This is a genomic window from Halomonas sp. OfavH-34-E (genome assembly GCF_024124525.1).
GTDB lineage: Bacteria > Pseudomonadota > Gammaproteobacteria > Pseudomonadales > Halomonadaceae > Halomonas > Halomonas litopenaei.
Genome location: NZ_JAMXRY010000020.1, coordinates 1 through 56,600, shown reverse-complemented (window position 1 = coordinate 56,600; position 56,600 = coordinate 1). Strand labels below are relative to the sequence as shown.

At 65.6% G+C, this 56,600-nt stretch carries 55 protein-coding genes (1 of these 55 running past the window's edge); 31 read left to right on the top strand and 24 right to left on the bottom strand.

Annotated elements, in window-relative coordinates:
* The 6 genes from NH448_RS10595 to NH448_RS10570 all read right to left on the bottom strand — a co-directional run.
* Window positions 1–513 carry the 5' end (the start) of a deoxyguanosinetriphosphate triphosphohydrolase gene (locus tag NH448_RS10595; RefSeq protein ID WP_045992376.1) on the bottom strand. The gene continues 825 nt to the left of window position 1, outside the view, so the window shows 513 of its 1,338 coding nt (coding positions 1–513); its start codon is at window positions 511–513; the stop codon falls past the left edge of the window.
* A 184-nt stretch (window positions 514–697) separates the two neighbouring features.
* A complete protein-coding gene (locus tag NH448_RS10590; RefSeq protein ID WP_045992377.1) occupies window positions 698–2,194 on the bottom strand; it encodes a tripartite tricarboxylate transporter permease in 1,497 nt (498 codons plus the stop codon).
* Window positions 2,195–2,196: 2 nt separating this feature from the next.
* The gene (locus tag NH448_RS10585) at window positions 2,197–2,676 is read right to left on the bottom strand and encodes a tripartite tricarboxylate transporter TctB family protein (protein ID WP_045992378.1); all 480 of its coding nucleotides are present in this window, start codon (window positions 2,674–2,676) and stop codon (window positions 2,197–2,199) included.
* Between the two features lie 5 nt (window positions 2,677–2,681).
* Window positions 2,682–3,668 (bottom strand): tripartite tricarboxylate transporter substrate-binding protein, encoded by a 987-nt coding sequence (locus NH448_RS10580; protein WP_045992379.1) that lies wholly within the window; start codon window positions 3,666–3,668, stop codon window positions 2,682–2,684.
* 175 nt (window positions 3,669–3,843) lie between these two features.
* Window positions 3,844–5,097 carry a CoA transferase gene (locus NH448_RS10575; RefSeq protein ID WP_083970357.1) on the bottom strand — a complete coding sequence of 418 codons (1,254 nt, stop codon included), beginning with the start codon at window positions 5,095–5,097 and terminating at the stop codon, window positions 3,844–3,846.
* A 67-nt stretch (window positions 5,098–5,164) separates the two neighbouring features.
* Window positions 5,165–6,121 carry a hydroxymethylglutaryl-CoA lyase gene (locus NH448_RS10570; RefSeq protein WP_045992380.1) on the bottom strand — a complete coding sequence of 319 codons (957 nt, stop codon included), beginning with the start codon at window positions 6,119–6,121 and terminating at the stop codon, window positions 5,165–5,167.
* A 301-nt stretch (window positions 6,122–6,422) separates the two neighbouring features.
* Between NH448_RS10570 and NH448_RS10565 the strand changes: the two genes are divergently transcribed.
* Both NH448_RS10565 and NH448_RS10560 read left to right on the top strand, forming a co-directional pair.
* A complete protein-coding gene (locus NH448_RS10565) occupies window positions 6,423–8,006 on the top strand; it encodes a peptide MFS transporter (RefSeq protein WP_045992381.1) in 1,584 nt (527 codons plus the stop codon).
* A 2-nt stretch (window positions 8,007–8,008) separates the two neighbouring features.
* Window positions 8,009–9,826 (top strand): aminopeptidase P family protein, encoded by a 1,818-nt coding sequence (locus NH448_RS10560; RefSeq protein ID WP_045992382.1) that lies wholly within the window; start codon window positions 8,009–8,011, stop codon window positions 9,824–9,826.
* Window positions 9,827–9,904: 78 nt separating this feature from the next.
* Here the strand turns inward: NH448_RS10560 and NH448_RS10555 are convergent, their stop codons facing one another.
* The 5 genes from NH448_RS10555 to glnA all read right to left on the bottom strand — a co-directional run bounded on the left by NH448_RS10555 (window position 9,905) and on the right by glnA (window position 16,010).
* Complete coding sequence (locus NH448_RS10555) at window positions 9,905–10,873, bottom strand: hypothetical protein (RefSeq protein WP_052704321.1); 969 nt, start codon at window positions 10,871–10,873, stop codon at window positions 9,905–9,907.
* Between the two features lie 168 nt (window positions 10,874–11,041).
* The gene (ntrC, locus tag NH448_RS10550; RefSeq protein WP_045992383.1) at window positions 11,042–12,457 is read right to left on the bottom strand and encodes a nitrogen regulation protein NR(I); all 1,416 of its coding nucleotides are present in this window, start codon (window positions 12,455–12,457) and stop codon (window positions 11,042–11,044) included.
* A complete protein-coding gene (gene glnL / locus NH448_RS10545) occupies window positions 12,450–13,499 on the bottom strand; it encodes a nitrogen regulation protein NR(II) (protein WP_045992384.1) in 1,050 nt (349 codons plus the stop codon). Before glnL ends, ntrC begins: the two co-directional genes overlap by 8 nt.
* A 298-nt stretch (window positions 13,500–13,797) precedes the next feature.
* Window positions 13,798–14,373 carry a DUF4124 domain-containing protein gene (locus tag NH448_RS10540; protein WP_253028763.1) on the bottom strand — a complete coding sequence of 192 codons (576 nt, stop codon included), beginning with the start codon at window positions 14,371–14,373 and terminating at the stop codon, window positions 13,798–13,800.
* A gap of 230 nt (window positions 14,374–14,603) precedes the next feature.
* A complete protein-coding gene (gene glnA / locus NH448_RS10535) occupies window positions 14,604–16,010 on the bottom strand; it encodes a glutamate--ammonia ligase (RefSeq protein WP_108448684.1) in 1,407 nt (468 codons plus the stop codon).
* A 514-nt stretch (window positions 16,011–16,524) separates the two neighbouring features.
* Here glnA and NH448_RS10530 point away from each other — a divergent pair.
* From NH448_RS10530 to NH448_RS10495, 8 genes are all read left to right on the top strand, one after another.
* Window positions 16,525–17,055 carry a glycosyltransferase family A protein gene (locus tag NH448_RS10530; protein ID WP_108448683.1) on the top strand — a complete coding sequence of 177 codons (531 nt, stop codon included), beginning with the start codon at window positions 16,525–16,527 and terminating at the stop codon, window positions 17,053–17,055.
* A 166-nt stretch (window positions 17,056–17,221) separates the two neighbouring features.
* On the top strand, window positions 17,222–19,048 hold the full coding sequence (gene typA / locus NH448_RS10525; RefSeq protein WP_197037093.1) for a translational GTPase TypA: 1,827 nt from the start codon (window positions 17,222–17,224) through the stop codon (window positions 19,046–19,048).
* A 324-nt stretch (window positions 19,049–19,372) separates the two neighbouring features.
* Window positions 19,373–19,678: a hypothetical protein gene (locus NH448_RS10520; RefSeq protein ID WP_108132161.1), complete on the top strand. Its 306-nt coding sequence runs from the start codon at window positions 19,373–19,375 to the stop codon at window positions 19,676–19,678.
* Between the two features lie 170 nt (window positions 19,679–19,848).
* On the top strand, window positions 19,849–21,294 hold the full coding sequence (locus NH448_RS10515) for a sodium-dependent transporter (protein WP_045992390.1): 1,446 nt from the start codon (window positions 19,849–19,851) through the stop codon (window positions 21,292–21,294).
* A gap of 121 nt (window positions 21,295–21,415) precedes the next feature.
* Complete coding sequence (locus NH448_RS10510; RefSeq protein WP_045992391.1) at window positions 21,416–22,186, top strand: ABC transporter ATP-binding protein; 771 nt, start codon at window positions 21,416–21,418, stop codon at window positions 22,184–22,186.
* 108 nt (window positions 22,187–22,294) lie between these two features.
* Window positions 22,295–22,999, top strand: coding sequence for an ABC transporter ATP-binding protein (locus NH448_RS10505; RefSeq protein ID WP_124805245.1), 705 nt, complete (start codon window positions 22,295–22,297; stop codon window positions 22,997–22,999).
* A gap of 28 nt (window positions 23,000–23,027) precedes the next feature.
* Window positions 23,028–24,032: a branched-chain amino acid ABC transporter permease gene (locus NH448_RS10500; RefSeq protein WP_045992393.1), complete on the top strand. Its 1,005-nt coding sequence runs from the start codon at window positions 23,028–23,030 to the stop codon at window positions 24,030–24,032.
* Window positions 24,032–25,348 carry a branched-chain amino acid ABC transporter permease gene (locus tag NH448_RS10495; protein WP_045992394.1) on the top strand — a complete coding sequence of 439 codons (1,317 nt, stop codon included), beginning with the start codon at window positions 24,032–24,034 and terminating at the stop codon, window positions 25,346–25,348. Before NH448_RS10500 ends, NH448_RS10495 begins: the two co-directional genes overlap by 1 nt.
* Window positions 25,349–25,660: 312 nt before the next feature.
* Here NH448_RS10495 and NH448_RS10490 read toward each other — a convergent pair whose 3' ends face one another.
* Window positions 25,661–26,866 (bottom strand): ABC transporter substrate-binding protein, encoded by a 1,206-nt coding sequence (locus NH448_RS10490; RefSeq protein ID WP_045992395.1) that lies wholly within the window; start codon window positions 26,864–26,866, stop codon window positions 25,661–25,663.
* A 251-nt stretch (window positions 26,867–27,117) separates the two neighbouring features.
* Between NH448_RS10490 and NH448_RS10485 the strand changes: the two genes are divergently transcribed.
* Window positions 27,118–27,891, top strand: coding sequence for a dienelactone hydrolase family protein (locus tag NH448_RS10485; RefSeq protein WP_222568742.1), 774 nt, complete (start codon window positions 27,118–27,120; stop codon window positions 27,889–27,891).
* Between the two features lie 238 nt (window positions 27,892–28,129).
* A complete protein-coding gene (locus tag NH448_RS10480; RefSeq protein WP_045992397.1) occupies window positions 28,130–29,383 on the top strand; it encodes a dicarboxylate/amino acid:cation symporter in 1,254 nt (417 codons plus the stop codon).
* 87 nt (window positions 29,384–29,470) lie between these two features.
* Here the strand turns inward: NH448_RS10480 and NH448_RS10475 are convergent, their stop codons facing one another.
* On the bottom strand, window positions 29,471–29,704 hold the full coding sequence (locus NH448_RS10475) for a hypothetical protein (RefSeq protein WP_045992398.1): 234 nt from the start codon (window positions 29,702–29,704) through the stop codon (window positions 29,471–29,473).
* 274 nt (window positions 29,705–29,978) lie between these two features.
* Here NH448_RS10475 and NH448_RS10470 point away from each other — a divergent pair, with 274 nt between their 5' ends.
* A complete protein-coding gene (locus NH448_RS10470; RefSeq protein ID WP_045992399.1) occupies window positions 29,979–31,145 on the top strand; it encodes a C45 family peptidase in 1,167 nt (388 codons plus the stop codon).
* Here the strand turns inward: NH448_RS10470 and NH448_RS10465 are convergent.
* The 7 genes from NH448_RS10465 to NH448_RS10435 form a co-directional block, all read right to left on the bottom strand.
* Entirely contained in the window at window positions 31,116–31,394 is a 279-nt protein-coding gene (locus NH448_RS10465; protein WP_045992400.1) for a hypothetical protein, read from the bottom strand. The genes NH448_RS10470 and NH448_RS10465 overlap by 30 nt on opposite strands.
* A 154-nt stretch (window positions 31,395–31,548) precedes the next feature.
* Entirely contained in the window at window positions 31,549–32,271 is a 723-nt protein-coding gene (locus NH448_RS10460; RefSeq protein ID WP_108132156.1) for a GntR family transcriptional regulator, read from the bottom strand.
* 88 nt (window positions 32,272–32,359) lie between these two features.
* Entirely contained in the window at window positions 32,360–33,103 is a 744-nt protein-coding gene (locus NH448_RS10455) for an aspartate/glutamate racemase family protein (RefSeq protein ID WP_045992402.1), read from the bottom strand.
* A gap of 125 nt (window positions 33,104–33,228) precedes the next feature.
* Window positions 33,229–34,509 carry a TRAP transporter large permease gene (locus NH448_RS10450; protein ID WP_108132155.1) on the bottom strand — a complete coding sequence of 427 codons (1,281 nt, stop codon included), beginning with the start codon at window positions 34,507–34,509 and terminating at the stop codon, window positions 33,229–33,231.
* Window positions 34,506–35,081: a TRAP transporter small permease gene (locus NH448_RS10445; RefSeq protein ID WP_124805238.1), complete on the bottom strand. Its 576-nt coding sequence runs from the start codon at window positions 35,079–35,081 to the stop codon at window positions 34,506–34,508. The genes NH448_RS10450 and NH448_RS10445 overlap by 4 nt, the downstream gene beginning before the upstream one ends.
* Window positions 35,078–36,073: a TRAP transporter substrate-binding protein gene (locus tag NH448_RS10440; protein WP_253028762.1), complete on the bottom strand. Its 996-nt coding sequence runs from the start codon at window positions 36,071–36,073 to the stop codon at window positions 35,078–35,080. The genes NH448_RS10445 and NH448_RS10440 overlap by 4 nt, the downstream gene beginning before the upstream one ends.
* 465 nt (window positions 36,074–36,538) lie before the next feature.
* Window positions 36,539–37,246, bottom strand: coding sequence for a GntR family transcriptional regulator (locus NH448_RS10435; protein ID WP_045992404.1), 708 nt, complete (start codon window positions 37,244–37,246; stop codon window positions 36,539–36,541).
* A gap of 436 nt (window positions 37,247–37,682) precedes the next feature.
* Here NH448_RS10435 and NH448_RS10430 point away from each other — a divergent pair, with 436 nt between their 5' ends.
* The 5 genes from NH448_RS10430 (at window position 37,683) to hydA (ending at window position 43,201) form a co-directional block, all read left to right on the top strand.
* Window positions 37,683–38,417 carry an aspartate/glutamate racemase family protein gene (locus NH448_RS10430; protein WP_253028761.1) on the top strand — a complete coding sequence of 245 codons (735 nt, stop codon included), beginning with the start codon at window positions 37,683–37,685 and terminating at the stop codon, window positions 38,415–38,417.
* 83 nt (window positions 38,418–38,500) lie between these two features.
* On the top strand, window positions 38,501–39,574 hold the full coding sequence (locus NH448_RS10425; RefSeq protein WP_045992406.1) for a TRAP transporter substrate-binding protein: 1,074 nt from the start codon (window positions 38,501–38,503) through the stop codon (window positions 39,572–39,574).
* Between the two features lie 74 nt (window positions 39,575–39,648).
* A complete protein-coding gene (locus NH448_RS10420) occupies window positions 39,649–40,377 on the top strand; it encodes a TRAP transporter small permease (RefSeq protein WP_052704324.1) in 729 nt (242 codons plus the stop codon).
* Window positions 40,374–41,675, top strand: coding sequence for a TRAP transporter large permease (locus NH448_RS10415; protein WP_083970360.1), 1,302 nt, complete (start codon window positions 40,374–40,376; stop codon window positions 41,673–41,675). The genes NH448_RS10420 and NH448_RS10415 overlap by 4 nt, the downstream gene beginning before the upstream one ends.
* A gap of 44 nt (window positions 41,676–41,719) precedes the next feature.
* Complete coding sequence (gene hydA, locus NH448_RS10410) at window positions 41,720–43,201, top strand: dihydropyrimidinase (RefSeq protein ID WP_083970361.1); 1,482 nt, start codon at window positions 41,720–41,722, stop codon at window positions 43,199–43,201.
* An 866-nt stretch (window positions 43,202–44,067) separates the two neighbouring features.
* On the opposite strand, the gene NH448_RS10405 is transcribed toward hydA, so the two are convergent.
* From NH448_RS10405 to NH448_RS10395, 3 genes are all read right to left on the bottom strand, one after another.
* Window positions 44,068–44,652: a DUF4202 domain-containing protein gene (locus NH448_RS10405; protein ID WP_045993490.1), complete on the bottom strand. Its 585-nt coding sequence runs from the start codon at window positions 44,650–44,652 to the stop codon at window positions 44,068–44,070.
* Between the two features lie 56 nt (window positions 44,653–44,708).
* On the bottom strand, window positions 44,709–45,080 hold the full coding sequence (locus NH448_RS10400) for a hypothetical protein (RefSeq protein WP_124805224.1): 372 nt from the start codon (window positions 45,078–45,080) through the stop codon (window positions 44,709–44,711).
* Window positions 45,081–45,355: 275 nt separating this feature from the next.
* The gene (locus NH448_RS10395) at window positions 45,356–45,904 is read right to left on the bottom strand and encodes an outer membrane beta-barrel protein (RefSeq protein ID WP_052704403.1); all 549 of its coding nucleotides are present in this window, start codon (window positions 45,902–45,904) and stop codon (window positions 45,356–45,358) included.
* Between the two features lie 247 nt (window positions 45,905–46,151).
* Here NH448_RS10395 and NH448_RS10390 point away from each other — a divergent pair, with 247 nt between their 5' ends.
* The 4 genes from NH448_RS10390 to NH448_RS10375 are packed head-to-tail and all read left to right on the top strand — an operon-like array spanning window position 46,152 to window position 49,115.
* A complete protein-coding gene (locus NH448_RS10390; protein WP_181248609.1) occupies window positions 46,152–46,292 on the top strand; it encodes a hypothetical protein in 141 nt (46 codons plus the stop codon).
* Entirely contained in the window at window positions 46,292–47,011 is a 720-nt protein-coding gene (locus NH448_RS10385; protein ID WP_045993493.1) for an ATP-binding cassette domain-containing protein, read from the top strand. Before NH448_RS10390 ends, NH448_RS10385 begins: the two co-directional genes overlap by 1 nt.
* Complete coding sequence (locus NH448_RS10380) at window positions 47,012–47,914, top strand: metal ABC transporter permease (RefSeq protein WP_108132148.1); 903 nt, start codon at window positions 47,012–47,014, stop codon at window positions 47,912–47,914. It begins immediately after the preceding gene.
* Window positions 47,915–47,954: 40 nt separating this feature from the next.
* Window positions 47,955–49,115, top strand: coding sequence for a zinc ABC transporter substrate-binding protein (locus tag NH448_RS10375; RefSeq protein WP_045993494.1), 1,161 nt, complete (start codon window positions 47,955–47,957; stop codon window positions 49,113–49,115).
* Window positions 49,116–49,265: 150 nt separating this feature from the next.
* On the opposite strand, the gene NH448_RS10370 is transcribed toward NH448_RS10375, so the two are convergent.
* The gene (locus NH448_RS10370) at window positions 49,266–50,231 is read right to left on the bottom strand and encodes an ABC transporter substrate-binding protein (protein ID WP_045993495.1); all 966 of its coding nucleotides are present in this window, start codon (window positions 50,229–50,231) and stop codon (window positions 49,266–49,268) included.
* A 166-nt stretch (window positions 50,232–50,397) separates the two neighbouring features.
* Here NH448_RS10370 and NH448_RS10365 point away from each other — a divergent pair, with 166 nt between their 5' ends.
* From NH448_RS10365 to NH448_RS10325, 9 genes are all read left to right on the top strand, one after another.
* The gene (locus tag NH448_RS10365) at window positions 50,398–50,742 is read left to right on the top strand and encodes a hypothetical protein (RefSeq protein ID WP_045993496.1); all 345 of its coding nucleotides are present in this window, start codon (window positions 50,398–50,400) and stop codon (window positions 50,740–50,742) included.
* A 256-nt stretch (window positions 50,743–50,998) separates the two neighbouring features.
* Window positions 50,999–51,445: a C40 family peptidase gene (locus NH448_RS10360; protein ID WP_240184218.1), complete on the top strand. Its 447-nt coding sequence runs from the start codon at window positions 50,999–51,001 to the stop codon at window positions 51,443–51,445.
* Between the two features lie 91 nt (window positions 51,446–51,536).
* The gene (locus NH448_RS10355) at window positions 51,537–52,175 is read left to right on the top strand and encodes a peroxiredoxin (protein WP_045993497.1); all 639 of its coding nucleotides are present in this window, start codon (window positions 51,537–51,539) and stop codon (window positions 52,173–52,175) included.
* Between the two features lie 246 nt (window positions 52,176–52,421).
* Entirely contained in the window at window positions 52,422–53,468 is a 1,047-nt protein-coding gene (locus NH448_RS10350) for an ABC transporter substrate-binding protein (protein WP_045993498.1), read from the top strand.
* The gene (locus NH448_RS10345; protein ID WP_108132144.1) at window positions 53,465–54,226 is read left to right on the top strand and encodes an ABC transporter permease; all 762 of its coding nucleotides are present in this window, start codon (window positions 53,465–53,467) and stop codon (window positions 54,224–54,226) included. The genes NH448_RS10350 and NH448_RS10345 overlap by 4 nt, the downstream gene beginning before the upstream one ends.
* Window positions 54,214–55,002, top strand: a complete 789-nt coding sequence (locus NH448_RS10340; RefSeq protein ID WP_083970481.1) for an ABC transporter ATP-binding protein — start codon at window positions 54,214–54,216, stop codon at window positions 55,000–55,002. The genes NH448_RS10345 and NH448_RS10340 overlap by 13 nt, the downstream gene beginning before the upstream one ends.
* Entirely contained in the window at window positions 54,999–55,334 is a 336-nt protein-coding gene (locus NH448_RS10335; protein WP_045993500.1) for a hypothetical protein, read from the top strand. Before NH448_RS10340 ends, NH448_RS10335 begins: the two co-directional genes overlap by 4 nt.
* 362 nt (window positions 55,335–55,696) lie before the next feature.
* The gene (locus tag NH448_RS10330; RefSeq protein ID WP_045993501.1) at window positions 55,697–55,984 is read left to right on the top strand and encodes a hypothetical protein; all 288 of its coding nucleotides are present in this window, start codon (window positions 55,697–55,699) and stop codon (window positions 55,982–55,984) included.
* Between the two features lie 148 nt (window positions 55,985–56,132).
* The coding region (locus tag NH448_RS10325) for a hydroxyethylthiazole kinase (RefSeq protein ID WP_253028760.1) at window positions 56,133–56,600 on the top strand (468 nt) is incomplete at its 3' end.

Genomic DNA, 56,600 nt, shown 5'->3' with positions numbered 1-56,600 from the left:
GTTGTACTCGATCTGGGTGACGATACGAAAGCCCTGGGCGTTGCCTTCGTAGGTCAGCAGGTCCTCGCGCTCCAGCGGCGACAGTCCATCGAGCAGCCCGCTGCCGTTGACCTCGGCGCACTTGAACCAGTCACGGATGGCGTATTCACCGGCATGGCCAAAAGGTGGGTTGCCGATGTCGTGCCCCAGACAGGCCGCCTGGATGATTACCCCCAGATCCGCCGGAGTGATCCAGTCGGGCAGGCGGTCACGCAGCAGCTCGCCCACGCTCATGCCCAGGGAGCGGCCGACGCAGCCCACTTCAAGCGAGTGGGTCAGGCGGGTGTGGATATGGTCGTTGTCGGTGAGGGGATGCACCTGGGTCTTGCGTCCCAGGCGACGAAAGGAGCCGGCGAAGACGATGCGATCGTGATCCTTGTGGAAGGGACTGCGTCCCACCTCGTCACGAGTCCCGCCACGCGGATCGTGCAGTCGGCCCGGATCGAGCAGTCGTTCCCAGTTCATGGTCTTCATCGATGGCCCCTCCTTGTGGCCCTCCATTCTGACACCCGGGACGACACCTGCAAGGCCACGACCGCGAGGTCGCCAGGACCCTCATGACAGGCCCTAGGCGCATCGATGGAAAGTCGATGGAAAGGCCCGGTGGATACACCTCCACCGGGCCCTCTTTCTTTAGCGACGCTTTAGCGACGCTTCTCTACGCCAGCCGACGCTTGAGCATCATGGCGTAGACCGCTCCGGCCACGATCAGGGTGGCGGCGAAGGCGTAGATCCCGATCGAGATCCCGCTGTTGACCAGGATGCTCCAGTCACCACCGCTGATCGACATCGCCCGGCGCAGATTGAACTCCATCTGCCCGCCCAGCAGCAGGCCGAGCACCACCGGCACGGTGGGAATCTCGAGTTTTCTGAGCACATAGCCGAGCACCCCGAAGGCCAGCATCATGTACAGATCGAAGGGACTGTTGTTGAGCGAATAGACCCCGACAAAGGCGATCAGAACCACCATCGGCATCAGCAGCCAGCTGGGGGCCTGCAGCACCCGAGCGAACAGTCCCACCAGCGGTACGTTGAGCACCAGCAGCATGATGTTGCCGATAAACAGCGCCGCCACCAGCCCCCACACCATCTCGGGCTGCTGGGCGAACAACAGCGGCCCCGGGGTGATGTTCATCGACAGCAGCAGGGCCAGCAGAATCGCGGTGGTGCCGCTGCCGGGAATGCCCAGCGACAGCATCGGAATCAGCGCACCACCGGCGGCGGCGTTGTTGCCCGCCTCGGGCGCGGCCACGCCGCGCGGGTCGCCGTTGCCGAAGTCGCCCTTGGCTCCCAGCCAGCGCTTTTCAAGCATGTAGGACAGGAAGCTGCCGAGCGAGGCGCCAGCGCCGGGCAGCACCCCGGAGACGAAGCCGATCAGCGAGCCACGACCGATGGTGCCCTTGCAGGACAGCGACGCCTTCATCCCCGGCCAGGCCGAGCCCAGCTTGATATGCGGCTTGTCGGCGTCGTGGCGCTGTTCGAGAAACACCAGGCATTCGGAGATGGCGAACAGTCCCACCAGGGCCACGATAAAGTCGATGCCGTCATAGAGCTCGAAGGTGCCGAAGGTGTAGCGCGCGACGCTGGACACCGGGTCGATGCCCACGGTCCCCAGCAGCAGGCCCAGACAGGCGGCGATGAAACTCTTGGTAAAGCTGCCGCTGGTCACCCCGCCGATGGTGGCAAAGGCCAGCAGGAACAGCGCGAAGTACTCGGCCGGACCGAACTTGATCGCCAGGTCCACCAACAGCGGCGCGAACAGCGTAAGCCCGATGGTGGCGATGGTGGCGCCGACGAAGGAAGCCACCGCCGACAGCCCCAGGGCCTCGCCGCCGCGCCCCTTGAGGGCCATCGGGTAGCCGTCCAGAGTGGTCATCATCGCCGGCTCGTCGCCGGGGATATTGAGCACGATGGAACTGATCCGCCCACCGTACATGCAGCCATAGTAGACGCTGACCAGCAGGATCAGCGCGGCGGTGGGATCCAGGCCGAAGTTGAAGGCCAGCGGGATCATCAGCGCCACCCCGTTGACCGGGCCGAGCCCTGGCAGCGCCCCGATCAGGGTTCCCACGGCGCAGCCGATCAGCGCCAGCAGCAGAAATTCCGGCTGGGTCGCCACGGCGAAGCCCTGGGCAAGAAAGGCAAGCGTTTCCATGATCAGTGTCCCCCTCCCCACCAGGGCACGTCCGGCAAGGGCATGCCGAGGGCAAACTCGAACAGTGCGTACAGCCCCAGCGCCAGTCCTGTGCCGGCGATCAGCGCCTGGCCCCAGGCCGCGCCGAACAGCCGCGTCAGTACGATGGCGCAGGCCAGGGTGGCGGGAACAAACCCCAGCGGCTCGAGCAGGCCAGCGTAGGCCGCCAGCAGCAGCAACACCGCCAGCTGCCGGGCCAGGCCGGCACGATCCGGCCAGCGCTCGTTGAAGCCCGGGCGCAGGATCAGGTAGGCCGACAGCGCCGCCAGCGGCAGGCTGACCAGCCGGGGGAAAGCCCCCGGCCCCACCGGCTGCATGAAGCCGGTGACGAAGCTATGAGAATGCCACCAGGCCCCCAGCGCCAGCACCAGCAGCACCGCGCCGGCCAGGCGATCGCCGACCTGGGCCGGCCGGCGATGCTGGTGAGCGTCGAGGTCGCTCATCTGACTCATTGAATAACCCCGATCTCGCGCGAGATGGCCTCGACGCGCTGGATGGATTCCTCGACGAAGCTCGAGAAGTCGTCACCGCCACGCCACAGCGGCACCAGGCCATTCTGCGCCGCCACGTCCTTCCACTCGTCGCTGGCGTAAAGGGTCTCGAGGTCTTCGACCATGCTGGCGTAGTCCTCGTCGGAGACCTCGCCGCCGGTATAGAAGCCGCGCCAGTTGTAGCCGGTGACGTCATAGCCCTGGCTGACCGCGGTGGGCAGCTCGTCGAAGGGCTCGGGCAGCGGATCATCCGACATCACCGCCAGTACCCGCACGTCACCGGACTCGATGAAGCCGGCGACCTCGCCCAGGTCGGTGGAAACCACGTCCACGTGGTTGCCCATCATCTGGGTTACCGCGGGGCCGCCGCCGTCGAACTGCACCCAACGCAGGGCGCCGACCTGGTCACCGGGCAGGCCGGCGGCCTTGGCCAGCATCAATGCCCGAATGTGATCCCAGCCACCGGCACCGCTGGAGCCGGCCATGGCCACCGAGGTCGGATCGGCGACGATGGCCTTCAGCAGTTGCTCGAGGGACTCGTACTCGCTCTCGTCGTCGACCAGGATGACGCCGACGTCGGTACCGAGCATGCCCAGCCAGCGCATGGTCTCGGCACCCCCGGGATAGCGACCCTGGGCAATCTGGGTCATGCCCACGGTGCTGGTGGCGACGATCAGGTTGCTGTCATCGGCACGCTTGGAGGCCACGTTGGAGAAGGCCACCGCGCCGACACCGCCGGGCATGTTGGTGACCTGCACCGAGCCGTCGGTCAGTTCCAGGTCGGTGAGCAGCTTGCCGACGCTGCGGCAGGTGAAGTCCCAGCCGCCACCGGGGTCGGCCGGGGCGATGCACTCGTCGATGGGCAGGGCGCTGGCCGAGGTCGAGACACCGAGGCCGAGCGCGAGCAGCGGCAGGCCAAGGCGAGTGGTCAGAGTCGAGGGCATGGAAGGCTCCTTGTTTTTCGTTGTTGGCGTTTTCGTTGTGGGTGTTGCGGTCCTGCGGTCCTGCATCGTTGTCACCAGCCGGCACCGGCCATCCGGCGGATTGCCTGGCGGTTGTCGAGTCGCCATCTTGCGCGGCCACCCGCCTGGCGTTGTGCGGCGGGGACCGCCACCCAGCCTAGACGATCCCGCGCTGGCGCAGCGCCCGACACTCGTCGGCACCGAAGCCGAGTTCGGCCAGTACCTCGTCGGTATGCTCGCCAAGCTGTGGCGCCGGTCGCTGGATCATCGCCGGGGCCTCGCGCATCTTCACCGGAAAGCCGGTGGTAGCGATCTGTCCGGCCTCGCCCTGATCCAGGGTCAGGCGCATGCGCTGGTCGATGATCTGGGGGTCATCGAAGGTCTCGCGCAGATCCTGCACTCGGCCACAGGGCACGCCGGCGGTGTTCAGGTGTTCGATCCAGTCGTCCACACTGCGCCGGCGCGTCACCTCGTTGAGGATCTCGCGCAGCGCCTCGCGGTGCGCCATGCGCTGGGCGTTGTCGGCGAAGCGCGGCTGCTCGAGCAGATCGACACGACCCAGCGCCTCCAGCAGACGACGCACCATGGTCTCGCTGCTGGGGGCGATGGCGACCTCGCCATCGCTGGCCTCGAACAGGCCGTAGGGGTAGAGCATGGGATGGTCATTGCCGGTACGTCGGGGGACCTCGCCGGTGGCGAAGTACTCCGCCGCCAGATAGCCCAGCATCGCCACCAGACCGTTGGTCAGGGCGGTCTCGAGAATCTCGCCCTGGCCGGTACGCTCGCGGCGCACCAGTGCCGCGCTGACCCCGAAGGCCAGGTGGAGGCTCGCCACCATGTCGCTGATCGGTGGCGCGGCGCGCATCGGCTCGCCCCCCTCGACCCCGTTGACGCCCATGAAGCCGCTCATGGCCTGGGCGACAAAATCGTAGGCGGGTCGGTCGCGGTAGGGCCCGGTGGATCCGAAGCCGTTGATCCGCCCCACCACCAGGCGCGGGAAGCGCTGCCTCAGGGTGTCGTCGTCGAGTCCCATCTTGGCCAGCACCCCGGGGCGGAAGTTCTCCACCAGCACGTCGGCGTCCTCGAGCAGACGGTTCAGGATCTGGCGTCCCTCGGGCTCGCGCAGATTGAGGGTGATCGAGCGCTTGTTGCGGTTGAACTGGGCAAAATAGGCGCTGAAGCCGTTGACCATATTGCCCTGGCGGCGGACCACGTCGCCCTCCCCCGGGGTCTCGATCTTGATCACCTCGGCGCCGTGATCCCCCAGCATCTGGCTGGCGAAGGGGCCGGAGATCACCCGGGTCAGATCGATCACACGTATGCCGGCCAGGCTGCCCGGGGCAAGGCCGGTGGCGTCCTGGGTCGATGGCCGCGGGTCGTCGCTGTCATCCCAGCCGGGGCTAGCATCCATAGGTTTGCGTATCCGTCGGTATGTCTGTGGTGGTGTCGTATGGTCTTGCCAGGTTCAGGGATCTGGCTCAGCCCTTTGCTGTGGGCACCGCATCGGGTCGATGCAGCCTGAGCCGAGTGCCGGCTCGGGCCAGCTGAGAGCCCGGCGCACGTTCCAGTCGCCGCGCGGCAAGCCCCGCCACCTCGATCAAGGACTCCAGCGAGACGCCGGTGTCATATCCCAGCTCCTCGAGCAGGTAGATCAGCTCCTCGGTGGCCAGATTGCCGCTGGCACCGGGGGCGAAGGGACAGCCGCCGAGACCACCGACCGCACTTTCGTAGCGCGTGACGCCAAGCGACAGCCCCTGCATGACGTTGGCCAACGCCAGACCCCGGGTATTGTGAAAGTGCAGGATCGGCCGCGCCGCGGGAGCCTGTTCGGCGATCTCGCCCACCACCCGCGAGACCACGGCGGGGGTGGCCATGCCGGTGGTATCGCCAAGGGTGAGGTCATCGATACCCAGCTCGCCGAGGCGACGCGCCAGCTCACCGATGCGCCCGGCCGGCAGGTCACCCTCGAAGGGACAGCCGAAGGCCGTGGCGATGGCGCCCTGTACCTCGATACCGCTGCCGGACAGGCGCTCGACGATATCGGCGAAACCGGCCAGGGAGGCGTCGATCGAGCGATTGACGTTGCGCGCGTTGTGGGTCTCGGAGGCGGACACGAACAGCACCACCCGATCGATGCCCACCTCCAGCGCGCGCTCGGCACCGCGCAGATTGGGCACCAGGGCGCTGAAGCGGGCATCCGCCAGCCCCTTGGCGGCGGCCACCAGTTCCGCGGCGTCGGCCAGCGCCGGTACCGCCCGGGGACTGACGAAAGACGTCAGCTCGAAGCGCCTGAGTCCGGCCCGGTGAAGCCCGTGCAGCAATTCGAGCTTGTGCTCGGTGGACAGCACCCGCGCCTCGTTCTGCAGGCCATCACGAAGCCCCACTTCGGTCAGTTCGATTCTGGCAGGTGCTCGCTGGGGCGGCGATGACGTCATGGCGAAGAAGTCCCTAAAAGTCGATATTTCACCAATATAGAGGCTATTGGCTCATGTTGGACATACGCCTTTTCGCTGAGACGTCCGTACGCTGACGGTGCCAGACCGCAGAGGTATTCCCCTTGACCGGTGATTTCCATAAAATTCACCGCCCAAATCGTGATCCACAGCAATTTTTGTTGCGGACTCGCACATTATCGTGTTCTTCACACGTTTTTCTGTTCGCATGCCGCCTCCGTCCCGGGGCGCTTGATGTAGAGGCGTCGACGTTCGCCTTCCCACCCTGAAAAGGCCTGGTTTCATGCAATCCACTTCCTCCGACGGCTCGGCCGCCGACAAGGGCTTCTTTGGTCACCCCCGCGCCCTGGGGCCACTGTTCTTCACCGAGATGTGGGAGCGCTTTTCGTTCTACGGCATTCGCCCCATGCTGGTGCTGTTCATCGCCGCCTCACTGTTCGACGGCGGGCTCGGCTTCGACCCCAAGACCGCCGCTGCCATCGTCGGCATCTACGGTGGTGCCATCTACCTGGCCGCGCTGCCCGGCGGCTGGCTCGCCGACAACTGGCTCGGCCAGCGCCGGGCGGTGTGGTACGGCTCCATCCTGATCGCCTTCGGTCATCTGTCCATCGCGCTGTCGGCCCTGCTCGGTGCCGTCGCCTTCTTTGTCGGGCTGATCTTCATCGTGCTCGGCACCGGGCTATTCAAGACCTGCATCTCGGTGATGGTCGGCAGCCTGTATGACGAAAGCGACGTGCGCCGCGACGGCGGCTTCGCCATCTTCTACATGGGCATCAACATCGGCAGCCTGTTCGCGCCGTTGTTCACCGGGCTCTTGATGGACTCGCTGGGCTGGCACTGGGGCTTCGCCATGGGCGGCCTTGGCATGCTGATCGCACTGCTGCTGTTTCGCCTGTGGGCGGTGCCCGCCATGCAGCGCGCCGACGCCGAGCGCGGCCGCGCCTCCACCTGGGACGCCCCGGCCCAGCGCCGTCGTCACGTCGGCCCCGTCGTGTCGCTGTGCCTGGCGCTGATCGCCGCCCTGGTGGCGCTGGTCGCTACCGGCGTGGTGACCATCGACGCCCGCGCGGTGGCCGAGGCCATGACCAGCGTGCTGATCGTCGCCTCGCTGGGCTTCTTTGCCTACCTGATGCTGTTCTCTGGACTCAGCGGTGACGAGCGTATTCGCGTCACCATCTGCTTTGTGCTGATCGTCGCCGCCGCCTTCTTCTGGGCCGCCTTCGAGCAGCAGCCCACCTCCTATAACCTGTTCGCGGCCAACTACACCGACCGCAACGTGATGGGCTGGGAGGTCCCCACCCTGTGGTTCCAGTCATTGAACCCGGTGTTCATCGTGCTGCTGGGCCCGCTGTTCGGCTGGCTGTGGCCGGCGCTCGGTCGGCGCCGACTGGAACCGGGTAGCCCGATGAAGTTCGTCCTCGGCCTGTTGCTGGCGGCCTGCGGCTTCGGCCTGATGGTGCTGGCGGCGCAACAGGTACTGACAGGCACAGGGCTGGTGTCACCCTGGTGGATCGTCGGCAGCATGCTGCTGTTGACCCTGGGCGAGCTGTGCCTGTCGCCGGTGGGGCTGTCCACCATGTCGGGGCTGTCGCCGCGCCGCACCCAGGGCCAGTTGATGGGCCTGTGGTTCACCGGCGCCGCCCTCGGCAACCTGGTGGCTGGCTTGATCGGCGGTCACGTCAACGCCGAGGAGCTTCAGCAGTTGCCGGAACTGTTCGGGCGGTCGGCCATCGCTCTGGTGATCTTCGCCGGGGTGCTGCTGTTGCTCGTGCCGGTGTTCAAGCGCATGCTGAAGCATCACCGTCTTATCGATCCGGCGGCCGCCCACCGCGCGGACGCCGAAGCCATTGTCAGAACAGGAGTCTGAGCATGACCTCAGCCAGTGCCGATACCGCTCGCCAACGCTTGAGCGATCTGCGCGAGGCGATGCGCCGCCACGCCATCGATGCCTGGTGGTTACCGTCCAGCGATCCGCACAACAGCGAATACCTGCCCGAGCACTGGGCCGGTCGCGAGTGGCTGTCCGGCTTCGACGGCTCGGTGGGTACCCTGGTGGTGACCCAGGACGAGGCCGGCCTGTGGGTCGACAGCCGCTACTTCGTGCAGGCCGAGGCTCAACTCGCCGGCACCGGCATCAGCATGATGAAGCTGACCCAGGGCCAGGCCAGTGCACCGATGCAGTGGCTGGCCGAGCGTCTCGAGGCCGGCGACACCCTGGGCTACGACGCCCAGGTGGTGTCCCTGGCCCACGGCCGCCAGTTCGAGGACATCCTGGGTGAACGGGGCGTCGTCCTGCGCGGCGACAGCGACCTGCTCGACGAGATCTGGCGCGATCGCCCGAGCCTGCCGAGCGGGGCCATCGAACCCCACGCCGGCCGCTATCTAGACGAGACTCGGCGCCAGCGTCTGGACCGGGTACGCACGGCCATGGCCGAGCACCACGCCGACTGGCATCTGGTGTCGACGCTGGACGACATCGCCTGGCTGACCACCCTGCGCGGTGCCGACGTGGGCTTCAATCCGGTGTTCCTGTCCCACCTGCTGATCGGTCGCGCCACCGCCACTCTGTTCGTGGCACCCGGCAAGCTCGCTCCTGAACTGGTCGATGCGCTCAAGGCCGATGGCGTCGAGGTGGCCGACTACGCCGACTGGGCGGCGCGGCTGTCCGCCCTGCCGCGGGACGAACGGGTACTGATCGATCCGGCCCGGCTGACGCTGGGGACCCGCCAGGCCCTGCCGGACGAGATGACCGTGGTCGAAGCCTTCCAGCCCAGCACACTGGCCAAGGGCATCAAGACAGCCCACGAGCTCGGCTTCGTGCGTCAGGCCATGGAAGCCGACGGCGCGGCCCTGTGTCGCTTCTTCGCCTGGCTGGAGGCCGCCTTCGCCGCCGGCGAACGGGTCACCGAGCTGGACGTCGAGGTCCGCCTGTATGAAGAACGCGCCAAGGACGAGGACTTCGTCTGCGAGAGCTTCAATACCATCGCCGCCTTCAACGCCAACGGTGCCCTGCCCCACTACCGCGCGACCCAGGAGGCCCATTCGGTGATCGAGGGCGACGGCCTGTTGCTGATCGACTCCGGCGGCCAGTACCGCGGTGGCACCACCGATATCACCCGCATGGTCCCGGTCGGCGCGGTCAGTGAGGCTCAGCGCGAAGACTGCACCCTGGTGCTCAAGGGCATGATTGCACTGTCGCGGGCGCGCTTCCCCGAGGGCATCGCCGCCTCGCGGCTGGACGCTCTGGCGCGGGCGCCGCTGTGGGCCACCGGCCGCGACTACGGTCACGGTACCGGCCACGGCGTGGGCTACTTCCTCAACGTCCACGAAGGTCCTCAGGTGATCAGCTCGGGCGCTTCCGTCGCCGAACATACCGCCATGCGCGAAGGCATGATCACCTCCAACGAGCCTGGGGTGTACCGTCCCGGCCAGTGGGGGGTGCGCATCGAGAACCTGGTGGCCAACCGCGCCGCGGCCCCCAGCGACTTCGGCGACTTCCTCGAGTTCGAGACCCTGACCCTGTGTCCCATCGACACCCGCTGCCTGAACCTGTTCACCCTGGATCAGGCCGAGATTGACTGGCTCAACGCCTACCACGACGAGGTCCGCCGCCGGCTGGCGCCGAGGCTCGACGGCCAGGCGCTGGCCTGGCTCGAAGCCCGCACCGAACCGCTGACGCTTGCCTGATAGCGGGCCTGCTGGTCGGCCGCAGATGCACAGGGGCCCCGCCATGGCGGGGCCCCTTTGCGTAGGCTGCCAGCGCCGTTACATGAACGGGTTCTTGACCACCGGGATGAACATCAAGCGGAAGTTCCAGTCCGCATCCCACTCATCACCGCGGATCACGCTGTGCTGGATCTCGGCGGCCAGGCGAACCGGGGTGCTGCCCATGCGGACCACGTTGGAATAGCCCAGGCCGATCGGGAAGTTGACCTTCTCGCCGCTGTCGGCCTCCCAGTTGATGCGCACGTTGGGTGTCATGCCCACCAGTTCGGTGCCGCTGAGCCGGTAGTTGAGGAAGTACTGCAGATCGGTCTGGCTGGTGTGCTCGCGGTCATCTTCTCCGGCGTAGGACCACCAGTGCTGAGCCAGCAGGCCCATGTTCCAGCCGCCGGGATTGGGCGCCAGGCGCGCGATCAGGGCCGCTGGACCGGCCTGGAACTTGCCCTGGCCCAGCACGTCATGCTCGGCGGTGGGGAAGATCTGGGTCAGCCCCAGGCCCCAGATGACGCCGTCGGCGCGGGCCGGGCCGGCCAGGGTCACCAGGGCGGTGTCACCCAGGCCCTCGGTACGCCCGCGATGGGGGGCATTGCGGCTCCACTCGTCGGGATCGATGTCCAGCGGGCTGCCGCCCCGGGCCAGGGTACCGAAGCTCTCGTCCATCGGGCTCGAGTTGTACTGGAACACCGGGCGCACCACCAGGTTCCAGTTGTCGTCTGCCATCTCGAAGGGGAAGGACATGACCGGCTGGAACTTGAAGGAATTGGACCAGCGACCGTCGAAGTCGTCGCCGTCCAGGTGGGTATAGTCGTTCTGCATCCACAGCATCCAGGCCGATCCCACCGGGTTGGTGGTTTCCTTGGCGATGGCAGCAAGATCCTCGCTGCTGGCAGCGGGCTCACTGTTGGCCGGTACGGTGCGTGGCGAGGACCGCTCCTGGGCAAGCGAGAGGCTCGAGATGAAAACCAGCGACATGGCCACCAGGCCAAGCCGACGAGAGCGTGAAAGGTTCATGGGGGTAGGCCTCAGAATCGTGACGCTACCCCCGACGCCGAGAGTAGCGGTGCAACGTCGCCACCACTCTAGGCCACCGATAACAGGCTGATGATATGCCCCTTGGGGTAGGCCGGTCCGGGCAGGCTGGTTAAACCGGTGCCCCCCGGACTCGCCGCCCCGGCCCGCTCAGACCTCCTGGTCTTCCGCCAGCGACGGCAGCAGCACCTTCAGCTTGCGGGTCAAGGTGTTGCGCCCCCAGCCCAGCAGCTCGGCAGCCTCACCCTTGCGCCCGGCGGTGTGCTTGAGCGCGGTCTCGATAAGGATGCGCTCGAAGTCCGGCACCGCCTCTTCGAGCAGGTGGGTGTGGCCCGAGGCCAGGGCGCTGTCGGCCCAGGCGCGGAAGGCTTCACGCCAGTCCCCGCCGGCGGCGCTGTCATCACCGCCGCGCAGCTCCGGCGGCAGGTCCTCGACCAGGATCTCGCGCCCTGAGGCCATCACCGTCAGCCAGCGACAGGTGTTCTCGAGCTGACGCACGTTGCCCGGCCAGTCCACCCGGGTCAGGAACTCCTCGGCTTCGCGGGTCAGCACCTTGACGTCGGTGGACAGCTCCTTGGCCGCCTCGACCAGGAAGTGCCGCGCCAGCCGGGGAATATCCTCACGCCGCTGGGACAGCCTTGGCAGGTGCACGCGGATGACGTTGAGGCGGTGGAACAGGTCCTCACGAAAGCGGCCATCGGCGACCAGCGTCTCGAGGTCCTGGTGGGTCGCGGCGATGATGCGCACGTCCACCTTGACCGGCGTATGACCACCGACCCGATAGAACTCGCCGTCGGCCAGCACCCGCAACAGCCGGGTCTGGGTCTCCGAGGGCATGTCACCGATCTCGTCGAGGAACAGGGTGCCGCCGTTGGCCTGCTCGAAGCGCCCCTGGCGACTGGCGCTGGCGCCGGTGAAGGCGCCCTTCTCGTGGCCAAACAGCTCCGACTCGATCAGATCCCGGGGGATCGCCGCCATGTTGAGGGCAATAAAGGGATTGGCGGCGCGGGGACTGTGCTGATGAAGCGCACGCGCCACACGCTCCTTGCCGGTCCCGGACTCGCCGTTGATCAACACCGTGATATGCGAGTGCGCCAGGCGCCCGATGGCCCGGAACACCTCCTGCATCGCCGGCGCCTCACCGATGATCTCGGCGTCGAGTCCTTCGGGCACGCTGACCGGCCGCTGGCGCTCGCGCACGTGGGCCACCGCGCGTCGCACCAGGGCCAGCGCCTCGTCCACGTCGAACGGCTTGGGCAGGTACTCGAAGGCCCCGCCCTGATAGGAAGCCACCGCACTGTCCAGGTCGGAATGGGCGGTCATCACGATGACCGGCAGGTCCGGGTGCACCTGGCGCACCTTGGCCATCAGATCGAGTCCGTCGATACCTGGCATGCGGATATCGGTGACCAGCACGTCGGGCGGCTCGGCCAGCAGTCGATCGAGGATACCGTCGGCCCGCTCGACCGCCTCGACCTCAAGGTCCGGCTGCGCCAGGGCGCGCTCGAGCACCCAGCGTATGGCCCGGTCGTCGTCGACGATCATTACACGAGCGGTATCAGTCATGACTCATCTCCAGGGGAATCAACAGACGGAATTCGGTGCGTCCGGGCTCGGACTCGCACTCGATCAGCCCTTCGTGCTGGTGCAGCACCGACTGGGCGATCGACAGCCCCAGGCCGCTGCCCTCGGCACGACCGGACACCATCGGATAGAACAGGGTCTCGCGCAGCGTCTCGGGGACGCCCGGGCCGTTGTCGATCACGCTGACGTCGCAGACCAGACGATGGCGCTGGGCGCCCAGGGTGAACTGGCGGCGCGCGCGGGTCCTCAGGGTCATCACCGGGTTCGGTGTCTCGGACTCGACCAGCGCCTGGACGGCGTTGCGGGCCACATTGAGCACCGCCTGGATCAACTGGGCTTCATCGCCGGTCAACTCCGGCAGGCTGGGATCATAGTCGCGCTCGATGCTCACCCGCGGCTGTTCGACCAGCAGCAGCGCGCGTACCCGCTCCAGCACCCGGTGGATGTTCAGCGGCTCTCGCCGACTCACCCGGTTGGGCCCGAGCATGGAATCGACCAGATCCCGGAGCCGATCCACCTCTTCGATGATGATCCGGGTGTACTCCTTGAGCGCCGGCGTCTGCTCCAGGTCACGCTCGAGCAATTGCGCCGCGCCACGAATCCCCCCCAGGGGGTTCTTGACCTCGTGGGCCAGCCCCCGCGCCAGCACCTTCATGGTTTCCTGGCGCGACTGCAGCGCTTCCTCGCGGGAAATTCGCAACAGCCGATCCCGTGGTTCCATCTCCAGCAGCAGCTCGTCAGGCGACAGCGGCGTCACGGTGTAGTCCACCGTCAGGGGGTCTCCACCGGCGAGGACCAGCCGCGCCTCCCGTTGGGTATAGGGATGCTGTCCATCCCGGGCCCGTATCAGCACCTCGGCGATATCATCCTCGCCGCTGAGCCAGTCGGTCAGCGCCACGCCGGCAACCCGACTGGCGCTGACCGCCAGCAGGGTCTCGGCCGCCGGGTTCATCCAGGTCGGTCGCAGCTCGCCGTCGAGCAGCATGACCGCAGTTGTGAGGTGTTCGATGATGCCAGGCGTCATGGGTCCATCCTGATGGGGCAAAGCGCCGCTCGATAGAGGCCGCCACGGCGCCAAGCCGGCATTCCATGGTGGCGGTCCAGGTCTCGGCCTCGAGCAGGCGTCAGACAACAACATTCAAAGCAAGAAGCGGGCCAGCCTTGGTGCCAGTGGCACATTCCCGCCGCGCAGGCGCCAGGACGGTGCTTTTGTCGAGGAGGCGGGTCACCGTCGGCGCACCTACGCACCATTTTAGTGCACCAACCTGGTGCAGGGCAGTCTCGCCTGGATCACTGTCCGCACAAGGCCCGCAGATCGCGGGTCAAGGCGGCGCAGGACGAAGGGGGTTGGCGGGAAGCAGGCGGCTGGCGCGCTGTACGTGGATGACGATATCGGCACTGCGTTGACGCACCTCTCCCGACGGGGCCAGCACCACCAGGCCCAGGCGATGCTCGCCACGCTCCAGATTGGTGAGCCACAGTGGGCCGATGCCGGTGACGCTGGTGGCGAGCACACCGTCGACCTCCAGGCCGAGGCGATCCCCCGTCGCCGGAGGCGGGCTGATCGCGGCCAGCACCTTCAATCTTCCCCCGGTCCCCGTGGGCAACACGCTGTCATCCGCCGGGGAGGCGATGGCCAGGACATCGTGGGGCTGGAAGATATCGGCGTCGCTATCCGGGCCTGGTACTGAAGGCGCCGTCGGCCTGGTGGGCAACGCCACATCCAGCGCAGGGGCGCTGGACAACGGCGGCGGTGCCAGCGCGTGGGCGCCGGCCGAGGGCGTATCGCTGTAGCGCACGACGCCGTCGGGACCGACACTGCGATAGATGGTGCTCGCAGGCACCACTTCTGCCACCGGCAACGCCAGCCCGGACGCTGCCAGCAAGGCAATTGCCATTAGTGATGATCGACTCGGCGACGAGGGAGCGCTCTCACCCCTCTCCCGGCCTGCCCTGCGCGTCCACCGCTGCATCATCGTGATTGCCCTCGCCGACCTTCCCCTGACGAGGATGACGGCAGCCACGACCCGCGCCAAGGGGATCCCTTGCCCAGGCGCAAGGCCCGCGCAAAAAAAATCGGCCCCGCGATCATCGCGGGGCCGACGGAACGCACGAGGCGCTATGCCGATCAGCAGCTGTAGTACATGTCGAACTCGATCGGGTGGGTCGCCATGCGCAGACGCTCGACGTCCTCGTTCTTGAGCTCGATGTAAGCGTCGATCATGTCGTCGGTGAAGACGCCACCTTCGGTCAGGAAGCTGCGGTCCTCGTCGAGGGCTGCCAGCGCCTGGTCGAGGCTCTCGGCCACGGTCGGGATGGCCTTGCCTTCTTCCGGCGGCAGGTCATAGAGGTTCTTGTCCATGGCGTCGCCGGGGTGGATCTTGTTCTTGATGCCGTCGATACCGGCCATCAGCATCGCCGCGAAGCACAGGTAGGGGTTGGCGGTCGGGTCGGGGAAACGCGCCTCGACACGCTTGCCCTTCGGGCTTGCGGTGTACGGGATACGGATGGAAGCAGAACGGTTACGGGCGCTGTAGGCCAGCATGACCGGCGCTTCGAAGCCCGGCACCAGACGCTTGTAGGAGTTGGTAGAAGCGTTGGTGAAGGCGTTCAGGGCGCGGGCGTGCTTGATGATACCGCCGATGTAGTAAAGCGCCATTTCGGACAGACCAGCGTACTCGTCACCGGCAAACTGGTTCTGGCCGTCCTTCCAGAAAGACTGGTGGACGTGCATACCGCTGCCGTTGTCGCCGACCAGCGGCTTGGGCATGAAGGTGGCGGTCTTGCCGTAGGCGTGAGCCACATTGTGGATCACGTACTTCATTTCCTGAACTTCGTCGGCCTTCTTGACCAGGGTGTTGAAGGCAACACCGATCTCGTTCTGGCCGGCGTTGGACACCTCGTGGTGGTGCACCTCGACCTTCTGACCGATGGCCTCGAGGGTGTTGCACATGGCACCGCGCATGTCATGGAAGCTGTCCACCGGCGGAACCGGGAAGTAGCCGCCCTTGACCCGCGGACGGTGACCGAGGTTGCCACCTTCGACGGCGCGGTCGGTGGACCAGGCACCCTCTTCGGAGCTGATCTTGTACATGGCGCCTTCGATATCGGCCTTCCAGTGCACCTCGTCGAAGATGAAGAACTCGGGCTCGGGGCCGAAGAAGGCGGTGTCGCCCAGGCCAGAGGACTGCAGGTAGGCCTCGGCGCGCTTGGCGATGGAGCGCGGGTCACGCTCGTAGCCCTGCATGGTGGCCGGCTCGATGATGTCGCAACGCAGGATCAGGGTCGCGTCTTCGGTGAAGGGGTCGAGGAAGCCGGTGCCGTCCTCCGGACGCAGGATCATGTCGGACTCGTTGATGCCCTTCCAGCCGTTGATGGAGGAACCATCGAACATCTGGCCATTCTCGAAGAACTCTTCGTCGACCTCGGCGGCCGGAATGGTGACGTGCTGCTCTTTACCGCGGGTATCGGTGAAGCGCAGGTCAACCCACTTCACATCATGTTCGTTGATCAGGGCGAGGGTCTTGTCTGACATGTGGTCCTCCAGAGTGGAACTTGTCTCGTGACTCGAGCGTTGCGCAACGGCGCCAATCCCATGTCACCGGTTTGAAACGGGGGATGATCCAGGGAACAAAAGGGGTACCGGGATCCTTTGTAGCACGCTCCCGGGACACTGCCCATGGCAACGTGCGCGACACGATGACACTGCCAACCACAATGCAGATTGCGTGCCAGCATTGCACCAGCATCGACCAAAAAAATCTCAACCCATTGTTTCACATCTTTTTTATCCAAACAGACCCTTTGCGCCAGCTTAGGGCACAAAGGCCCACCGTCTACAGGAGTCGCCGACTACTGCACCACAAGAGTGCAATAAAAGCTGTAATGCACCACTTTGGACCTTTGTGACAGGATCTATAAACTCTGCCGGGCCGATCGCGAGGTGTCAGTGGGCGCTGGAACCTTTCGCAACGCAAAGATACACTTTATTACGTTCGACTCCGACCGCCTCCCCTGCCGGCCGGCGTCACCCTCCTCGGAGTGTCGTCGTGAAAATCAGCTTGATCATTGATGCCCGACTTACCGGCAAGGAACTGCCTCGCCGGCTCGCGGAAGCACGCCAGCAGGTCGCCCTCTTCCAGGGAAGAGGCGAGATCCTCGTCATCGACGATGGCGATATGGCGCCACCACTACTGGGCGAACCGGGCGAACACGCCGTCGTCGGCTATCGCCAGGTGCGCAGCCGGCCCGCGCCCATGGGGCGGCGCCTCAACCTGGCCGCCTCCCACAGCAATGGACGCATGCTCGGCTTCTGCCTCGGCCCTCTGGACACCCACTGGGTCGAGCGAATGATGGCAGCCGCCTGCGATGATTCGCGCCCGGTGGTGCGTCCTGCTCGCCCCTGTCCGCTATCGCTGCTCAGCCTGCTGCGACGTACTCCGACCCGGGCCCTGGGCGTCGAACGTACCTGGTTCGATCGGCTGGGAGGCTTCGACCCGTCGCTGGACTTGAGCGCGGTAGAGGACCTCGCCACTCGCCTCAAGGCCTGTCGCGCCAAGATGGTCGTGCAGCGCGCCTGAGCGTCAGATCGTCCTTTCTGTCGATTTCGCCTACTTTTTTCGCCTCGCAGGTGCTTGATAGTTCAGCATCTTGAGGATCGATGCCGAGATTGGCGCCAACAAGGCTGGTCGTTGTCATCGCCCAGGCCCTATAATGCTGCCCCACTTTTTCCAGCAGGATCCCGTCGTGATCGAGAATCTTCGCAACATCGCCATCATCGCTCACGTCGACCACGGCAAAACCACCCTGGTCGACAAGCTGTTGAGTCAGTCTGGCACTCTGGACCGCAAGGCCGAGGGTCAGGAGCGCATCATGGACTCCAATGACCAGGAGAAGGAACGCGGTATCACCATCCTGGCGAAGAACACGGCGATCCGCTGGAATTCCCCCGAGGGACAGGACTACCACATCAACATCGTCGACACCCCTGGACACGCCGACTTCGGCGGCGAGGTCGAGCGCGTGATGTCGATGGTGGACTCGGTACTGCTGCTGGTCGACGCCGTCGACGGCCCCATGCCGCAGACCCGCTTCGTCACCCAGAAGGCCTTCGATCAGGGCCTCAAGCCGATCGTGGTGGTCAACAAGATCGATCGCCCCGGCGCACGCCCGGACTGGGTCATCGACCAGATCTTCGATCTGTTCGACAACCTCGGCGCCAGCGACGAGCAGCTCGACTTTCCGATCATCTACTGCTCCGCCCTCAACGGCATCGCCGGTCCCGAGCCTGACCAGCTGTCCGACGACATGACGCCGATGTTCCAGTCCATCGTCGACATCGTCGAGCCGCCCAAGGTGGAACTCGACGGCCCGCTGCAGATGCAGATCTCGGCACTCGACTACTCCAGCTACGTCGGCGTCATTGGCCTTGGCCGCATCACCCGCGGCGCCATCTCGCCCAACCAGCAGGTGGTGGTCATCAACAAGGAAGGCCAGACCCGCAAGGGCAAGGTCGGCCAGGTCATGACCCACCTGGGTCTCGAGCGGGTACAGACCGAGCAGGCCACCGCCGGGGACATCGTCTGCATCACCGGCATCGACGACCTGGCGATCTCCGACACCATCTGTGATCCAGCCGCCGTCGAGGCACTGCCGGCACTGACCGTCGACGAGCCCACCGTGTCCATGACCTTCCAGGTCAACGACTCTCCGTTTGCCGGCAAGGACGGCAAGTTCGTCACCAGCCGCAACATTCGCGATCGTCTCGACCAGGAGCTGATCCACAACGTGGCGCTGCGTGTCGAGCAGGGCGAGTCCCCGGAGAAGTTCATCGTCTCCGGCCGCGGCGAGCTGCACCTGTCGGTGCTGATCGAGAGCATGCGTCGTGAAGGCTTCGAGCTGGCCGTGGGTCGTCCCGAGGTCATCATCCGCGAGATCGACGGTGAGAAGCAGGAGCCCTACGAAGAAGTCATCATCGACTGCGAAGAGCAGCACCAGGGCGCCATCATGGAAGAGCTCGGCTACCGCAAGGGCGAGCTCAAGAACATGAACCCGGACGGCAAGGGCCGGGTCCGCCTGGACTTCATCATCCCGGCGCGCGGCCTGATCGGCTTCCGTGGTCAGTTCCTGACCCTGACCTCCGGTACCGGCATCCTGACCAGCCGCTTCGACCACTACGGCCCGCTCAAGCCCGACGCTTCCATCGAGCGTCGCAACGGCGTGCTGGTGTCGATGGTTCCGGGCAAGGCCCTGGCCTACGCCCTGTACGCCCTGCAGGAGCGCGGCAAGCTGATCATCGACCACGGCACCGAGGTCTACGAAGGCATGCTGGTCGGCATCAACAACCGCGCCAACGACATGGTGGTCAACCCCACCAAGGGCAAGAAGCTCGACAACATGCGCGCCTCCGGCAACGACGAGAACATCGTGCTGACCCCGCCGGTACGCTTCACCCTGGAACAGGCCATCGAGTTCCTCGATGACGACGAGCTGGTCGAGATCACCCCGAACCATATCCGTCTGCGCAAGAAGTTCCTGACCGAGAACGAGCGCAAGCGCGCCACCAAGAAGTAAGCGCTGCGTTTTCTCGCTTCATCGATGCCCGCCTCCTGGCGGGCATCGTTGTTTGCGGCCGTCGGGCATCGTCGTTTTGCGGAATAGACAATATCGATGCCCGGCTCTTCATGGCGGGCGTCGTCGTTTGTGGCCGTCGGGCATCGCCGTCTGCTTGGCGAGGCCCAGGCGCGGCCATGGCGCGACTTCAGTGGAACTTTCCGGGCCGAGCGCTGCCACAATTGATGCAGACTGATAACCGTTAGGGGTGAAGACGGCGACCGCCCTAGTTGCGGTCTATGCTAATGGGGCACCGTCATCCTTCGCGAACAAGGAGATACGCGAATGCACAAGCACGTCGAATGGGATGATCCCGGCGCTGACAGCGTTCAGCGCTACTTCGCCGACAAGCCCGACGAATACCCCACCGCCCACGTCGGCAGTATCATCGCCGGCCGCTACCATGGCTATTCGGTCAGGGTCAGGGTGGAAGCCAGGGTCGACGACGACACCGCCAGCATCGGCGACGTGGTCGCCCTGATCTCCGTGCGCACAGGCGAGCGCACCAAGAATATCGGCGACCTGTCGATCGGCGATACCGTGCGTCTTGGCGACGATCACCGCGCCCTGGCTCCCCATACCAGCAGCTGACGACGAGTTCCAGAACCCGCCAGTGACGGAAACCCGTCCCGCCAACGCCTGCTAAACGCATCGCCCCTAGTCAGGCGCCATGGTTGTATCGCAAAGTTGACATGTCAGACCGGGCCTCGGCCCGGTCAGCCATTACCGCGTCGCGACGCCGACATGTCGACGGAAGCCCCATGAGCAGCGATAACATCTGGACCCACAAAGGCACCTTCCTGCTGGCCGCCGTCGGCTCGGCGGTGGGCCTGGGTAACCTCTGGCGCTTTCCCTACCTGGCCGGCGAGCACGGTGGTGGCGCCTTTCTGCTGGTCTACGTGCTGTGCGTCTTTGCCGTCGGCATCCCGATTTTGATCGCCGAGATCATGCTTGGGCGCAACAGCCGGCGCTGCCCGATCATGGGCATGCGCTTTCTCACCCGTTGTCATCGCACCTCCCGCGCCTGGGAGACCATCGGCTGGCTCGGTGGCCTGTCCGCGCTGCTGATCCTGAGCTTCTACTCGGTGATCAGCGGCTGGGCGCTGCACTATCTTGGCGAGATGCTGACCGGGTCACTGCGCGACGCCGACGCCGCCATGCTGGCCGACAACTTTGCCAACCTGATCGCCTCGCCGCTGAAGCTGACGCTCTACCACACGCTGTTTCTCGCCATCTGCGCCTACATCGTCGCCCGGGGTGTTCATCGTGGACTGGAGAGTGCCCTGCGCATCCTGATGCCGACCCTGCTGGTCATTCTGCTGGTGGTGCTGTTCTACGCCGCGACCAGCGGCGACATGGCGGCGGCCAGTCGCTTCATGCTGTCCTTCTCGCTGTCCGAGTTGAGCCTGGAAGGCTGGCTCGAGGCGATGGGGCAGTCGTTCTTCACGCTGAGTCTGGGGATGGGCGCGATCATGGCCTATGGCGCCTACATGCCCAGCGAGACCTCGCTGACCCTGACCGCCTTCGCCATCGCCCTGATCGACACCCTGGTGGCGGTAATCGCGGGGCTGGCGATCTTCGCCCTGGTGTTCGGTGCGGGACTTGCCGCCGATGAAGGGCCGGGGCTGATGTTCGTGTCACTGCCGCTGGCATTCTCGGTGATGCCTTCAGGCTCGCTGGTCGGCGCCATCTTCTTCGTACTGGTACTGGGGGCCGCGATCAGCTCGGCAATCTCGCTGATCGAGCCGGTCGCGGCCTATCTGGTCGAGCGCTTCGACCTCAGTCGCGTACTGGCGGTGGCCCTGGTGTCGGTGCTGGCCTGGGGGCTGGGGCTCGCCACGGTGGCGAGTTTCAACGTCTGGGCCGAGGCCAGCCCCGTGCATGACGTGTTCGGTCGCAGCGCCTTCGCCGTGCTGGAACTGGTGACCCACATCACGCTGCCCCTGTGCGGCCTGCTGGTGGCGCTGTTCGCCGGCTGGTCGCTGACCCAGTCCGAATCGATGAAGGAAATGCACACCCGCTCCAGCTGGCTCAGGCTGTGGCGGTTTCTGGTGCGCTTCATCGCGCCGACCGGGGTCGCCTTCGTCTTTCTGCGTGCCCTGCCCTATGTCCAGGGCTACTGGCTGCCGACCATCGGCGCCTGCGTACTGGTAGGCGCCTTCGCCGCCTACCGGCTGATGGCCGAGCAGCACGCCGCCAGCGGCTGAGGGACGTCGGGAAGCCCGACAATCAAGACCGCAACGACACCAACAACACCAACGCAACAACGCAACAACGCAACAACGCAACAACGCAACAACGACAATAGACAACACGGCGGGACCCAAGATGTCAGCCATCATCGATGTACGACACGTCAACAAGGCCTTCGGCGGCCTTCACGTCATCAACGACTGTTCGATTCAGGTCGAGGAAGGCTCCGTCACCGGTCTGATCGGCCCCAACGGTGCGGGCAAGTCGACCCTGTTCAACATCATCGCAGGCGCCCTGCCGCTGGATTCCGGGCAGATCCTGCTGGACGGCGAGGACATCACCAATCGTCCGGCCAACGAGCTGTTTCACAAGGGCCTGTTGCGCACCTTCCAGATCGCCCACGAGTTCTCCCAGCTCACCGCCCTGGAAAACCTGATGATGGTGCCCCCGGACCAGCCCGGGGAGTCCCTGGCCAAGGCCTGGTTCGCGCCGAAGGCGGTGCGAGCACAGGAGGCCGAGGTCAAGCGCCGGGCCCAGGAGGTGATCGAGTTCATCGGCCTCAATCATGTGCGCAACGAGCTGGCAGGCAACCTCTCCGGTGGCCAGAAGAAGCTTCTGGAGCTCGGCCGCACCATGATGACCGACGCTCGGGTGGTGCTGCTCGACGAGATCGCCGCCGGGGTCAACCGCACCCTGCTGGGAGACCTGATCGGCAATATCGAACGGATGAACCGCGAGTTCGGCTACACCTTCCTGGTCATCGAGCACGACATGGACATGATCGCCAGGCTGTGCGATCCGGTGATCGTGCTGGCCCAGGGCTCGGTGATGGTCGAGGGCTCCATCGAGGAGATCCAGAACAACCCCGAGGTCATCGAAGCCTATTTCGGCGCCGGCGCGGCCTGACAGCGGCCCGGCAACAGACACCGCGCCACCCGGGGGCCCCTCCCGTTGCAGGCGCGGCGATAACAACAACCAGGGCGCGACAGGCGCTCTTATGCAGAGAACAGGACTATGCCTCTACTCGATGCACGCGAGGTGCACGGCGGCTATGGCGGCATGAACATCCTCAACGGGGTGGACATGGCCATCGAGGCCGACCAGATCGGCGTCATCGTCGGCCCCAACGGCGCCGGCAAGTCGACCATGCTCAAGGCCATCTTCGGCCAGTTGAACGTGACCCAGGGCGATATCCTGCTGCGCGGTGAACCGATCCAGAACCTGCCCACCAACCGCCTGGTAGAACTGGGCATGGGCTTCGTGCCCCAGGAGCACAACGTCTTTCCCAGCCTGACGGTCAAGGAAAACCTCGAGATGGGGGCCTTCCTCAAGCCGGGAAACATGAAACGCATGCTGTCCAAGGTCTACGAATTCTTCCCGCCCCTTCACGAAAAGCGTCATCAGCCTGCCGGCGAGCTGTCCGGTGGCCAGCGCCAGATGGTGGCCATGGGCCGGGCGCTGATGGCCGAACCCGAACTACTGCTGCTCGACGAGCCGACTGCAGGGCTGTCGCCCAAGTACATGTACGAGATCTTCGACCGGGTCAAGGAGGTCAACGCCGCCGGCGTCGGCATCCTGATGGTGGAGCAGAACGCCAAGCAGGCCCTGGCCATCGCCGACAAGGGCTTCGTGCTGGCCGCCGGCCAGAACCGCTTCACCGACACGGGGCAGGCGCTGCTTGCCGATCCTGACGTGGCCAAGAGCTTCCTCGGCGGCTGACGCCGAGTCCTAGCGCGGAGATATCGCCTTGAACGAATTCGTGTTCTTCATCAACAACGTGCTGATCGCCGGCAGCGTCACCGGGTCGATCTACGCCATCGGCGCGGTGGGCGTGACGCTGGTCTTCAGCATCATGCGCTTTGCCCACTTCGCCCACGCCGACATGATGACCTTCGGCGCCTTCATGGTGCTGCTGCTGGCGACGCTGTTCCCCCATGCCGGCGACGTCATCGGTGTGCCCACCGCCATCGTCATGCTGCCGCTGGCCATGGTGCTGACGGCGGCGCTGGCGGTGGGCATCGACAAGGCCTTCTACAAGCCGCTGCGCGCCCACGGCGTCAAGCCGATCGTGATGGTCATCGGCTCCCTCGGCGTGACCCTGATGCTGCAGGGCCTGATCCGGCTGTTCTCGGGCACCGGCGGCCAGAGCCTGTACGTCGATGACCGCAAGGAGATCTTCCGCCTGGCGCTGCCCTTCGAGGGCGCCCGGGTGCCGGTGGTGATCACCGAGCCGCAGATCTATCTGTTCGTGCTGACCCTGGTGGCGGTGATCGGGCTGCAGCTGTTTCTGTCGCGTACCCGGCTCGGCAAGGCCATGCGCGCCATGTCCGACAACCCGGACCTGGCCCGGGCATCGGGCATCAACACCAACACCATCGTCGCCGTGACCTGGGTGATCGTCGGTGGCCTGGCCGCCATCGCTGGCACCCTGCTGTCGATGGACGTGACGTTCAAGCCGGACTTGAGCTTCCACCTGCTGCTGCCGATCTTCGCCGCCGCCATCGTCGGCGGTGTTGGCCACCCCTTCGGCGCCATCGCCGGCGGCTTCGTGGTGGGCTTCGCCGAGACCCTGGCGGTGTTCAACTGGCGGGTGCTGCTGCGGCCCTTCAGCGACAGCCTGCCCGAGTGGCTCGAGCTGCCCAGTAACCTGGCCTTCGTCGGCACCGAGTACAAGATCGTGGTGCCCTTCTTCATCCTCGTCGCCATCCTGGTGTGGCGCCCCACCGGCATCTTCAAGGGCAAGGTGATCTGATGACGACCAACAACTTTCATCGCCGCGACGACGCCAACACCGCGCCCCAGAGCCGCTTTCCGGTGCGCGAACTCAGCCTCTTGGTGGTCCTCGCCGTCGCCGTCGGCGCGGTCTACATGGCCATGGGTTCGGCCTATTCGACACGCATGCTGGTGGAAGCCAGCTGCTACGCCATCCTGGCCCTGGGCCTGACCATCCAGTGGGGCTACGCCGGCCAGTTCAACGCAGGCGTCATGGGCTTCGTCGCCCTCGGCGGCTTCTGCGCCATGACCTTCAGCGTGCCGGTCAATCCGGCCTTCTGGGATAGCCCGCTGCCCGGTGAGCTGGCCAAGGTACTGGGGTATCTGGCCGTCGGTATCGCGCTGGTATTCGCGCTGTCGCGCATGACTCGCCTGGGCGTGCCGTCCTGGCTGCGCACCCTGATCACCGTGGTGATCGGCCTCGTCGTCTACATGGTGGTGATCAGTGAACTGCGCGAGGTCACCGACGCCATCGAAAGCCAGATGGGCTTCATCGGCGGGTTCGGCCTGCCGGTGTGGGTCGGCTGGGTGGTCGGCGGAGCGCTGGCCGGCGGTATCGGCTACTTTATCGGCCACGTCTGCCTGGGGCTTCGCAGCGACTATCTGGCCATCGCCACCCTGGGCATCGCCGAGATCATCAAGGCCTTTCTCAAGAACTCCGACTGGCTGACCCGTGGCACCGCCACCGTGTCGCCGCTGCCGTGGCCGGTACCCGATCCCGGCGAGGTAGGCTTTACCCTGGCGCGGGCGCTCTATCTGTCGGTGACGGCGGTGATGATCCTGGGCATCTTCTTTTTGCTCAACCGAGCCTACAACGCCCCCTGGGGCCGCATGATCCGGGCGATTCGCGACAACGAGGTGTCGTCTGCCGCCATGGGCAAGGACATCAATCGCCGCCGGCTCGAGATCTTCGTGCTGGGCTGCGTGCTGATGGGCCTCGGCGGCGCGGCACTCGGCAGCTTCAACAGCATCTTCGACCCCAACGGCTACCTGCCGCTCAACCACACCTTCCTGGTGCTGGTGATGGTCATCCTGGGTGGGCCGGGCAACAACCTCGGTACCCTGTTCGGCGCGGTGGCGGTGTACATCATCTGGATCATGTCAGAGCCGCTGGCGCTCTACGTGATGGAGTTGATCGCCCACTTCGGCCAGGCCAGCTTCGGCTGGGAGCTACCCAGCAACCTGGAAAGCCGAGCCCTGCAGGCCAGGGTATTCGTCATCGGGCTGTTGATCACGGTGGTGCTGCGCGTCGCCCCCAAGGGGCTGCTGCCGGAGAAGGTCAAGCACCATGACTGAGGCGTGTCCGTCGACACCGCTACTGCGGACAGTGCCTGACGCCGGTCGTCGTCACTGATGGTCTCATCCTGGCGGCCCAGGGTCGCCAGGGCCCGCCTCTCACGCCTCTTGCCCCATCACTGGCCATATCGCACGACATCGCCAGCTCGACGCCAATGACAGGCCCCTACCAACGATAAAGCCCCCAGCCAGATGGCCGGGGGCTTTCCTTGAGCGCCTCTGTTGCGAGCATTGGCGCGGTCATTGGGCGGAGGCGACCGCCCGGATGCGTTGTCGTCCGTCGACGACTCGCCTTACTTTACGTCATGGCGGCTATTCAACAAAGCCCTTGCCGGTAAAAGTGCCGTTTTCCACGGCCATTTCCTGTACCACACCAGGCACATCGCCGTTGTCGTCGAAGTCCTGGGTACCGGAAGCGCCTTCATAGTTGATCTCGGTCCCCGCCGCGATCAGCTCCACCGCCTTCTCCCACTCACCGGGCAGGATGACCTCACCGGGGGGAGAGGACACGCTGCGCAGCGCCTCAGACACACCCTCGCGCTCGGCACTGCCGTTCTGCTGGATGGCCAGCCCCAGCAGGAAGGCCGCATCGTAGGCCTGGGCGGCGAATACGGCGGTGGGGTCGATGTCGGCGTTGTTGGCAAGTTCAGTGAAGATCTCGGTGCCGGGAAGGTCCGGGCTGCCCGGACGGGTGGCGATCATGCCGTCGAGCACGTCGGCGCCGATGGCCTCGACCAGGCTGTCGCCGACCATGCCGTCGGCCCCCACGTACTGGGTGAACATGCCGCTCTCGTAGGCCTGGCGCACCACCGTCTGGCCGGAGGTGTCGGCGTAGGCGAGTACCACCAGGGTCTGGGCGCCGGTGGCCGACAGGGTGCCGAGTTCGCTGCGGTAGTCGGCGCGGTTGTCCTCGTGGGCGAGGTTTTCCAGCACGCTGCCGCCGCCGTCCTCGAAGGCCGAGCTGAAGGCGTCGGACAGGCCGCGTCCGTAGTCGTTGTTGACGTAGGTGACGGCGACTTCCTCGATGCCCTTGTCGATCAGCAACTTGGCCAGCATCTCGCCCTGGAAGGCATCGGAGGGCACGGTGCGGAACACCAGGTCATTGTCGTCGAGGTCGGTGACCGCCGGCGCCGTGGAGGCCGGAGACACCATGGTCACGCCACCCGGAATCGCCGCGTTGTTGGCCGCGGCGATGGTGGCACCGGTACACAGCGCGCCAACGATGGCGGTGACCTGCTCGGTGTTGACCATGCGGTCAGCCGCGTTGGACGCCGCCGAAGCGTCGCCGCAGGTGGTGTCGCCGGTCGGCATCACCACGTCCTGGCCATCGAGGATGCCACCCTGGTTGTTGATATGGTCAACCGCCAGCTGGGCGCCGTCGTAGATCGGCGGCGTCAGGCTCTCGATCCCCCCGGTGAAGCCGCCGAGAAATCCGATCTTGACCTCTGCGTGGGCCATGGAGCCGACCGCCAGGGTGGTTGCAGCCACGGCGGTCGCCAGTACGCGCTTTTTCATGATTGTTGGTCTCGCTCTGGTTGTCCTGAGATGAAGCCGAGACGAGCGCGGTCAGCCGCGGCTCGCCCACTCGATCTTCATACCCCCAATCTGGAAGGCCGCCGGGGAAAACTCAAGTCCCCGCCGCCAACGCTAGGCCGGCTGGATGCAACAAGACGGGGTTCAGGACTGGCGTCTGTGGCCAGGCTTCTATACTCAGCACAGGCCCTGCCATCTGGCGGGGCCAACGCCCCTCACTCGCCAAGGAGCACACCATGTCTCGTTGCGCCCTGCTCGCCCCTGCCCTGATCGGTCTCGGCTCTGTTCTCGCCAGCGCCGGCGCCATGGCCGGACAAAACGTTGACTACCAGGTGGACGGTGAAGCCTTCCAGGGCTATTTCGCCCCCGCCGCGTCCTCTTCCAAGGGCAGCGTGCTGATCATCCACGACTGGGATGGCCTCACCGACTATGAAAGAAAGCGTGCCGACATGCTCGCCGAGGCGGGCTACGACGCCTTCGCCGTGGACCTCTACGGCGCCGGCAACCGCCCCGAGGAGATCGACGCGCGCAAGGCCGAGATGGCGGTGCTCTACGATGACCGTGAACGCATGCGCCGGCTGACCCTGGCGGGGCTGACCCAGGCCCGTGAACAGGGCGCCGGCGAAGACACCGTGGTGATGGGCTACTGCTTCGGTGGCGCCGTGGTGCTGGAGATGGCCCGCGCCAACGCCGACGAAGGTGTGCGTGGTTTCGCTACCTTCCACGGCGGCCTCGACACACCGGAAGGCCAGGGCTACTCCGCCGATACGCCACCGATCCTGGTCGCCCACGGTGGTGCCGACGCCTCCATCGGCATGGACCAGGTGGCGGCGCTGTCCGAGGAACTGGAGGCGGCTGGCGCCCCCTACGAGATCCAGGTCTACTCCGGTGCTCCCCACGCCTTCACGGTATTCGGCAGCGATCGCTACCAGGCTCGGGCCGACCAGGCCTCCTGGGCGGCCTTCCACCAGCTGCTGCGGCGCGCCCTGGAACAGCAGGATCAGGGCTGAACCGCTAGCGTCGTCAACAGCCCGGCCACCTGGAAGCCGCGCCCAGGTGGCCTCTGAGCACCAGAAGGTGTGCAACGGATGAAAACACCGAGGCAGATTATTCGGTAGAATCCGCCTCCATCGTGCCGATCGCCCATTCGATAGCAGTCAACGAGAACATTTTGCTGGCTATCGATGGGTATCGCGTCTTCCCACCTTGCACGGCAGGCCATCCACCCTGTCCTTCTGGAGCCTCCCCATGTCCACCCCCGATCGTTCCCCCGGCCTGTGGCGCCGTATCCCGCTATGGCAGAAGATCCTGGTCGGCCTCGCCCTGGGTGTCCTCGTCGGCACCCTGATGGGCGAAAGCGCCAGCGTGTTCAAGCCCATCGGTGACATCTTCATCAGCGCCATCAAGATGCTGATCGTGCCGCTGGTGTTCTCTACCCTGGTGGTCGGTATCACCGCCATGCGTGACCCCCAGAAGATGGGCCGCATCGGCGCGCGGACCATCGCGCTGTATCTGGTCACCACCGCCTTCGCCATCGCCATCGGCCTGGCCGCCTCCTGGCTGTTTCAGCCTGGCGTTGGCCTCGACATGACCTTCGAGGCCAACCCAGACGCGGCCAAGGAAGCCCCCAGCCTGGTGCAGATCGTGGTCGGCCTGGTGCCCCAGAACCCGGTGGACGCCCTGGCCAGCGGCAATATCCTGCAGATCATCGTGTTCGCCATTGGCCTCGGTGTTTCGCTGACCCTGATCGGCGAGAAGGGCGAGCCGGTGGTCAAGGTGTTCGAAAGCTTCGCCGAGGCCATGGTCAAGCTGACCAGCCTGGTGATGGCGCTGGCGCCCTTCGGCGTGTTCGGTCTGATCGCCCACGTCGCCGGCAGCTACGGCGCCGAGGTGCTGCTGCCCCTGGTCAAGGTGATCGGCGTGGCCTACCTGGCCAGCGTCGTCCACGTGCTGGTGGTCTACTCCGGTCTGCTGTCGCTGCTCGGTCGTCTCAATCCGGTGCGCTACCTGCAGGGCATCCTCGATGCCCTGGTGGTGGCCTATTCGTCGGCGTCCTCGTCCGGCACCCTGCCGGTCTCGCTGCGCTGCGCGACGAAGAACCTCGGCGTGTCCGAGGGTGTCGCCGGCTTCGTGCTGCCGGTGGGCGCCACCATCAACATGGACGGCACCGCCATCTATCAGGGGGTGGTGGCGGTATTCATCGCTCAGTTGATCGGCGTCGACCTGAGCCTGGCCGACTACGGCATGATCATCGTCACCGGTACCCTGGCGTCCATCGGCACCGCCGGTGTCCCGGGCGCAGGCCTGGTGATGCTGTCCATCGTCATGGCCCAGATCGGCCTGCCGCTGGAAGCCCTGGCGGTGGTCGCCGGCGTCGATCGCATCCTCGACATGGCTCGTACCAGCGTCAACGTGGCCGGAGACCTGATGGTCACCACCCTGGTCGGCAAGAGCGAAGGCGAACTCGACGAGAACGTCTACAACGCCGCCAACAAGACCTGACCAGCCCCCCGAGCCCCTGCCAGACGACGATGCCCCGGCCAGTTGGCCGGGGCATCGTCGTTCAGGGTTCCGCCAGCATCATCGCTTTCAGCTGTGGCCCTGTTGCTCCTGGCTTGCCGTCTCGCGGGCGTCGAAGTCGGCATCCTGCGTGGCACCAGCGTGTTCAGCCGCGCAGTAAGTGGTGTGATGATTGGCGCAGGGCCCTTCTGCAGGGGCCAGCGGCTCAGCCAGCTTGGCAATCTTGCCGTCGACAACACCTGCCTGAGCGGACAACGGCAGGGCCAAGAGGGCCAATACGAGCAGCGCGTTTCTGGTCTTCATGTTGTGTCTCCTGAGATGGCCGGTAAGGCTCTCTGGCAGCATACAACTTCGCAGACTAATAAAGTGAAACGCTCTGTGGGAGTCTCGCCAGGAATTGTCGAGAAGGGTAGCGAATCGTGTAAAAACTGAACGATATCAATATATTAAAATTCATCCAAGACACCTCGATGGCCATCTCTACGACGCCATGCCAAGCGCAGAACTGCTACGCTGAGGGAATATCCACCCATGTCAGCGACCCGGCGCCAGCCGCTTCGATCGCAGGGAGCACTTCATGACCCCCTCCACGTCCTCTCCCACCCCCTCCTGCTCGTCGTTGACACCCACCAGGCTCTCCGGCAGCCGCCTCGACATCGGTCGTGCCCACGGCAGTCAGCACCGTGAGGCGATCCTTGCCAGCATCGACGTCTACGACCGACTGTTTCATGACCTGGCGGGCCTGCACTGGCACGAGGCGCGACGCGACGCCGAACGCTTCCTGCCGATGATCGAGCGGCGCTACCCGGCCATCCTCGAGGAGCTAGACGGCATCGCCCAGGGCATCGGCGGTGATCTGGCCGACGTGCTTACCCTCAACTGTCGCAGCGAGGTGTCGCTGACCCGCGCCGGCGGTGGCTGCTCGGCCTTTTCGCTCTATCACGCCGGCCGCCAGTGGCTCGCCCAGAACTGGGACTGGCGCGCCGACCAACTCGACCATCTGGTGATCCTCGAGATCCAGGCTCCCGGTGCGCCGCCGTTGATCAGCGTGGGCGAGGCCGGCATGGTCGGCAAGATAGGACTCAACGCCAATGGCGTCGGAGTCGGACTCAATGCCATCCGCTCGGCGACCTGTGGCGAGGGTCTGCCGATCCATATCGCCCTGCGCGCCATGCTCGAGTGCGAGACCCTCGACGCCGCCCGGCAGATCGCCCACGACGGTGTCTGTGCACCCGCCCACTTCCTGCTGGCCGACGGCAGCGGCCAGGCGGAAGGGCTCGAGGTTCACCCCGGGCAACCGGGAACCATCGCATCGGCTCGCGGGGTCGTCACCCATACCAATCACCTGGTCAGTGACACCGCCACCCACTGGGTCGAGGACTTCCCCAAGCCGGACTCCTGGTCCCGCCTGAGTCGTCTCGACGCGCTGGTCGAGCAACTGCTCGACGACCTGGGTATGGATGGCTCGGGTGCGGATGAGAGGGGGACAGAACGGGGTACAGCGAGCACAGCCCCCAACGAGAGCGCCACCCTCGACGCCGAGCGGTTGTTCGATCTGCTCGGCGATCATACCCCCGGCGAGGACAGCCTGTGTCGCCACTTCGACCCGAGCGTCGCTGAAGCCGAGCGGATGGAAACGCTGTTCAGCGTGGTCATGGACCTGACCGACAAGGTGCTGTGGCTACGCCACGGCAAGCCCTGCCAGACCACCCATTCAATGCGCCTTGTGCCCACCGCCGTGTGACCCTGACGCCTCGCTTCCGTCCCTGCCGAGTTCGCCTTTCAGGTACTGTTCGGTGGTCAGCAGAAACAGCCGCCGAAACAGCTCGTGGATCGCCTCCTCTCGGCGCAGCGAGGCAAGCTCGGGATCCTTCTCTTCGCTGCCCACCTCCTTCGGGTACTCCCAGGCCATGCGCATGGAGCCCGAGCTGACGTCGAAGATCTCGAGGGTCGGGTTGGCTCCGTGAAGCGCGGTCTTGATGCGATAGGACATGACGGCCTCCTGCAGACGCTGATAGCCCAAAACAATGAGAATCATTAACGTTTGCAATATGGTCGTGTTTGGATGGCCTGTCAAGGCTCGTCCTGATCATCTCTGTTCAGCGACCAGAAGAAGCAGGCAACCGTCGCCGTGTCTATCGCAGGACTCAGCGTGTCAGCAATGCGCTGATGGCGACACCGGTGTGCATGACGTGTTCGTGCATGTGGCGGCGGGCAAGGTCGGCGTCCCTGGCGATCAAGGCATCGAGGATGGCGCGATGCTCATCGGTGGACTCCTGCCAGCGGCCGAGGCGATTCAGCGCCAGATAGCGCGCCCGCTCCAACCGACCCAGCAGGCGCTGGTGGGTTTCCACCAGCACCGGATTGCGCGCCGCCTCGACCAGCAGCGCGTGGATACGGGTATTGGTGGCGAAGTAGCCGTCGCGATCGCCCTTGGCGTGCTGCTTTTCCAGGCGGGTCTGCAGTGAGGCCAGCCGCTTGAGCTCGGTCTCTGTCATGCGCCCGGCCGCCAGTTCCACCGCCATGGCCTCGAGCCCGGCCTCGACCTCGAACAGATGACGCAGCTCGTCACCATCAAGCAGGGTGACCAGGGCGTTGCGATTGCGCCGCAGGGTCACCAGGCCTTCGCCCGCCAGTTGGTTCAAGGCATCGCGCAGGGGTGTGCGCGAGATGCCCAGACGCCGACACAGAGCCGGCTCCAGCAGACGCTCCCCAGGGGCCAGCTCACCGTGGACGATCAGCCCCTTGAGCAGGTCGTAGGCTTCATCGGCCAGGGACGGCGCCTGGATACGGCGGCGGTGAGGCGCTCGCTGACGCGCGCCTCTATCGGAGGGTGAAGCGACGGTGGCGTCGTCGGTTGTCGACGTCATGGGCAGGATCCAGCGACCGGTGAGGGAAAGGAACAAGGATAGGGCCAGCGTCCAAGTATAGCGACGGGGCTGGCCCGGAGACGAGAGGTCAGCGCCGGCCGATCAGCGTTGCCAGCTCCCTGCTCAAGCCCTTGTGCGGCTTGTCGGGGGGCGCGGCGTAGCTGCCGACGGTGGCCTTGGCGCGACCGAGATCGACCAGCGCCTGGGCCTGGGTGATGGCGCAGGTCACGCCGTCCAGCGCCGGCACCGGCAGCTCGGCGGCGACCTGGCGGGCCAACCCCGCCAGCGGGGCCCCGGCCAGGATCAGCACGTCGGCGCCGTCCTCTCTGACCGCCTGTTCGGCCAGCTCGATCAGGCGCCCGCCCTGGTCCTGCTGCACGCTGCCGATGGCGGCCAGGGGTTCGTCCAGGGCGCGGATACTGGCCAGCCGCGAGCCCAGGCCGTAGCTGTCCACGGTTTCGCGGTACCAGGCCTGGATGCGCTGGGAGATGGCGATGATCGAGAAACGCCCGCCGTACTGACAGGCGCTCATCAGCGCCGCTTCGGTCAGCCCCACCACCGGGATCGGCAGGGCCTCGCGCAACGCGGGCAGACCGGGATCGCCGAAGGCGGCCACCACCACAGCGTCGTGGCCGGGGTAGCGCTCGGCGGCGAGACCCAGGGTCGCATAGCCGCCGATCAGCGCCTCGGCGCGGGTCTCGATGTAGGCCACACCGAAGGGCGCGGTGGCGATGCTCAGCTCGCTGCCCGGGCGCAGGCTTGCCCGTGCTTCACGCTCGATCAGCGCACTGACGTCGTCTGAAATATTGGGATTGATGACCAGAAGCTTCATGGCAGTCTCTTTGTGGTGGGCCGGTTCGAGGCGCCGGATGCGACACCTCGGCCTTTTCGTAGCTTGTCGTTCGGTCGATGCCGTACTTCAGTCGTCAGTACCTCAGACGTCAGTACCTCGATCATTCAGTACCCCAGTGCCCGCGGCAGCCAGGTGACCAGCGAGGGGAAGGCGATACACGCCACCAGCACCACGTACTGGAAGACGATGAAGGGCCAGGCGCTCTTCATCAGCTCGTTCAGGCTGATATTGGAGATGCCGCACATCACGAACAGCAGCACCCCCACCGGCGGCGTCATCATGCCCACCACCAGGTTCATCACGAACAGAAAGCCGAACAGCAGCGGATCGATGCCGTAGGACAGCGCGATCGGCGCCAGCAGAGGCACCAGCATGATGTAGGCGGCGTTGGACTCGACGAACATGCCGACCAGGATCAACAGCCCCATCACCAGCAGCAGGAACATCAGCGGGTCGCTGGTCAGCCCCTGCAGGGCGCTGGTCAGACGCATCGGCACCAGATCGATGGTGAAGGCAAAGGTCATGGTCGAGGCGAAGGCGATCAGCGCCCCCACCATGGCGGCGGTGACCGCGGCGTTGAACATCGCCCGCGGCAGGTGCGACAGGCGTAGCTGGCGGGTGACGAAGAAGCCGATCACCAGCGCGTAGAGCACGGCGATGCCGGCCCCCTCCGTCGGGGTGAAGGCACCAGCGACGATGCCGCCGACCACGACGATCGGCATCAGCAGAATGGGCAGCGCCCGCCAGGTCTGCACCAGCACGTGGCGCAGCCCGATGACTCCGCCGGCCAGCGGATAGCCACGGCGCATCGACAGGAAGCTGGCCAGGCCCATGAAGCCCAGCGCCAGCACCAGTCCCGGCACGATACCCGCCATGAACAGCCCGCCTACCGAGACGCTGGAGCCGGCCATCAAGGCGTAGACGATCATCGCGTTGCTGGGCGGGATGATCGCCCCCAGGTTGGCCGCCGAGGCAACCACCGCGCTGCTGTAGCCGGTGTCGTACTGCTGACGCATGGACGGCACCAGCGAACTGCCCAGGGCGCTGGCACTGGCCACCGCCGCCCCGCTGACCGCCGCCAGCACCATCCCGGCGACGATCGCCACGTGGGCGAGCCCGCCGTGGACGCGGCCGATCAGCGAGTTGGCGAAGTCGACCAGGCGCTGAAGGATCCCTGCCGCCACCATCAACTCGCCGGCCAGCATGAACAGCGGAATCGCCATCAGTGGAAAGCTGTCCACCGAGTGCATCATGCGCTGGGGCAGCACCGCCAGGTCCATGCCGCCAACGACCAGCCCCACCAGCGAGGCAAGGCCCAGGGCAAAGGCCAGCGGCATACGCAGAAGCGCCAGTACCGCAAAGCTCAGAATAATCGCCAGGGTCATGGGCGCACCTCCTCACCGCGGTCATGGCCTGAGTCGGGTCCAACCGGGGCGGAAGGCAGCGGCTCAAGCTCCAGGCACTGGGCGATCAGATGCAGCGCACAGTGGATCGCCGAGATCAGCACCGCGATATAGAACACCGCCGCGGTGATCGGCATGGTTGGCATAAGCTGCGGCCACTTGTCGATCACCGCACCGGTTCCCACCACCCCCAGGATCACCATCAGTACCACCCCCAACGCCGCCATCAGCTGGGCCAGCCGGCGCTGGGCGCCGGCGGGCAAGTGGCTGACAAGGGCATCGATACCGACGTGGATGCCACTCTTGATACCGTGGGGAATGGCCAGAAAGATCGCCCACACAAAGCACAACCGGGACAGCTCATCGGCGGAGTCGATACTGGTGCCGAGCAGGTAGCGTGCCACCACCTGGGCGCACACCAGCACCGTCATCAGGCCCATGGCCAGCAGGATGGCGTAGTAGGAGCCACGGTCCAGCCACGCCAGCAGATGCAGGAAATGGCGCCGAACCGGATGGCCCGCGTGGGCCTCCAGGCGTTGCCAGGCCCGTGTCATGCCCCCAGCTCCTCGAGCACCTTGTCGACCAGCTCAGCGCCGAGCTTTTCGCGCAGATCATCCACTACGCTCTGGCTGGCCTCGCGCAGGGCCGCGCGGGTCTCGTCGCTGATCGGGGTGAACTGCATGCCGCGCTCGATCAGGGTATCGCGGGCCTGGGTATCCTCGGCCGCCGCGGTCTCACGCTGCCAGGCCACCGCCTCGTCCATGGCCGCCATCAGGGTGGCACGCTGGTCGTCGCTCAGGTCTTCGAACTTGTCGCGATTGGCGACCACCACGATGTAGTCGTAGAAGTGGCCGGTATCGGACAGGTACGGCTGCACCTCGTCCAGACGCTTGGTCTCGATGATGCTGTAGGGGTTCTCCTGACCATCGAGTACCCCCTGCTGCAGCGCGCCGTAGACCTCCTTGATGTCCATCGACACCGGATTGGCACCGATGGCGCGGAAGGTGTCCAGGTGGGTCTGGTTGGGCTGCAGGCGGATCTTCAGGCCCTGAAAGTCCTCGATCGACTCAAGCGGCCGCTCGGCGTTGGTGACGTGGCGGAAGCCAAGCTCCATGTAGCCCAGCGCCACGAACCCGGCCTCGGCGAGCTTCTCGTCGAGCAGCTCGCCGACCTCGCCGTCGATCAGCGCAAAGGCGTCCTCGCGGCTGTCGAAGGCGAACGGCAGGCTCAGCGCCTCGAGTTCCGGCACGGTACGCGACAGGTAGGAGATGCCGATCCAGCTGCCCATGATGGCGCCGGAACTGACCTGATCGAGATTCTCGCCGGCGCCGCCAAGCTGCATGTTGGGGAACAGCTGGGCTGTCAGATCGCCATCGCTCTGCTCCGCCAGGGTCTCGGCGAAGCGCGCCATGGCGCGACTGCTGGAGTGATCATCGGTGAAGTTGCCGCCAAAGCGCAGGTCTTCGGCCTGGGCCAGCAGCGGTGTGCAAAGACCCAGGGCCAGCGCGCCGGCACCCAGCAGGGAAAGACGGGAGGGAGTCGTCATGTCGCAATCCTTGTTGTTGGTATTGGGTAAGGAATCGGTGATGGAACGCTCAAGCGAGCCCACCTGCTTTGACCTTAGTCGAACACACTCAAGAATTCCAAATCTTGAATACTATTTTTTTTAAACACTCTATTTTTCAGATAGTTGCTATTTTCAAATCCAGCAAGAAGCGACTCATGACATGAGGGGGGCCATGCGACAGGAGATCTTCCGGGCGCCGAGCCGTGGGTGTCGAACCATGGGTGGCAAGCCGTGCACGGCGGGGAGTGTCCGGTAGCAAGGAGCAGTGGGCCCAAGCCCCTTGGTGCAGGGCTTGAGGGGAGGCTCGAAGGGAAAAGAGCCCTGGGAAAAGGGGCTCGAGGGCAAAGGTTTGGGAGAAAGCGTTCGGGAGAAAAGGTTCGGCAGAAAGGGTTCCGGGGACGGCGCGGCCAGCACCTGCGGCCCCGCGCCAGGCAACGCTCGCGGTCAGTCGTCGCCAGCGTTGTCGGGCAGCCCCTGCAGCACGGCCTGGCCGGTCTTGCGCATATGCAGGCTCAGGGCCTCGGACAGCGCCTGGGCGTCCCGCGCCTCAAGCGCCTCGACGAAGTAGCTGTGCTCGCGAGCGGACTCCTCCCAGCGACTGGCGTCCAGGTTGGCCATGTAGCGCGCCCGGGTGATACGCAACGTCAGCGATTGCTCCAGGTCCTTCAGCACCCGATTGCCGGACAGGTCCGCCAGACGCTGGTGAATGCGTTGATTGAGGGCAAAGTAGCGCTTGCGCTGATTGTCCGCGAAATAACCCATCATCTCGTCATGGAGCCGGCGGATCTCGGCGATGTCGGCATCGGAGGCGCGCACCGCCAGCAGGTTGCCCGCCAGCGATTCCAGTGCCGCCATGACCTCGAACAGATCACGTACCTCGTCACGATCCACCCTGGTCACCCGGGCTCCACGATGGGGCAGCATCTCGACCAGGCCTTCGCTGGCCAGCACCTTGAGCGCCTGGCGCAGGGGCGTCGGCGACACCCCAAAGGCCTCGCACAGCGGTTTTTCCGCGATCCGGCTGCCGGGGGCCAGCTCTCCTTCCAGTACCATTTCGCGCAGGCGCTCGGCCACCGCCTCGTAAAGGCTCGAGCGCTTGAGCGGCGCCGGGCGAGGCGGTGACAGCACGTCCTGATCCAGGGACTCGTTCATGGCGGCTCCTTTTGCTCCTCGGTGCTCCTGGGTGCTCATGCTGGCTGCTTGCGGAGGACTGGGGCGTCGCTTCAGCCCACAGCGCCCTGGAGCGGGCACCCAGTGCTCAGCACGCCGACCATCGACCACCAGCACTCAACAAAGCGCTGAAATCAAAGTTGTTTCCACACTCCATCGAAGATCCCAAGGCGCGGATTCCACGACGGTCGCCAGGTATTCACTGCCGCCTTCACAGCAAGATGTCACGGCGATTGATGCAGTGTACTTGCAAAAACTCGACGTTATGCAATGCTGAAAAGGTCGTAGAAATTTGGAATTCCGAATTTCTTTCAAGATTCAGTGTAGCGCGCCACAGGCAAGACCGGCCACCGCCGATCCGCCTCCGGGGCGCGCCACACACAACAACAACACGACCTTGCACAGGATCGCCACGCCCATGCAACGCACCCTTCTCGGAATGCTGACCCCCTCGTCGAACACCGTGCTGGAGCCCTACACCAGCGCCATCCTGCGGGACCTCATGCCAGCGGTCAGTGCCCACTTTCAGCGCTTCACGGTCAAGGAAATCTCGCTGAGCGAGGCGGCCCTGGCCCAGTTCGACCCCGCACCACAGCTTGACGCCGCCCGCCTGCTCAGCGATGCCCGCATGGACGTGATCGCCTGGAATGGCACCTCCTCGAGCTGGCTCGGGTTCGACGCCGACCGCCGCCTGTGCGCCGCCATCACCGAAGCCACCGGCATACCGGCGACCAGCAGCGTGCTGGCGCTCAACGAGGTGCTCGAGCGCACCGGGGTCAAGCGTCTAGGGCTGGTCACCCCATACCTTGACGACATCCAGACCGCCATCGTCGACAACTACCGGCGTGAAGGAGTCGAGGTGGTGGCCGAGCGCCACCTCAACGACCGCGGCAACTTCTCGTTCTCCGAATACGATGAGCGGACCCTGGCCGAGATGGTCCGCGAGGTCGCCCGAGCCGAGCCGGAGGCGATCACCATCCTGTGCACCAACCTGCGCGGGGCCGGCATCGTCGAGGAGCTGGAGCGAGAGCTCGGCATCCCCATCTACGACTCGGTCAGCGTCACCGTGTGGAAGAGCCTGCTGCTGGCAGGCCAGGACCCGAGCGCCATCAACGGCTGGGGCCAGCTGTTTCACGACCCTCGGCTCGGCTGACACTCCCCCGCCCCTCTCCACAGAAACAGCAATAGCAACATCAGCACCTGCAACAACCACCAACAACAAGATGAGGTTCTCCCATGACGACTCCCACCCTCGTGACGACGACCCGCCGGCTTACCCTAGGCGCCCTGATCGCCGCCCCCCTGCTGGTGGCCACCAGCCAGGCCCAGGCCGAAACCCTGCTGCGAGTGGCCGGCAATTTCTCCGGCAACAAGCTTCACGTGGACAACGTGGAGCGGCCCTTCTTCGCCGAGCTCGATGCCCGTGACGACCTGGCGGTGAGCTACAACCCGATGGACGCCATCGGCGTGGAAGCCGCGGACGCCCTGCGCAACATACGCTCCGGTGCCTTCGACGTGATGTCGGTGCAGATCGGTATGGCCTCCCGCGACGAGCCGTTCTTCGAGGGCATCGATCTGGCCGGGGTCACCGCCGACCTGGACCAGCAGCGCGAGGCGGTGGACGCCTTCCGCGCCGACTTCGACGCCCGCCTGCAGGAACGCTTCAACGCCAAGCTGATGACGCTGTGGCCATTCGGCCCGCAGATGATGTTCTGCAACGGTGACATCAACGGTGCCGACGACCTGGCGGGCAAGAAGGTGAGGGTGTTCACGCCGTCCATGTCACGGCTGGTGGAAGGACTCGGCGCGGTGCCGGTGACGCTGCAGTTCAGCGAGGTCTACCTGGCGCTGCAGCGCGGCGTCGCCGACTGCGGAGTGACCGCACCGTCGGCCGGTAGTAACGGCAAGTGGCCGGAGGTGACCGATCACTTCGTGCCGCTGCCGCTGTCCTACTCGGTGCAGGGCCACTTCATGAACCTGGACACCTGGAACGGCTTCGACGCCGAGCAGCAGGCGTCGCTGAGCGAAGCCTTCGCCCGCCTCGAGGACCAGATGTGGGACCTGGCCTACACCGTCAACGACGACGCCATCGCCTGCAATACCGGTCAGCCGAGCTGCGAGAACCACACCGCCTACGACATGACCCTGGTGGACATCGACGAGGACTCCCGCGCGCGCATCGAGCAGATCACCTCCGAGGCGGTGCTGCCGGTGTGGGCGGAGACCTGCGACGCCCGCTACCCCGAGTGCACCGCGCTGTGGAACGCAAGCGTCGGCGAGGTCACCGGCCTGAGCGCCAGCGCGCCCTGAGCGGCGGCTGATCGACCCTGTCGCCCACGACCAGGGGCCGCCAATGCGGCGGCCCCGACCCCAGGAGCATCCCGATGTCCGATTCCCGTCCCTCCGGTGCGCATTCGCCACCCGACGCCAGATCGCCCGGCGCTGCATCCGCTGCCGCATCGATGGCTGTATCACCGGACTCCCGGCTCGACCGGGGACTTGCCCGTCTGTCCCGCGGTGCCGCTCTGGCCGCCGGCTACGGCGCGCTGTTGCTGTCTGCGCTGATCACCTTCGAGGTGCTGGCGCGCAAGTTCTTCGCCTTCTCGCTGCAGGGGGTCGACGAGATCGGTGGCTATGTGCTGGCTATCGGTGTCGCCTTCAGCTTCGCCTTCGCCCTGACCCAGCGCGCCCATACCCGGGTCGACGTCCTGCTGACGCGACTGCCGCCCCGGCTGCGCGCCCTGCTCAACCTGGTGGCGCTGGTGCTGTTGTGCGTGTTTTCGCTGTTTATGCTGTGGCGGGCGGGCGCGACCCTGGGCGAGACCCTGGAATTCTCCAGCCTGGCCAGCACCCCGCTGCAGACCCCGCTGTGGATCCCCCAGTCGCTGTGGCTGATCGGGCTGTCGGTGTTCGCCATCGTCACCCTGCGAGCCGCCGTCCGGGCCGGCGTCCAGCTGGCGCGCGGCCAGGTCGGCGCGCTCAACGCCGGCTGCGACCCGCTCAGCGCCGATGACGAGCTCGACGAGGCACGCCGCCACTATGTTGCAGCGGAGGCTGCCACGCCTGGCCATTCGGCGGATGGCCAGATAGCCGGCCGGGAGAAGACACCATGATCTCCGTCACCGAGGTACTGCTGGGCTTTGCCCTGATGATTTCCATGATGGCGCTGGGCATCCATGTGGCGGTGGCCATCTTCACCACCGCCGCCCTCGGCGCCATGCTCTACCTGGGCACGCCGCTGCTGTTCTCCTTCGGCGACCTGTTGTGGGGCACCCTCAACGACTTCATCCTGACCGCCATTCCGCTGTTTATCCTGCTCGGCGAGCTGCTGCTGCGGGCCGGCATCACCGAGCGCATGTACTCGGCGCTGTCGGTGTGGCTCAACCGCCTGCCTGGCGGTCTGCTGCACACCAACATCGGCGCCTCATCGGTGTTCGCCGCCATGTCCGGCTCGTCGGTGGCCACCGCCGCCACCATCGGCACCGTGGCCCTGCCGGCCTTCGCTGAACGCGGCTACAGCGAGCGCCTGGCGCTGGGCACCCTGGCCGCCGGGGCGACGCTCGGCATCCTGATTCCACCCAGCATCAACATGATCATCTACGGGGCGATCACCAACACCTCCATCGGCGCCCTGTTTATCGCCGGTATCGTACCCGGGCTTGCCCTGGCTGCCACCTTCATGCTGGTGATCATGGGCATGAGCCTGCTGCGCCCCGGGGTCGCCGGCGAGCGCGAGCCGCGCGTGCCGCTGGCCCAACGTCTGCGCTCGCTGGTCGATCTGCTGCCGCCGGCGTTCGTCTTCGCCATCGTCATCGGCAGCATCTACAGCGGCTGGGCGACCCCCACCGAGGCCGCCGCCCTGGGGGTGGTGGCAGCACTGCTGCTCGCGGCGCTCAACCGCAAGCTGACCATCGCCATGCTTCACGAGTGCTTTCTGTCCATGGCACGTACCACCGCCATGATCATGCTGATCATCTCTGCGGCGTTCTTTCTCAACTATATCGTCGGCATTCTCGGCATCCCCTTCGCCCTGACCCAGTGGGTCTCGGAACTGGGACTGTCGCCGCTGGGGCTGATCCTCGCACTGGTGGTGTTCTACCTGGTGCTGGGCTGCTTTCTCGAGACCCTGTCGATGATGATCGCTACCGTACCCATCGTGGTGCCCATGGTGGTGCAGTTCGGCTTCGATCCGGTGTGGTTCGGCGTATTTCTGGTGATCATGATGGAAATCTCGTTGATCACCCCGCCCATCGGCATGAACCTCTACGTGGTGCAGGGGGTGCGCGGACGCGGCTCGATCGTCGACGTGATGATCGGCAGCCTGCCCTTCCTCGCGGTGATGCTCGCCTTCGTCGCCCTGATCACCGCATGGCCTGCCATCGTGCTGTGGCTGCCGGGGGTGATGGGATGATCGGCGATATCCGCTACGCCTTGGCACCAAGCACCTGAACAACAATGAATAACTCCGGCGCGAGCCGGTCTCTGGAGAGCAAGATGCAACGCCTCGATACTCTGATCACCAACGCCACCGTGATCACCGCCGCCGACCGCTTTGTCGCCGATATCGGCATTCGCGACGGGCGTATCGTCGCCCTCGGCGAAGGACTCGCCGAGGGTGCAGGCCCAGTCGGCGAGACCATCGACGCCAGCGGCCTGTGGGTGATGCCCGGCGGCATCGACGCCCACTGCCACCTGGCCCAGCCGCTGGGTGACGGCGCGGTGATGGCAGATGACTTCGCCAGCGGTACCCGCTCGGCGGCGGCCGGTGGCACCACCACGGTGATTCCCTTCGCGGCCCAGTTCAAGGGACAGTCACTGCGCGCGGCGGTGGAGGACTACCACCGCGAGAGCGACGGCAAGGCGATGATCGACTACGCCTTTCACATGATCGTCACCGACCCCAACCAGACGGTGCTGCGCGAGGAGCTGCCGGCGCTGATCGAGGAGGGTTACAGCTCGTTCAAGATCTACCTGACCTACGACGACCTGAAGCTCAACGACCGAGAGGTGCTCGAGGTGCTGGCGCTGGCCCGCCGCGAGGGCGCCATGGTCATGGTCCACGCCGAAAACGCCGACTGCATCGCCTACCTGACCGAACTGCTGGAAGCTCAAGGCCACACCGCCCCGCGCTACCACGCCGAGGCCCACTCCTCCATCGCCGAACGCGAGGCCACCCACCGCGCGATCTCGCTGGCCGAGCTGATCGACGTACCGCTGCTGATCGTCCACGTTTCCGGCCCCCAGGCGATCGAGCAGATCCGCTGGGCCCAGAGCCGTGGCCTGCGGGTCTACGGCGAAACCTGCCCCCAGTACCTGATGCTGACCGCCGATGACCTGGACCAGGACGGCTTCGAAGGCGCCAAGTGCGTGTGCAGCCCACCGCCCCGGGACCCGGCGGCCCAGCAGGCGGTGTGGGAGGCGCTGGAAAGCGGTGTTTTCCAGGTGTTCTCGTCGGACCATGCGCCCTTCCGCTACGAGGACGACAAGGGCAAGAAGCTGCATGGCGAGGAGGCGAGTTTTTCCTGCATCCCCAACGGCATCCCGGGGCTCGAGACGCGCCTGGCGATCCTTTTCTCGGAGGGCGTGGTCAAGCAGCGCATCGACGCCACCCGCTTCGTCGCGCTGACCGCCACCAACCCGGCCAAGATCTACGGCCTTTATCCGCGCAAGGGCACCATCGCCGTGGGCAGCGACGCCGACCTGACCCTATGGGACCCGGAGGCCCGGGTCACGGTGCGCAACGACGATCTGCACCATGCGGTGGATTACACCCCCTACGAAGGCCTGGAGCTGACCGGGCGGGTGGTCATGGCGCTGTGCCGGGGCCAGGTCGTCGCCCGCGACGGCAAGCCCTGCGGCCAAGCCGGTGACGGCCAGTTCCTGCGCTGCGACAAGCCCACCCCGGCAAGGCCCAGAGGGCAGGCCAAGGGGTTCTAGGGCTAGGTAATGGACGTGTTGTACGGTGGAACAATGTGTCCAGTCAAAAGGAAGGAGTCCCCTCGCCCGCGGCGAACAGAGGGCAGCGAAAGGAGCACGGCGAACAACGCCAAGTTGGCCAAGTTGCTCGCCCCCTTGTCTTTTCCACACGAGTCCCGGGGCGAGGGCCCAGTACCCCCGCCCGGGCGCTGGGCTGCACAGGTGCATCGCTTGTATGTCACTCAACCGGGATAGTATGAGAGGTGTCGCTTCCCCCGAGGCGATAGTTGTACGTCGGCCTGACCATAGGCGCCACGATCAACAGGCACGCCCCGGTGGGGCTGTTACTATTGGCTATAGGCCTGGCCACAGTAACCCTGGCGGGGATTGCCACTTACCTCGGCCATCTGCGCGCGGCCGAAGATGCCGTCAAAGGAGGCAGCTCATGAGTCACAATGCCGCCATCATTGTCCTGGGGCTCATGCCCGCCGTCGTTTTCGGCGTGAGCCTGCTACTGATTCGCTGGCGATACCGCTAAGGCTTGTCTGAAAAGTGCCTGCGCTCGGTAATACGGCGTTAAAAGTCGAATCAACATGCTCATTTACACCCCGTAAACTGCGCTGTCTCACCGATTTTTGCCTTGTCTAACCTTCGCTCGCCGACTTTTCGGACAGAGCCTAGCCTTCGATCTTCCTTCACGCTCACAGAGCCCGAGCCCTCGGCCACCTCTCGCCTCGTGGATTCTGGCGACAACACATCAGCCATATCAACAGAGTCGCGGCCTCCAGACAGCCAGGCGCCCATTCAATCGGTAAGCCCCTGGTACTGGCGCCCTTCCCAGGCTTTCGCGCCCCCCAGCTGCTTGAGCAGCCCACTTGCAACCCTGCCTACCCCAGCGCTTCCTCGACGATGGCACGGGCCTCGTCGCTCATGGGCAGGCCCAATGCGAGCTGGTGGGCGGCGGGGGACATCTTCTTCCAGGTCATCTGGACGATGCGGATCAGGTGGTCGTGATCGACCTGACGCGAGAAGTCGGCGAAGTAGTTCTCGAGGAACACCAGGCAGGCGCAGTCTTCCACCGCCTGGGTGCCGGGGTTGCGCCCCAGTCCCTGCTTGCGGATCATCCGCGCCACCTCCTCGGCGTCAGCGTCGCTGTAGCCGCAGGTGCGCATCACCTCCGCCGCCAGTTGGCCGGCGCGCTTGCCCTGGTCACGTCGCCAGGTCAAATAGCCGATGCGGCCCTCTTCATAGTCACTGCGCGGCACCTCCCAGCGTTTCAGGTGCTGGTTGTGCACGGCAAGCTGCACCAGCTCCGGTGCTTCGGGATCGAGTCGCTCGAGCCAGGCGCTCATGCGCCCAGCGTGCCACAGCTCCTGGGGCTGTGACGCCCCGCCCACCTCCACGCGGCGAGGGTCCTCGGCATGCAGGGCGTCGAGCCTTGCCTGGGCCTGGTCGAAGGGCGTTGTCGTCATGGGATTCCTCGATGGCGTCGATGCGTTGCCATCATGGTAACGGTCTGACGGCCATCTCAGTAGTCTTGCGCTGCTCCATGGCCGCGCAGATGACGGCAGGCCAGCGCCAGCGGCAGCAGAAAGATGGCGAAGCACCACATCGCGGCGGCAACCAAAACGACAAGCAGGAGGCGCGTCCACGGACGCTCAAGGGAGGTCAGCAGCGGGCGAAGCCCCTCGAGCAATACACCCAGCACCAGATCCATGCTCGGCAACAGCATGGCATTGAGTACCCCGGCCCAGATAGCCAGGTCGACGGGCACGCCATGGGGCACCAAGCTGACCAGCGCCAGCAGGGCCAGCACGAGAAGCGCCATCCATCGACAAATGCGGCGAGGTTCCGTCGACAGGGCGGGCAGCCGTGGGAACCGGTGGGGCAGCGTGAGCATGGGGAGCACCGAGCAGGAAGATATTCATACTCTATACTGCTCCTCCCCTACCCCCTTTGACTGACCTTTGTGTGCGTAATCACTTACAACACAATCAGCATGACCTACATCACGTTTTGTGCAGAACGTCCTCTGAACCGACGAAAAATCGTCAATCGACTAGTACCAACGGCCGATACGTGACGACAAAACAGCGCAGGGCCGACGCTTTGGCGTCGGCCCTGCGGGGTAGAACGCACCTGATGGAAACCGGTACCTGAGTCGCACCCACCAGGCTAGAAGGTATAGACCACGCTGCCGGTCAGGCTATCGACGTGCCCGATCTCGTCGGCATCGATGCGCTCGACCTCCAGACGCCCGGTCACATCGAACAGCTGCACCCGGGCGCCCAGCCCGAATACCGGGTCGGTGCCGGAATAGTCCTTGTTCAGGCCATTGCCGCTGCGGTCGGCGTCCCAGTCCGCCATGCCGGCCTTGCCGTAGACGCCGAAGGGGCCAAAGCTGAAGCCGGCGATGCCCATGGCCTGCAGGCTCTCCACCTCGAGCCGTGCCGAGGTGCCGTCGACCTCACCGTCGAGCTCACCGCCGTTGAGGTAGGACAGCTCCGCCCCCAGGTCGAGGAAGGGCAGCCAGCCGAAGTTGTAGCCGGCAAAGACCTTGGCCGCCGACGCCTCGTCGTCAAAGTCGTCATCGCCCTGCATCTGGCCGGCGCCGACACCGACGTACAAGCCGGTACTGCCGCCCGCCACGCAGTGGGTCGACGTCAGCAGGGCCAGCCCAAGGGCCGCCCCGACCAGCGCCATCCGCCGCAATATCCGTGACATCCTGAAAACTCCGTAGAAACGTTGTCCTGTTGTGCGAGACCAGGCACACCTGACACCTTATTTCAGTCTATCGTGGGAAGACATTCTTTGCAGTACCGATTGTAGGAAAGTTCCACGCCTGCCTCGAACGCTCTGGCGGCTACCTCAAGTGGATGGCCCGAGGGAGGGAAGTCGTGGAATCCCAGATATTGTTATGTTATAACTTTCAACCATTTTGCTCGACCGATTTGCCCCGGAGCTATCCTGCATGACCCATCGTCACCGCCCCGAAGGGCCTTGCCACTTCTCGCTGATGTCCCTGTCCATGCGGCGCCGACTGATGCTGGTGCTGATTCCCCTGCTGCCACTGTGGCTGGCGGTGTCCTGGTCCGCCGGATGGTGGCACTGATGTCACGCCTCGTCTTGCATGATCTGCAGTTGGCACGCGGCGGGCGCACCGTGCTCGAACATCTCGAGGGGCGCTTTCAGGATGGCGCCATCACCGCGCTCATCGGCGCCAACGGCGCCGGCAAGAGCACCCTGATCCAGGCCATCATGGGCAACTTGACGCCGGTCGCGGGCCGCGTCGAATGCGCCGTTCCGGCGGCGCGCCGCGCCTGGCTGCCGCAGCAGCTGGCGCTGGACCTGAGCTTCCCGATGAGCGTCGAGGAACTGATCATGACCGGCACCTGGCCGAGCCACGGTGCCTTCAAGGGTTACTGCGCCGCTCACTATCGCCGTGGGCGCGAGATCATGGAACGTCTGGGCATCTCGCGGCTGGCCCACCGCCCGCTGGGCGAGCTGTCCGGAGGCCAGCGCCAGCGAGCCCTGATCGGCCGGACGCTGATGCAGGAAGCCGAACTGCTGCTGCTCGATGAACCCTTTGCCAACGTCGACGTCGATACCGTCGAGATGCTGATGGACGTGCTGCGCGAGATGGCCGAACAGGGGGCGACCCTGATCATCGTGCTGCACGACATGGAGCAACTGGCACGCCTGGCCGATGACGTCCTGATCCTGTCCCAGGGCCACGGCCGCTGGGCCACGCCGGATGCGCTGGTGGAGCGTCACACCGGTCAATTGACCCGCCCACCTCGACTGCCGCTGACCTTTCCTGGATCTGTCTGAATGCTCGACTCGCTGCTTTCCACCCTGTACCTGTGGCTGATCGCCCCTTTCGACTATGCCTTCATGAGCCGTGCACTGCTGGCCAGCCTGGCGCTGTCGCTGGCGGCGCCGCCGCTGGGGGTCTTCCTGATGCTGCGCGGCATGAGCCTGATCGGCGACGCCATGTCCCACGCCATCCTGCCCGGCGTTGCGCTGGGTTTTCTGATGGCCGGTTTCTCGCTGCCCATCATGAGCCTTGGCGGCATGCTGTCAGGGCTATTGATCGCGCTGTTGGCCGGCAGCGTGTCCCAGCTCACCGGCCACCGGGAAGACTCGGCCATGGCGAGCTTCTTCCTGATTTCGCTGGCGGCCGGGGTCATGCTGGTCGCCCTGGGCGGCAGCAGTGTCGATCTGACCCATGTGCTGTTCGGCTCCATCCTGGCGGTGGACACCACCGCCCTGGTGCTGATCACCGGCATCAGTAGCCTGATCGTCATCACCCTGGCGGTGATCTTCCGCGCCCTGGTGGTGGAATGCCTCGACCCGCTGTTTCTGCGCAGCCAAGGCACCAGAAGCGGTCTGGTCCACGGTGTCTTCCTGGGGCTCGTCGTGCTCAACCTTACCGCCGGGTTTCAGACCCTGGGCACGCTGATGGCGGTCGGTCTGATGATGCTGCCGGCCACCACCGCTCGCTTCTGGAGCACGCGCCTCGAGGGCCTGATAGTGCTGTCGGTGGTGATCGCGCTGGGCGCCAGCCTCGGTGGCCTGCTGATTTCCTACCACCTGAGCCTGCCCTCTGGACCGGCCATCATCCTGCTGGCCGGTGTGGCCTATCTGCTGTCGGCGCTGTTTGGCCGCCAGCACAGTCTTTCTGCTCGCCTTCGTCGTCGCGCCACACCGCTGCGCGCCGACGACCACGCCTGACGCGCCCCGCCGTCCCCTGACCAACCGGAGATCAACGTCCATGCCACTGTCACTGCCTCATGCCTTCGTCAAACGCCACGCCTGGATTGCCCTGACGGGACTCGCCCTTGGCCCCCAGGCCGTGGCAGACGAGTCCACCCAGGTGGTCGCCAGCTTCAGTGTATTGGCCGACATGGTACGCAACGTCGGCGGCGACAGGGTCGAGGTCACCTCACTGGTCGGCCCCGACAGCGACCCCCACGTCTACTCCCCTCGCCCGACCGACGCCAGGGCCCTGGCCGAGGCAGACCTGGTGGTGCTCAACGGCCTGCAGTTCGAGGGCTGGATGACGCGCCTGCTCGACGCCAGCGGCTATCAGGGCAAGACCGTTGTCGCCACGGACGGAGTGCCGCTGCTGGCCTATGGCGGCCAATCGCTGCATCGCCAGAAAGAGGAAGGGGCCGAACACGACCATAAAGAGCACGATCATGAAGAGCACGATGGCCACGATCATGACAGCCATGAAGAGCACGACAGCCATGAAGAGCACGGCGGCCACGGTGATCACGACAGCCATGAAGACCATGAAGATCACGACGGCCACGATGATCACGACAGCCACGACCATGGCGAGTACGACCCCCATGCCTGGCTCGACCTGTCGGCAGGACTGATCTATGTCGCCAATATCCGCGACGGACTGATCGCCGTCGACCCTGACAACAGCGAGCACTACGCGTCCAGGGCCGACAGCTACATGGAGGATATCCAGGCGGCCCACGACCAGGTGCTCGCGCTGCTCGACGACCTGCCGGAACACGCCCAGGTCATCGTCGGCCACGACGCTTTCGGCCACTTCTCTCGGGCCTACGGCATCGACTTCCTGTCGCCGGTCGGTCTGTCCACCGAAGCGGAACCGTCAGCGGCGGATATCGCGCGCATGGTGGACGTCATCCGTGAACGCCAGATTCCGGCGCTGTTTGTCGAGAACATGTCCAGCCCGGCGCTGATGGAACAACTGTCCGAGGAAACCGGCGTGCCCATCGCCGGCTCACTCTACAACGGCGCCCTGTCCGAAGAAGGGATGACGTCTCACTACCTGGGAATGATCCTGCACAATGCCGAGGTGCTGCATCAGGGGTTGGTCGATGCCGAGGGTCATGACGATAGCCACGATGGCCACGACCACGACCACGACCACGACCACGACCACGACCACTGATCCTGTCATCACGACCCGCTCGCTCGACAGCTCGAGTGGACGCCACACGTCGTCCTGTCGACCTGCAGAAAACAAAGGACCGCCCTGGGGCGGTCCTTTCGTCTTTCGCTCCAAACGGCGGTCTTCAGTCGACGCTTGAGGCAACCGACATCAGGCTTCGGGGATCTCCAGTGCATCGCGCACCACGGGCCAGGCCTCCTCGCCGTCGCGCGTGGTGACCCCCTCAAGGAAGCTCTTGGTCTCCTCGGGGTGTTCACGCAGCCAATCTACGGCGACCGCCTCCGGCTCGCGCTCTTCGTAGCTGAAGCCACGGATCATGGCGCTCTGGTCATCGGCGGTAAACACCAGCTGATCGAGCAGACGGGTGGCATTGGGGTGGCTCTCGGCGAACTCGCTGCGCACCAGGGTGCGCACGTCGCTGCGGCCGCCTTCCGGTCCCCACATGTCCTCGGGGTCATCCAGATAACGCACGTCGAACTCGATGTTCATCCAGTGCGGGGTCCAGGCGGCGAACACGATCCACTCTTCACGATCGATCGCCGCGTCCACGGCGCTCAGCATGCCTGGCGTCGAGGTCTCGGACAGGTTCCAGTCACCCAGACCGTAGGTGTCCTCATCCACGGCGCTGTTGAGCGAGTCGCTCATGCCGGAGCCCACCTCGATGGAATAGATGGTGCGGTCCAGCTTGTCGGCAAACTCTTCCTTGTCCAGATCCTCCGCCGTTTTCACGCCGGCTTCGTAGACGTAGGTGGGTACGGCAAAGCCGAGGCGCGCACCGTCGACGTTGTTGCCAAGGTCCTCGAGCTTGGACTCGCCATCCTCGAAGCTGGCGTCGTACATGCCCTGCTGGGCCGGCAACCAGGCCGCCAGAAAGGCGTCGAGCTCTCCCTGGCGCAGGGCCTGATAGGTGATGGTGGAGCCCAGCTCTTCCTGGACCGGCTCGTAGCCCAGGGTCTCGAGCAGGGTGGATGCCAGGGCCGTCTTGACCGTTACACCGGGCCAGGCGGGCACGGAAAAACGAACCTGGGCATCTTCCTGGTCCTGAGCATGGGCGCCGAAGGAAGCCGCGAGCGCAATCGAGGCCGCCAGGGCCAAGGGCATGGAATGGTGTCGCATGGTTCACCTGTCGATAGCTGTAGAAGCCATCAACCATACCGGCTCGGCACACCGCCTCAAGAACGCGCCTTCAACGACTGGGTCACGGCACCGCACTTACCTGTTTGCCAGAAGTCCTTTGCTGGACCAGTCTTAAGAGGCCCGTTTCGCCGGAGGAAACACCAAGATGGCTGACATCGACTACACCCTGGAGCGCCAGATTACCCTCAAGGCACTCGCCAAGGCCTTGTCCCGCGGGTTTTCGCCCATCGTCGAGGTGGAGTCGATGGATGGCATCTACACGGTGCGCTTTCATCACGCCAACGGCACCACAGAGCTTGCCGACGACAAGGGGCGAACCCGCACCTTTCTCGGCACCGGCGAGATCCGCGAGTTACTCGGCGGCGTCGGCCTGACCCATGGCGTCCTGACCTGGACCGACCAGTGCGGTGACGAGATGATCGGCGTGGAGGGCAAGGCCATGACCCCCGACGAGATGCTGGCCAACGGCACACGCATCTCCTTTCGTTAGGGGGCACGTATCTCCTGTCGTCAGGGGGCATCGGCCTGTCGGTCGCGTCCGCGCCTGGTCGCCTGGTCGCCTGGTCGCCTGGTCGCCTTGTCATTGTCGTTGTCGCTACGCCTGCGGCGCCAGCGACACATTACGCCTCGGCCCCCTTGGCCTGCCTGGTAGGGCAGAGTACCGTAGAGGGCGCCTCGTCTGTGCAGGGAAAGCCGCAATGACCACTTCGATGCCGTGGTACACCAGATCCTCTTGGACAGCCCTGATGGCACTGCTGCTGGTGCTGCTGGGGGGCTGTGCCTCGGCCCCGCTGAGCACCGATGACGGCGGCCAGGGACTGTCCATGGAACGTGCCCTGATCCTGTCCGAGGCGCGCAGCGCCGTCGGCACCCCCTACCGGTTCGGCGGCAACGATCCGCGCGGGCTGGACTGTTCCGGCCTGGCCCAGATGACGTATTCCCGGGCGGGTATCCCCTTGCCGCGCTCATCCCGGGAGCAATACCGGCGCCTGCCGCCCATCGACGAGGCACGGCCGGGTGATCTTCTGTTCTTCGCTACCGGCAAGGGTCCCGGGGTCAGCCATGTCGGCATCTACGCCGGCGACGATGTGATGATCCACGCGCCCGGACGCGGGCGAACGGTCACCACCACCTCGCTGTCCATAGACTATTGGCAGGATCGCTTCGTCGGGGCGGCCGCGCCGGCGCCCTGACGCTCGCTGCCACGAGGCCGCGCCCCGGTCTCACCGATCGACCCGACGGGTCCGTCCGGGCCCGTCGCCATCAACCGCCAAGGAGACGACCATGACGCTACGACTGGGTGATACCGCACCGGACTTCACACAGGAAAGCACCGCCGGCACCATTCACTTTCATGAGTGGGCCGGTGACAGCTGGGTCATCCTGTTCTCTCACCCCAAGGACTTCACCCCGGTGTGCACCACCGAACTCGGGGAAGTGTCGCGCCTCAAGGGTGAATTCGACAAACGCAACGCCAAGGCCATCGGCCTGTCGGTGGACCCCATCGAAGATCACCACGCCTGGGCCGGCGATATCGAGGACACCCAGGGCCACGGGCTCAACTTCCCGCTGCTCGCCGACGCCGATCGCAAGGTCAGTGACCTATACGACATGATCCACCCCAACGCCAACGACACCCTGACGGTGCGAAGCGTATTCATCATCGATCCGGCCAAGAAGGTGCGCCTGACGCTGACCTACCCGGCCAGCACCGGACGCAACTTCGACGAGATCCTGAGGGTGCTGGACAGCCTGCAGCTGACCGACGGCTACAAGGTGGCGACCCCGGTGAACTGGAACCATGGCGACCGTTGCATCATCGTGCCTGCCGTCTCCAACGACGAAGCCAAGACCCTGTTCCCTGAGGGCTGGGACGAACAGCGTCCGTATCTGCGTTACGTCAAACAGCCGGGCAAGAAGTAAGGACGGAGCAGGCAGACGTAAGGACAGAAGTGTCCGAGGGAGGGACGAGCAGCGCCCCCTCTCTATCTACCGCTACGTCAGACAGCCTGTCCCCTCAGCGATGGCCGCCCCCGGGCGGCCATCGTCGTGTCGGCGTCTTCCGATGCCTAATAAGCATATAACGGATTGATCGCACGCCTGCGTGTCGCCCTCGTCCCCCGATCGTTATCATGCTGATCATTAACTTCATTGCTCCGGGAGGGCTCCATGCCCCAGCTCCTTTACCGCTGGCTGACCGCCGCCGCCCTGCTTCTGCCTGGTACCGCCATCGCCGCCGACGAAGGTCCGCTGGAGGTTGGTTATATGCCGATCCTGCCGGTGGCTCAGCTATTCGTGATGGAGGGCGAAGGCTGGACCGAAGAGGCCGGCCTGGAACTTGAGCTGACACGCTTTTCCAGCGGGCCGGCGATGGTCCAGGCGCTGGCCTCGGGTGATCTCGACGTCATGTACTTCGGTATCGGCCCGGCCATGGTGGCTCGCGCCAACGGGGTACCGATCAAGGTACTGGCGGCCGCCATCCAGGAGCAGATCGGCCTGGTCGCCCGCGGCGAACTGGCCAGCCTGATGGCCGACGCCGACCCGGCCCAGGCCATCGCCGACTTTACCGAGCGCGAAGGCCGTCGGCCCAAGATCGCCACCTTCCCCAAGGGCTCGGTACCCGACACGGTATTGCGCTACTGGCTGGACGAACGCCTGGGCATCGGCAGTGACGCCGTCGAGATCGTCGCCATGGGCGCCGATCGTGTCCAGCAGGCGCTGCTGGCCGGTGCAGTGGACGCCGCCTCGACCCTGGAGCCGATACTCTCCACCGTGACCGAACGCCTCGACGACGCCCAGATCGTGGCCCACGCCTCGGACATGTTGCCGGGTCAACCCGGCGCGGTGCTGGCAGCACGCGAAAGCCTGCTCGAACAGCGCCCCGATGCCGTCAGCACCTTGCTCGAACTTCACCTGCGAGCGACCCACGCCCTGGTCGATACGCCACAGCAGGTCGCCCCCTCGGTGCGCGAGTTCGTCGGCAAGCGTCTGGTGCCGCTGGAAACCGTAGAGGCTGCACTGTCCTCGCCCTTCGCCAACTACGGCGCCGATCCCCACGCGATCGTCGAGGGCACCCGCACCATGCATGACTTCCAGCTGGCCAACGGCACCCTCAAGCAGGGCCTCGACATCGACACTCTGTTCGACACCCGCTGGTACGACGACCTGACCGCAAGCGCTGACGCAGACGCCGAAGAAGGCGACACGAGCCCATGAAGTCGGTATCTCGTAGCCGGCGCACCGGCCTCGGTGCGCTGGGGCTCGTCGCCTTTGTGGCACTCTGGGAGATCTCACTGCGCCTGGGGCTGCTGCCCGGCAATCTGGTTCCGCTGCCCTCTGCGATCCCGACGGTCTTCTGGGGCGAGGTGGTCGACGGCATCTGGTGGGAAGTCGTCAGCTCGAGCCTGTCTCACTACAGCGTAGGGGTGGCCATCGGCTCGCTGGCAGGCATCGCCATGGGCGTAGCGGCGGCCCTGCTGCCGGTGTTCGACGCCCTGCACGCCTGGCTGGCGCGCCTGCTGCGCCCGATCCCGCCACTGGCCTGGATCCCTTTCGCCATCATCTGGTTCGGGATCACGCCATCGGCGGCGGCCTTCATCATCAGTATCGGGGTGTTCTGGATCAACTACTTCGCCAGCTACAGCGCGGTGCGTGCGGTGGACCCCGGCTATGACGAGGTAGCCAGGGCCTTCGGCCAGGGTTCGCTGCTGGCCCGCCTGACCAAGGTCAGCCTGCCCGCGGCGGCCCCCGGCATCCTCGGTGGCCTGCGCGCCGGCCTCGGCCAGGGCTGGATGACCGTGGTCGCGGCCGAACTGTTCGGCATTCCCGGCATCGGCCAGCGCATGATGGAGGCCTCGGGCCTGCTGGCCACCGATATCGTGGTGGTCTACATGCTGACCATTGCGGCGCTCTACGCCCTGTTCGACCTGGGCTTCCTGCATCTGCAAAAAAGGCTGCTGATATGGACACCCTGACAGCCGAACGCAACGCCGACGCCTGCGTGCTCAAGGCCCATGACCTGGCCCTGGGCTTCGGCGGCCAGCGCGTGCTCGAACATGTCGACCTGCGCCTGGCTCCACGGGAGTTCATCGCCATCGTCGGTGCCTCCGGGGTCGGCAAGTCGACCCTGCTGCGGGCACTCTGCGGCCTGCTGCCGGCGGTGGCAGGCGAGCGCTGGCTGGACGAGAGCCCACGTGATGGAGCGCGGCCCTGGTCGATGGTCTTCCAGGCGCCACGGCTGTTCCCCTGGCGACGCATCCGCGCCAATGTGGCGCTCGGGCTAGAGGGACTGGGGCTGTCCCGGGACGAGCGCCAGCGCCGCGCCCTTGCGCCGCTGGAGCTGGTCGGCCTGGGCGACATGGCCGAGCGTTTCCCCTCCACCCTGTCCGGCGGCCAGCAACAGCGTGTCGGCATCGCCCGGGCGCTGGCGGTAAAGCCCCGGGTGCTGTTCATGGACGAGCCCTTCTCGGCGCTGGATGCGATCACTCGCCGTCGCCTGCAGAACGAGTTGATCGACCTGCGCCAGCGCACCGAGGCCGCCATCGTCTTCGTTACCCACGACATCGAAGAGGCGGTGCTGCTGGCAGACCGGGTGATGGTGCTCGGTGGACATCAGGGCGGGGCCCCGGCGCGGGTCATCGACACCCTCGAGATCACGCTGCCCACCGACAATCGCCGTGAGCATTCCGACTTCGGCGCCCAGGTCCATCATCTGGAAACATTGATCGGCGCCGCCCCGGAGGCGTCATGAGCGATACCGGCCTGCCCCCCCGTGAAGCGGGCGATTCACGCTTGAAGGTGATGCTTCACGCTCCCTGCGCCGAGAGTCTTGCCCGCGCCAGGCGCAATGCCCGCAACCTCAAGGCCGCCAGCCCCGAGGCCGAGGTGCTGATCATCACCAACGCCGGCGGTGTGGCCGCCGCCGTCGCCACCCCGGACGACACCGACGCATGGTTAAGACTGTGTCGCAACAGTCTCGACGCCCAAGGCATCGTCGACACCCGGGGACTGGCCATCGTCGAGGCAGCGGTACTCACCCTGGCCGAGGGCCAGCGCCAGGGCTGGGCCTATATCCGCGCCTGACGCACGCGTTTGATCCACGTCCAGACAGACCGCCTTGGCAGGAGGCCATTGCGGTCGCCCTTGCAGATCACCCTTGCTGGTCACCCTTTCAGGTCGCCCTTGCAGGTCGCCCTTGAAGGCGACGACGGAGCCAGGCGCGACGCGCCCTCTGCCCCCACGATTCCCACGCTCTGCCAATGGCGTTCGACCAATGTCGCAGCTCGCCGACTGAACATTTTGCAGATTCGCGCATCAGACCTTGTCACAAATCTTTCAATAAAGCTTAAGCGCGCGTTAAGGCAAAGCCGCTACGCTGCAGCCCTAGCGATGGTGTCAGTAGATGTCTTCTGGCCCGCCCCCTGCACCGACAAGGAATTCCGAACATGCCCTTCCTACAGCAGGTCTCCCGTACTCGCCCCCGCTTCGCCACCAAGGGGCTTCTTCGTATCTCTCTGGCCCTGGTCGGCGGCCTCGCCCTGATGGCCTTCTGGTCGTCCATCAGCCTGCCCCTCGGTAGCCTCAGCCTGATTCTCGGTGGCCTCGCCCTGTGGCCCCGAACCGCAAGCTCGGAGCGTCGAGACGACGCCACAGACAGCGGCAACGGCGTACCGGTTCGCGAGCTCGCCCTCGCCGCCCTGGGGGTATTGATCGCACTGCAACTGCTGGGCTGACGCCCGGCGAGCTGTCGCGGTTCACCGTCTCCCGGCTCAAGGGGGATATCTCAGGCCATCGCCGCTTTACAGCGGCGCGCAGTGACCGGATCATGACTCCCTGCAAGGCGACCCTCACCGCCTTCGTCCAACGCCAGGGAGGCCTGTCATGACGACGACACTCACCGGCGCCGACATCGGCGCACGGCTGACCCGGCTGCGCCAGGCGGCGCCGCTGGTCCATAGCCTGACCAACTACGTGGCCATGAACAGCGCCGCCAATGTGCTGCTGGCCGTGGGCGCTTCACCGGCCATGGTCCATGCGCGTGAGGAAGCGGCCGAGTTCGCGGCATTGGCCGACGCTGTGCTGATCAATATCGGTACGCTCTCGCCTCACTGGGTCGAGGCCATGGTCGAGGCTGCCACCAGTGCCGGCGAGCACCAGACCCCCTGGGTGCTCGACCCCGTCGCCGTTGGCGCCACCGCCTATCGGCGAGAGTCGGCCGCCAGGCTGCTGGACTTGAGGCCCAGCGTCATTCGCGGCAACGCCTCGGAGATCATCGCCCTGGCCGAGGACGGTCTTGGCGGGCGCGGCGTCGACTCCACTGCCGCCAGCGACGACGCCGTGCAGGCGGCC

Bases quoted from the DNA above. Each gene is read 5' to 3' on its own strand.
- NH448_RS10590 (WP_045992377.1), bottom strand. From the start codon at position 2,194: ATGGAAACGCTTGCCTTTCTTGCCCAGGGCTTCGCCGTGGCGACCCAG.
- NH448_RS10585 (WP_045992378.1), bottom strand. From the start codon at position 2,676: ATGAGCGACCTCGACGCTCACCAGCATCGCCGGCCGGCCCAGGTCGGC.
- NH448_RS10580 (WP_045992379.1), bottom strand. From the start codon at position 3,668: ATGCCCTCGACTCTGACCACTCGCCTTGGCCTGCCGCTGCTCGCGCTC.
- NH448_RS10575 (WP_083970357.1), bottom strand. From the start codon at position 5,097: ATGGATGCTAGCCCCGGCTGGGATGACAGCGACGACCCGCGGCCATCG.
- NH448_RS10570 (WP_045992380.1), bottom strand. From the start codon at position 6,121: ATGACGTCATCGCCGCCCCAGCGAGCACCTGCCAGAATCGAACTGACC.
- NH448_RS10565 (WP_045992381.1), top strand. From the start codon at position 6,423: ATGCAATCCACTTCCTCCGACGGCTCGGCCGCCGACAAGGGCTTCTTT.
- NH448_RS10560 (WP_045992382.1), top strand. From the start codon at position 8,009: ATGACCTCAGCCAGTGCCGATACCGCTCGCCAACGCTTGAGCGATCTG.
- NH448_RS10555 (WP_052704321.1), bottom strand. From the start codon at position 10,873: ATGAACCTTTCACGCTCTCGTCGGCTTGGCCTGGTGGCCATGTCGCTG.
- ntrC (WP_045992383.1), bottom strand. From the start codon at position 12,457: ATGACTGATACCGCTCGTGTAATGATCGTCGACGACGACCGGGCCATA.
- glnL (WP_045992384.1), bottom strand. From the start codon at position 13,499: ATGACGCCTGGCATCATCGAACACCTCACAACTGCGGTCATGCTGCTC.
- NH448_RS10540 (WP_253028763.1), bottom strand. From the start codon at position 14,373: ATGGCAATTGCCTTGCTGGCAGCGTCCGGGCTGGCGTTGCCGGTGGCA.
- glnA (WP_108448684.1), bottom strand. From the start codon at position 16,010: ATGTCAGACAAGACCCTCGCCCTGATCAACGAACATGATGTGAAGTGG.
- NH448_RS10520 (WP_108132161.1), top strand. From the start codon at position 19,373: ATGCACAAGCACGTCGAATGGGATGATCCCGGCGCTGACAGCGTTCAG.
- NH448_RS10515 (WP_045992390.1), top strand. From the start codon at position 19,849: ATGAGCAGCGATAACATCTGGACCCACAAAGGCACCTTCCTGCTGGCC.
- NH448_RS10510 (WP_045992391.1), top strand. From the start codon at position 21,416: ATGTCAGCCATCATCGATGTACGACACGTCAACAAGGCCTTCGGCGGC.
- NH448_RS10505 (WP_124805245.1), top strand. From the start codon at position 22,295: ATGCCTCTACTCGATGCACGCGAGGTGCACGGCGGCTATGGCGGCATG.
- NH448_RS10495 (WP_045992394.1), top strand. From the start codon at position 24,032: ATGACGACCAACAACTTTCATCGCCGCGACGACGCCAACACCGCGCCC.
- NH448_RS10485 (WP_222568742.1), top strand. From the start codon at position 27,118: ATGTCTCGTTGCGCCCTGCTCGCCCCTGCCCTGATCGGTCTCGGCTCT.
- NH448_RS10480 (WP_045992397.1), top strand. From the start codon at position 28,130: ATGTCCACCCCCGATCGTTCCCCCGGCCTGTGGCGCCGTATCCCGCTA.
- NH448_RS10475 (WP_045992398.1), bottom strand. From the start codon at position 29,704: ATGAAGACCAGAAACGCGCTGCTCGTATTGGCCCTCTTGGCCCTGCCG.
- NH448_RS10470 (WP_045992399.1), top strand. From the start codon at position 29,979: ATGACCCCCTCCACGTCCTCTCCCACCCCCTCCTGCTCGTCGTTGACA.
- NH448_RS10465 (WP_045992400.1), bottom strand. From the start codon at position 31,394: ATGTCCTATCGCATCAAGACCGCGCTTCACGGAGCCAACCCGACCCTC.
- NH448_RS10460 (WP_108132156.1), bottom strand. From the start codon at position 32,271: ATGACGTCGACAACCGACGACGCCACCGTCGCTTCACCCTCCGATAGA.
- NH448_RS10455 (WP_045992402.1), bottom strand. From the start codon at position 33,103: ATGAAGCTTCTGGTCATCAATCCCAATATTTCAGACGACGTCAGTGCG.
- NH448_RS10450 (WP_108132155.1), bottom strand. From the start codon at position 34,509: ATGACCCTGGCGATTATTCTGAGCTTTGCGGTACTGGCGCTTCTGCGT.
- NH448_RS10445 (WP_124805238.1), bottom strand. From the start codon at position 35,081: ATGACACGGGCCTGGCAACGCCTGGAGGCCCACGCGGGCCATCCGGTT.
- NH448_RS10440 (WP_253028762.1), bottom strand. From the start codon at position 36,073: ATGACGACTCCCTCCCGTCTTTCCCTGCTGGGTGCCGGCGCGCTGGCC.
- NH448_RS10435 (WP_045992404.1), bottom strand. From the start codon at position 37,246: ATGAACGAGTCCCTGGATCAGGACGTGCTGTCACCGCCTCGCCCGGCG.
- NH448_RS10430 (WP_253028761.1), top strand. From the start codon at position 37,683: ATGCAACGCACCCTTCTCGGAATGCTGACCCCCTCGTCGAACACCGTG.
- NH448_RS10425 (WP_045992406.1), top strand. From the start codon at position 38,501: ATGACGACTCCCACCCTCGTGACGACGACCCGCCGGCTTACCCTAGGC.
- NH448_RS10420 (WP_052704324.1), top strand. From the start codon at position 39,649: ATGTCCGATTCCCGTCCCTCCGGTGCGCATTCGCCACCCGACGCCAGA.
- NH448_RS10415 (WP_083970360.1), top strand. From the start codon at position 40,374: ATGATCTCCGTCACCGAGGTACTGCTGGGCTTTGCCCTGATGATTTCC.
- hydA (WP_083970361.1), top strand. From the start codon at position 41,720: ATGAATAACTCCGGCGCGAGCCGGTCTCTGGAGAGCAAGATGCAACGC.
- NH448_RS10405 (WP_045993490.1), bottom strand. From the start codon at position 44,652: ATGACGACAACGCCCTTCGACCAGGCCCAGGCAAGGCTCGACGCCCTG.
- NH448_RS10400 (WP_124805224.1), bottom strand. From the start codon at position 45,080: ATGCTCACGCTGCCCCACCGGTTCCCACGGCTGCCCGCCCTGTCGACG.
- NH448_RS10395 (WP_052704403.1), bottom strand. From the start codon at position 45,904: ATGTCACGGATATTGCGGCGGATGGCGCTGGTCGGGGCGGCCCTTGGG.
- NH448_RS10390 (WP_181248609.1), top strand. From the start codon at position 46,152: ATGACCCATCGTCACCGCCCCGAAGGGCCTTGCCACTTCTCGCTGATG.
- NH448_RS10385 (WP_045993493.1), top strand. From the start codon at position 46,292: ATGTCACGCCTCGTCTTGCATGATCTGCAGTTGGCACGCGGCGGGCGC.
- NH448_RS10380 (WP_108132148.1), top strand. From the start codon at position 47,012: ATGCTCGACTCGCTGCTTTCCACCCTGTACCTGTGGCTGATCGCCCCT.
- NH448_RS10375 (WP_045993494.1), top strand. From the start codon at position 47,955: ATGCCACTGTCACTGCCTCATGCCTTCGTCAAACGCCACGCCTGGATT.
- NH448_RS10370 (WP_045993495.1), bottom strand. From the start codon at position 50,231: ATGCGACACCATTCCATGCCCTTGGCCCTGGCGGCCTCGATTGCGCTC.
- NH448_RS10365 (WP_045993496.1), top strand. From the start codon at position 50,398: ATGGCTGACATCGACTACACCCTGGAGCGCCAGATTACCCTCAAGGCA.
- NH448_RS10360 (WP_240184218.1), top strand. From the start codon at position 50,999: ATGGCACTGCTGCTGGTGCTGCTGGGGGGCTGTGCCTCGGCCCCGCTG.
- NH448_RS10355 (WP_045993497.1), top strand. From the start codon at position 51,537: ATGACGCTACGACTGGGTGATACCGCACCGGACTTCACACAGGAAAGC.
- NH448_RS10350 (WP_045993498.1), top strand. From the start codon at position 52,422: ATGCCCCAGCTCCTTTACCGCTGGCTGACCGCCGCCGCCCTGCTTCTG.
- NH448_RS10345 (WP_108132144.1), top strand. From the start codon at position 53,465: ATGAAGTCGGTATCTCGTAGCCGGCGCACCGGCCTCGGTGCGCTGGGG.
- NH448_RS10340 (WP_083970481.1), top strand. From the start codon at position 54,214: ATGGACACCCTGACAGCCGAACGCAACGCCGACGCCTGCGTGCTCAAG.
- NH448_RS10335 (WP_045993500.1), top strand. From the start codon at position 54,999: ATGAGCGATACCGGCCTGCCCCCCCGTGAAGCGGGCGATTCACGCTTG.
- NH448_RS10330 (WP_045993501.1), top strand. From the start codon at position 55,697: ATGCCCTTCCTACAGCAGGTCTCCCGTACTCGCCCCCGCTTCGCCACC.